Below are 57,000 nucleotides of genomic sequence, written 5' to 3' on the forward strand. Positions count from 1 at the left end.
CCCCGCGACATTGCAGCAGGCCCTGGACCTGGGTGCCGACGGCCTGGTATTGCCGCACATCATCAGCGCCGATCAAGCCAACGCGGTGCTGCAGGCGCTGTACTACCGCAACGGCAGCCGGGGTTTCTCCAACTCGCCCCGCGCCGGTGGCTACGGCCGCGCCAGTCTGCCCGAGCATCTGCTGGCCGAGGATGGCCGCCATGCGGTGATCGCCCAGATTGAAGATCGCGAAGCGTTGGACCACCTTGACGAACTGGCGCGCATTGAGCGCATCGACTGCTTGCTGGTCGGGCGCGCCGATCTGAGTGTTTCCCTGGGTGCCGAACAGCTGGACGACCCTCGGGTCGAGGACGCCGTCAGCCGTGTGCTCGACGCCGCCGAGACGGCCGGCAAACCCACCGGCATGTTCGTCGCCAACCTCGAAGACCTCGAACGCTTCGCCGCGCGCGGCGTGAGCTTTTTCATTCTCGGTTCCGACCAGGCGCTGCTGCGCGCCGGCTGGAGCCAGCACGTCCGTCAATTCCACGGGTCGGCCCGCTGACCCGCACCACAACAAGAGAGACTTTCCATGAATGCCATCATCGACACCCCAATCAGCGCAGAACGCCAGGCGCACATTGCCGACCTGCTCAAGGGCGCCATCGACCTGCATTGCCACAGCGGCCCGTCGGTCATGCCGCGTTACTGCGACCACGTCGAAGCCATGCGCGAAGCGTCTGAAGCGGGCCTGAAGGCTGTGCTGCTCAAGGACCACTACTACAGTTGCACGCCAGTGACCCACCTGTTGAACAAACACTTCAGTGAACTGGACGTGCACATGCTGTCCGGCGTACCACTGAACAACTCTGTCGGCGGGCTGAATGTTCATGCCGTGGAACATGGCCTGACCCTCGGCGCAAAACTGGTCTGGATGCCGACGTTCTCCTCGGCCAACCACATCGCCCATCACCAGCAGGATAAGAAGTTCGTCGAGAAATTCCCGCAGACCACCCAACGCATGCTGCAACCCATTCCGCTGACCGTGCTCGACGATGAAGGCCGCCTGAAAGACGAGGTCAAGGCCATCCTAGACCTGATCGCCGCAAAAGACGTGGTGCTCTCGGCAGGTCATCTGAACATCCGCGAGGTCTGGCCGCTGTTCGAGGAAGCACGCCTGCGCGGGGTCAAGCGCCTGCTGGTCAACCACCCGACCTACGTGGTGGACGCGACCCTGGACGACATGCGTCAACTGGCCCGCGACGGCGTGTTCATGGAGCACTCAATGTGCATGTGGGTACCGGGGTCCAAGTTCAAGTTCTACGACGACACCTTCCTGCGTGAAGTAATCGAGGCCGGCACTGTCGACCTGACCATCCTCGGCTCCGACCTGGGCCAGCAAGGCAACCCGGGCATCGCCGACGGCTTTCGCAACGTGATCGGCCAGTTGATCGACCTGGAATTCAGCGATGCGGACATCCGCAAGATGACCTCCGGCAACGCCGCCCGCCTGATGAATCTGTGAGGCTACAGACATGACACGCCTGATAACCACCATCGGCCAACTGACCCTGAAAAACCCGGTGATCTGCGGGGCCGGTGAGCAGACCATGACCGCCGACGCCATCCGCGCCGCACTGGCCAGCGGCGCCGGTGCGGTAGTGGCCAAGTCCACCAACGAATCGACAGCGGCCAAGGAGCAACTGGACAAGACCGACTACGTATTGCTCGACGCCCAGTGGAACCACCTGCCCTGGAACTTCCAGCCGCCGGCCGACGCCAGCCTGTTCGGCCGTTCCGGCCTGGTACAGCGTGACTTCGAGGAATGGCTGCAGGAACTGGCGATGCTCGACCGCGAAGCCCGCCTGCAGGATGCCTACGTCATTCCCAGCCTGATCCTCAGCGATCTGGAACAATGCGCCGCATTCGCCCAACGCATCGAACAGGCCGGCCTGCGAGTGCTGGAACTGAACATCGGCGCACCCCACGGCGAAGAGGCCGCCAAGGGCGCCATCGTGCTGGAACGAGGCGCGGCGCGAATCGAAGCCATCGTGCGCCGCTTGCGCGAAGCAACCACCCTGCCCCTGTGGATCAAGCTCACCGGGCAAAGCGAAGATGTGGTTGGCCTCGCGCAGGCAGCGCGTCGAGGCGGAGCCGATAGCGTGGTGATGATGGGCCGCTTCATGGGTTTTCTACCCGACCTGGAAACCGGCCTGCCCTTGCTCGGCACCAGCGCCGCGATCGGTGGCGCCTGGGCACTGCCACTCACTGCCCGTTGGGTGATGCAGACGCGCAGGGCAATGGCCGACGACTACCCACTGATCGCCACCAACGGGGCACGCAGCGGCCTGGATGTCGCGCGCTTCCTATTGGCCGGGGCTTGCGCCACCGAAATGACTTCGGCGGTGTTCACCGGGGGCTATGAGGTGTTGAGCAATGCCATCGAGGAGCTGGATGCGTACGTGGCGAAACGCGGATCGACAGTGAGTGAGTTGTTGGGCAGTGCGGCGGATAAGGTGCAGACCTATCAGCAGCAGCCCAGCCGCGAAGGTTGGTGGGAGCAATTTGCCCCAAAGTGCCCAGGGTTTCCCGCCTGAAGCGCCTGGCGCGGGAGATCACTGAAAGCTGGCGTTTGCTGTCGCCCTGAGCCGAGTTTCTGGAACGGTGGCTGCACGCACGACCCGCGTCGTGCGGGATAGTAAATTCGCCAAGGCGAGCAAGTTTTTAATCAATATTGAGTAAAACTTGCAACCGGTCATCATCGAGTCGATCCAGGGACTGCGAAGTGTGCGGCGCCTGCTGGTGTGATGTTCGATCGAAGCGAATATCCCGCTCTTCACTGCACGCCACTGGGAACTCTACAAGTAATACTGAGCGGACATTTCGATAAAACGGTTCGGTGTTATTGAAAGTGCTGAAACGCTTAACCCAGGTCAATCATCCGCATTGACTGCCCGTTTTCGTATTTGACGTTCAATGCGCTGAACAATCAAACCGAGGCTTTTAAATCCACGCCCAGTGCCTGGACAAAGGCCTTCACCAAAGGGCTGCGTACCGTGTTATGGCGCAGGATCAGACTGAACGGCGTGACGATGTTGATCAGGTTCGGGCACACCGCGCGCAACTCCCCCTGCGCGACCATCGGGGCGGCATAATGCTGCGGCAGGAAACCCACGAAACGCCCCGTTTTGATCAGCAGCGCAACGGCCTCCACCTGGGTGGCCGAAGCGGAAAAGCTGTCGTAGTGGGCAAATTCCAGTTTGTCACGATGAATCGCGTAGCGATGGTTGATGCACTGGTAATCCTTGAGTACGTGACTCCCCAGATCCGCGTCCGCCATGGTGAACAGCGGGTGGCCGAGCGCGCAATAAACCTCCGAGCGTTCTTCGTATAGCGGGTAGTAATCAAATTCTTCACGCTTTTGATAAACCGGCACAACTCCCGCCACTAACCGCCCTTCCACGACACCTCTTTCAACCTCATCAAGTTGCGCGGCCTGAAGTTGAAACCTCACCTTCGGAGACTCTTCGTTCATACGCCTAAGCGCGGCAACTAACGGTGATTTTTCGTCTGTGATCGTATTATCAATTACCCCTATACCAAGATCCCCGACAAGTTCGTTTTGCGCCGAACTAAGCCGGTCGCGAAAGTTATCGACCGAGGCAAATAAGTCTATCGACGCCTGATACACCAGACGCCCCTCCTCGGTCAGGTGAAAGCCCTCTCGACCCCGCGTACAGAGGCGCATACCGATGCGAATCTCCAGGTCGGAGATCTGCTTGCTGATGGCTGCCAGCCCCACATTCAGCTCATTTTGCGCGGCACTGAAGCCTCCTGCCTCGACCACGGCCTTGAACACTTTGAGCAGTTTGAAGTCCAGCCCGCTGAGGGCCAGCGGTGCCCGTTGCAGCGCTTTCGGCGGCGGGTTTCCGGAATTGGAAAGTGGGGTTTCCATAATGCTTATTTACCTCTGGCGCTCTATTTATCAATCTGTGCTCAACAACAAAAACATAGCTGGCCTAATAATAATGAACACAGAAAACCGGGCTTGGCAACCGCCAATAAATCCCGAACATCAGTGCCAAATCGCTGATCTCAAAACATTAAAAGCTGACACTTCGATCAGTTCTCTCTCCTTTGCAACTGCCCTCCTGAAAACTGCCCTGGCCTGATTTCGCTCGCTGACTTTTCAGCGACATAGCGGCCTGGCACACCCCCTTTCAGTTCGCGTTACCGACGAGGAAAACAACAATGTCTCAAACCACCGACCGTCTCTGGGGTGCTCGCTTCAAGAGTGGTCCTTCGCAAGCCTTGGCCGCCCTCTCCCGCTGCCCCGAGCGCTACTTCCGCCTGACGCCGTATGACCTCGCCGGTTCCAAGGCCCATGCCCGGGAATTGCAGCGCGCAGGCCTGTTGAGCGAGCAGGAAACCCGCAACATGCTCGACGCCCTGGAGCAGATTGGCAGCGATTTCCGCGCCGGCAGCATCGCTCCGACCCTGGACGACGAAGACGTCCACACCTTCATCGAACGCCTGCTGACCGAACGCCTCGGCGCCCTGGGCGGCAAGCTGCGCGCCGGCCGTTCGCGCAATGACCAGACAGCCAACGACCTGCGACTGTTCCTGCGTGATCACGTCCGCACCCTGGCCGTCGAAGTGCTGGCCTTGCAACAGGCGCTGGTGAACCAGGCCGAACAGCACGTCGAGAGCATCTGCCCCGGCTTCACCCACTTGCAGCAGGCGCAGCCGATCGTGTTCGCCCATCACCTGCTGGCCCACGCCCAGTCTATGCTGCGCGATGTACAGCGTCTGGTGGACTGGGACGCGCGCACGTCGCTGTCGCCACTCGGTGCGGCGGCCATGGCGGGCTCGGCCATCGCCCGCCTGCCACAGCAATCCGCGCAGGAAATGGGTTACAGCGGGGTGTGCGAAAACTCCATCGATGCCGTCGCCAGCCGCGACCACGTTGCCGAATTCCTGTTCATCTCCAGCATGCTCGGGGTCAACATTTCCCGCCTCGCCGAAGAATTCTGCCTGTGGTCATCGCGGCAATTTCGCTGGATCGCGCTGGACGATGCCTACGCCACAGGCAGCTCGATCATGCCGCAGAAGAAGAACCCGGACATCGCCGAACTGGCACGGGGCAAGGCGGGTCGCCTGATCGGCAACTTGACCGGTCTGCTGTCCACCCTTAAATCCCTGCCCCTGTCGTACAACCGCGACTTGAGCGAAGACAAGCATCACGTGCTCGACAGCGTCGACACCCTGCTGCTGGTGTTGCCGGCGATGGCCGGGATGGTCGCGACCATGACGGTCAACGTCGAAGAACTGCGTCGCCAGGCGCCAATGGGTTTCACCCTCGCCACTGAGGTCGCCGATTGGCTGGCGGTGCGCGGCGTGCCGTTCAAGGAAGCCCACGAAATTACCGGCGCGCTGGTCAAGGCCTGTGAGCAACACGACATTGAACTGTGGGAAGCGTCCCCGGCGCTGCTGGCCGAGATCGACCCACGCCTGACTCCCGAAGTCCGCGACAGCCTGACCCTGGAGGCCGCCATCGCCGCCCGCAGTGGCTGGGGCGGCACCGCGCCGCAGCAGGTGCGCGAGCAGATCGGCCGCCTGAAAACCGCCCTCGCCGCGCAACAGCAGTGGACCGAAAACTACCAGGGCTTCCGCCTCTAACGGCCGCCACACAAAACCCTGCAGGAGCTGGCTTGCCAGCTCCTGCACGGATTGTATTTAACCTGAATCACCCGTGTACGGAGAAACACCATGAGCCAGACACAGGCACAACGACTCCAGGCGGAGCGCAAGCTGGCGGAAAACCAGTTCGATATCACCCAGTATCAACACGTACCACGGCGCTACTACGGACGGATGTTTTTCGCTGCGGTCATCGTCGTCGCCCTGCTGGGCCTGGTGCAGGCCTTCGCCGAGGGCAAGATCGAATGGTCGTACATCGGCCAATTCCTCACGTCTCAGGCGATTATGTGGGGCTTGCTCAACACCATCGTCATGGCGGTACTGGCCATGGCGCTGGGCATCGTGTTCGGCGTGATCACCGCGATCATGCGCATGTCGGCCAACCCGATCCTGCGCTATGTGGCACTGACCTACACCTGGCTGTTTCGTGGCACGCCGTTGATCCTGCAACTGCTGTTGTGGTTCAACCTGGCGCTGATTTTCCCCACCATTGGTATCCCCGGGGTGTTCGAACTGGACACCGTGAGCCTGATGACGCCGTTCGTGGCGGCCCTGCTCGGCTTGAGCATCAACCAGGGCGCTTACACCGCTGAAGTGGTGCGTGCCGGCCTGCTGTCGGTGGACACCGGACAGTACGAAGCCGCCAAGTCGATCGGCATGCCGCGCCTGCAAGCGCTGCGCCGGATCATCCTGCCCCAGGCCATGCGGATCATCATTCCGCCGGTGGGCAACGAGTTCATTGGCATGGTGAAAATGACCTCGCTGGCGAGCGTCATCCAGTATTCGGAACTGCTCTACAACGCCCAGAACATCTATTACGCCAACGCCCGCGTGATGGAGCTGCTGATCGTTGCCGGTATCTGGTACCTGGCCACCGTCACCGTCCTGTCCTTCGGTCAAAGCCGTCTGGAGCGTCGTTTCGCTCGCGGCGCCGGCAAGCGTTCTTGAGGAGTTGAATATGAGAAGCATCGTCAAGGCCGTGAGCCTGAACAAATATTACGACCAGTACCACGCGCTCAAGGACATCGACATCGAAGTCGAGCAAGGTGAAGTGCTGTGCATCATTGGCCCGTCCGGCTCGGGCAAGAGCACCCTGCTGCGCTGCGTCAACCAGTTGGAGAAGATCGACAAGGGTGGCCTGTGGGTCGACGGCGAACTGGTGGGTTACCGCGTGGTCGGCAACAAACTGCACGAACTCACCGAAACCCAGATCGCCCGCCAGCGCCTGTCCACCGGCATGGTGTTCCAGCGCTTCAACCTGTTTCCGCACATGACTGTGCTGCAAAACATCATCGAAGGGCCGTGCCAGGTGCTCAAGCGTTCGCCCAAAGAGGCAAACGAAGAAGCCCTGGAGCTGCTCGCTCGCGTCGGCCTTGCTGACAAACGCAACAGCTACCCGATCGAACTCTCGGGTGGTCAGCAGCAACGTGTCGCCATCGCCCGCGCCCTGGCCATGCGCCCCAAGCTGATGCTGTTCGATGAACCCACTTCGGCACTCGACCCGGAACTGGTCGGAGAGGTGCTGTCGGTGATGCGCGATCTGGCGCAGACCGGCATGACCATGATCGTCGTCACCCATGAACTGGGCTTCGCTCGCGAAGTTTCCAATCGCATGGTGTTCATGGACGGCGGGCAGATCGTGGAGGCAGGAAGCCCCGAAGAAATACTAATAAATCCACAAAACCCACGCACCCAAAGCTTCATTTCTGCCGTTCGAACCTGAATGCCGGTTGGCGTTAAAAACACTCAAAAGAGAACGACCCATGAAGAACTTCATTATTCCAGCAGTACTCGCCGGCGTTATGGCATCTGGCTTCACCTTTGCCGCCGAGCTCCCGGCCAACATCAAGGCCAAGGGCGAAATCGTCGTAGCGATCATGCCGAACTACCCGCCGATGGATTTCAAGGACCCGGCCACCAACACCCTCACCGGCCTCGACTACGACCTGGGCAATGCTCTGGCCGAACGTTTGGGGGTGAAGATCAAATGGCAGGAAACCGGTTTCGAGCAAATGATCAATGCCCTGACCACCGACCGCGTGGACATGGTGCTGTCGGGCATGACCGATACTGTCGAGCGTCAGGCCAGCGTGACCTTTGTCGACTACTTCACCAGCGGCCCGCAGTTCTACACCTTGCAGAAAAACAAGGACACCAACGAGATCATCGATCTGTGCGGCAAGAAAGTCGGCACCAGCCGCCGTACCACTTTCCCGGCGGAGATCGCCGCGTGGAGCAAGGCGAACTGTGAGGCTGCCGGCAAGCCAGCAATCAACGTGATCGGCACCGAAGGCTCCGCCGACGCCCGCGCGCAACTGCGCCAGAGCCGCATTGACGCGGCGATGCAGGGCAGCGAGACGCTGTCGTACCTGAAAACTCAGGAAAAAGACATGTACAAGACCGTGGGCCTGCCGATCTCCGTGCAGTTCACCGGTCTTGGCGTGAGCAAGAAGAAGCCGCAATTGAGCGAAGCGGTGAAGGTCGCCTTGCAGAGCATGATCGACGACGGCAGCTACCAGGCGATCCTCAAGAAATGGGATCTGGAGTTGGGGGCGATCAAGACGGTGAGCATTAACGCCGGCAAATAAACAACCTGGAACAACCCCGCCCTTGTGGGTGCGAGCCTGCTTGCTCCCACAGGGATTGTGTTTTGCCGATAGAAAGCTGGAGCACCACGATGTCCTCCTCACTCAAGCCCACCTGGCCCGATCAGCACAAAGCTTGTCTGGCCCTGGCCTTCGACCTCGACGGCCCCACCGGCGATGCCATGCTCAACGGCTCGATCTGGCGCCAGCCCGAGTATTTCGGCTTCGGCGGTTATGGCCCGTATCGGGCGCTGCCGCGGATTCTTGATCTGCTCGACGAATTCCGCCTGCCAACCACGTTCTTCGTCCCGGCCTGGGTCGTGGAAAACTGGCCGAAACAGTGCCAGGCGATTGTCGAGCGCGGGCATGAAGTGGCGTATCATGGCTACAAACACGAATCCTTTTACGGCCTGACGCTGGAACAGCAGAAGGACGTGATGAAGCGCTCCCGCGAGGTGTTCTGGAACTACCTGAACATCCGCGCCAAAGGTTTCCGCACACCGTCCGGCGACTGGCGAGCCGAGACCCCGGCCATGCTGGTGGAAGCCGGCGTGACTTACTCCAGCAGCATGCGCGGCGATGACCGACCGTATCTGGTCAACGTACCTGGCCACGATACCCCATTGGTGGAAATTCCCGGCCGCTGGGAAATGGATGATTACGCCTCCCTCGCCTACACCCGCTCACCGAACTTCCCGTCCGGTCTCGACCGCACGGCCAGTTATGAACTGACCCTCGACAACTGGCAGCGCGAGTACGACGGTGCAATGGACGAAGGGTTGTGCCTGACCACCCTGTTCCACCCGAAAATCACCGGCAAACCGGGACGCATCCTGTTGCTGGAGAAACTCTTCGAACACATGCGCCAGCGCGATGACGTGTGGTTCGCCACGTGCCGTGACGTCGCCCAGTGGTGGCTGAAGGAGCATCACCATGGTTGAACCCATTTCAGTCTGGCCCGAGGGCTACCGCTGCGCCGTCGTGTTGACCGTCGACTACAACGACATCCACGGCATTCTCACCCAGGCCCCGGAAGTCGCCGGACGCGACAAGACCCTGTCGGTCTGGCGTTATGGCACCCAGCGTGGCGTCGAACGACTGCTGGGCTTGTTCAAAGAACTCAACGTCACCAGCAGTTGGTTCGTACCCGGCATCGTCGCCGAGGAAAACCCCGGGCATATCCGCGAGATTCTGGCAGGCGGGCATGAAATCGCCTGCGCCGGGTATCACCATCAGAACTACGACAACCTCGACCTGGCCACACAGCGCGCGGACATTGCCAGGGGGTGTGAAGCATTGATGACGCTGACCGGCCGGCGCCCCAGCGGTTTCCGTATCCCCGCTGGCAACGGTGCACCGGGCTTCATCGAGGCATTGAGGGAGCAAGGCATTCACTGGTCGTCGTCCTGGCGTGGTGATGACTTGCCGTTCGCCCACCCGACGGCGCCCGGCGTGATCGAGTTGCCCCTGCATTACGAACTGGAAGACGAACCCTACTTTGCCTTCAACCTGAGCCCGGCCGTACCGCCGGCACAGTCGCGGATTGCTTCCTACAGCCACACCCTGGGCAATCTGCAGATGGACTTCGCCGGGTTCCACCGGTTTGGCCTGTGCTATGTGTTGCGCCTGCATCCGGAAATCATCGCCACCCCGGGACGCATCGGTGTGCTGCGTGAGTTGCTGCGCGGCATTCAAGGGCGTGACGACGTGTGGATCGCCACCGGTGCCGAGGTCGCGCAGTGGTGGGCGCAATCGGCGACGCAGGTCACGCAGGATCATCCGGCGGCGGTGTATGAACGCCATTATCGGGATTACCTGGTATGACCTCATTGCGAGCAAGCTCGCTCCTACAGGGGATCGCCTTGCACCTGTGGGAGCGAACCTGCTCGCGATTGGCAGCGACCCGGTACATAGACAAACACTCACCATCCGAATAAGGACGTTTGCACCACCGTGGCCACGTACTCACTCGTTATCCGTCGCTTGATGATCGCGTCACTGACCATCGTCGTCAGCCGCGCCATCACCAGCCCCTTGCTCACGCTGTTCCTGAGCAACAAGCTGGGCCTCAACCAACAGGACGTTGGCTTGCTCCTCGGGATCGCGGTGTTCATCGCAACCCTGCTGGCGCTTTATGGCGGCTATATCATCGACCGCCTGGAAAAACGCCGGCTGCTGATCCTGGCGATGCTCTCCAGCGCCATCGGCTTCGTGCTGCTGACCTTTGCCGAAAATCTCTTCCTGACCACCGCCACCCTGGTGATCACCGAGACCGCGTCAGCCATGTTTCTCATCTGTTCCAAAGCGATCCTCAGCGAAAACCTGCCCATGGGCCAACGAGCCAAGGCGTTTTCCCTGCGCTACACGCTGACCAACATCGGCTATGCCACAGGCCCCATGCTCGGCGTGGTGATTGCCGGGCACTACCCCATCGCACCGTTCCTGATTGCCGGCGGCATCGCTTTCTTCAGCATCTTCCTGATGATAGGCATACCCGGCGATTCAGCGCGGGCACCGGCCATCGGACAATCCCAGAGCTTCCTGAAAACCCTGGTCACCCTGAAAAACGACCGCACCCTGATCATGTTTACGTGTGGTTGCCTACTCAGCACCGTGGTGCACGGGCGCTACACCCTCTACCTGTCGCAATACCTGCTGGTGACCCACGACTCCAGGCGCGCCCTGGAAATCATGGCCGCCCTGCTCGCCTGCAACGCCATCAGCGTGATCCTGTTGCAGTACCAGATCGGCCGGTTCCTCAATCGCGAGAAACTACGCTACTGGATTGCCGCAGGCAGCAGCCTGTTCATCCTTGGGCTGATCGGCTTCAGCCTGGCCGACAGCCTGTTGAGTTGGTGCGTGGCCATGTTCATCTTCACCCTCGGTGAAATGATCATTTATCCGGCGGAATTCCTCTTCGTCGACACCCTGGCCCCTGAGGAGCTACGCGGCAGCTATTACGGTGCGCAGAACCTGGCGGCCCTGGGTGGCGCCCTGAGCCCGGTGATTTGTGGCTATTTATTGATGCACACACCCGCGCCGACGATGTTCTATGCCTTGAGCACGCTGACCGCGCTGGGTGGATTCCTGTGCTTCATGAGTGGTCGTCGGGCGGCGGCTGGGCAGAGATAATCCACTGGAACTGTAGTGAGATGAACCTTCCAACGTCAGGAATGGTGGGTGGTTGCGCTCCCAGCCGCCAACTCCGATCGTCGCGCATCGCGAAAGGCAAACATGAACACCAGCACCACAACCAGAGAGAACAAGGCCGGGAACAGCCAGATGCTCTGCCACTGATGGCCCGCAGGGGTGGCGTAGTAGTCGGAGACATGGCCCGCGACCCAGAAACCGATCAGCATGCCTACACCGTAGGTGGCCAGGGTTATCAAGCCCTGGGCCGAGCTTCTGAAACGCTCAGGGGTTTTCGCGTCGGTATAGATCTGCCCGGACACAAAGAAAAAGTCGTAGCAGATACCGTGCAGGGCGATGCCGGTGAACAGCATAAAGGCCAGGTCGGCATTATTGCCGTAGGCGAACAGCACATAGCGCAAGGCCCAGGCCAGCATGCCCATCAGTAACGCGATCTTGATGCCGAAGCGGTGAATGAACAGGGGCAGCAGGAGCATGAACAGGACTTCGGAAACCTGCCCGATGGCCATCTTCGCCGTGGGATTGGTCATGCCGATGTCGGCAAGGAATGGGTTGGCATTCTGGTAATAGAACGCCAGCGGGATGCAGATCAGGATCGAGGCGATGAAAAACACCAGGTAGCTGCGGTCTTTCAACAGGCCCAGGGCATCCAGGCCGAGGATCTGTTTAAAACCGGTTCGAGTTTGCGCCGCTTTCAGCGGTGCCGTACTCGGCAGCGTGAAGCTGTAGACGCCCAGCAGCAGAGACGCCAGGGCCGCCATCAGGAAGGTGTTGCGCAGCGCACCGGAAGCAATCGCCGCTTTGGCGTCCCAGGCAAAGACAAAGCTGATCACCACACCGGCGACAATCCAGCCCACGGTGCCCCACACACGAATGCGCGAAAACTCCAGCGCCGGGTCGCGCATCTGCCGGAAGGCCACCGAGTTGACCAATGCCAGGGTCGGCATGTAGATCATCATGTAGGCGAGCACGTAGGGGTAGAACGCGGCAAAATCTGGCGCCTGATAGAGCTGATAAAGCAACACCGCCCCCACCAGATGCAGCACCGCCAGAATGCGTTCGGCATTGAAAAAACGGTCGGCGATCAGTCCAATCACAAATGGCGCAATGATCGCGCCCCAAGACTGAGTCGAGAACGCCATGCCGATCTGGCCACCGCTGGCGCCCAGTTGGCTGGACAGAAAAGTACCCAGGGTGACGAACCAGCTACCCCAGATAAAAAACTGCAGAAACATCATCGCGCTCAAGCGCGCACTCATCCACGTCATAACAGTCACCGTCTTGTTTTTATTGAAGGGTGTTATCGAAGAAAAAGGTCCAGCTCAGGCGACGGGTAATCCCAACAAACGCCGGTTGGACGCCGCATCGCTGGCCACGCTGACAAAGTCGTCAAAGGCCTTTTGGCTTCGAGTGATCATATGTTGGCGAATGAACGCTGCACCTTCGGCGGCGCCTTGGGCGGAGTCCTTCAGGCAGCATTCCCATTCCAGCACCGCCCAGCCGCTAAAACCGTATTGTGTGAGCTTGCTGAAGATCGACTTGAAATCGATCTGACCATCACCCAGCGAACGGAAACGTCCCGGGCGTTCAACCCAGCCCTGATAACCGCCATAGACGCCCGAGCGCGCGTCGGGACGGAACTCCGCGTCCTTGACGTGGAACATGCGAATGCGTGAGTGATAACGGTCGATAAAGCCCAGGTAATCCATTTGCTGCAGCAGCAAGTGGCTGGGGTCATAGAGGATTGCCGCACGGGGATGGTGATCGACCGCCTCGAGGAAACGCTCGAAAGAGGCACCGTCGTGCAGGTCTTCACCGGGATGGATTTCGTAGCACAGGTCGACACCGGCCTCATCGAAGCAATCGAGGATCGGCAACCAGCGCTTGGCCAGTTCGGCAAAACCTTGCTCTACCAGGCCAGCCGGACGCTGTGGCCAGGGGTACATGAACGGCCAGAGCAAGGCGCCGGAAAAGGTCGCGTGCGCGGTGAGGCCCAGGCGCTGGCTGGCACGCGCAGCCAGCTTCAATTGCTCGATCGCCCACTCGGAGCGCGCCTCGGGTTGGCCGCGCAGATGAGCCGGTGCGAAGTCATCGAACAGCGCATCGAACGCCGGGTGCACGGCGACCAATTGCCCTTGCAGGTGGGTGGACAGTTCGCTGATTTCAACCCCCGCGCTGGCGCACACGGCCTTCAGTTCATCGCAATAGCTCTGGCTTTCGGCTGCGCGCTCAAGATCGATGTAGCGAGTACCCAGCGTCGGCAGTTGAATCGCGCTGTAACCCTGGGAGGCTGCCCATTGGGCGATATTGGCCAGGGTGTCGAAAGGCGCTTCATCGCTGATGAACTGCGCCAGAAATATCCCCGGGCCGCGCAGGCCTTGGGTGGTTGAGGCATTCGCAGTGATGCCGGGCTTTTGCGGGTTCATGGGTTGCACTCCAGAGGGGTCCACTTGGTGTCGCTGTTGTAGCTGGCGATAGCCGCCTCGATAAACGCCATGCCACGCAGGCCGACCTCGATCCCCGGCACACCCGGGGCGGTATGGCCTTTCACGTCCCCGCGAATGGCCTGGGCAAAATCGCCGTACAGATTGGCCATGGCTTCCAGATAGCCTTCGGGATGGCCGGCAGGCAGGCGCATACGCTGGGTCGCGGCCGCGCACAGCCAGGGCTGTCCGGTGCCGGAACGCAAAACACGCAGCGGTTGCTCCAGTGAGCGATGAATCAGGCTGGCGGGTTGTTCCTGGCGCCATTCAAGGCCGCCCTTGTCGCCGTAGACACGAATGCTCAGCGGGTTCTCTTCCCCCGCGCAGACCTGGCTGGCGATCAGCACACCACTGGCGCCCTGCTCCATCTTGAACAGCATGGCGGCGTCGTCATCCAGTTGGCGGCCCTCAATGTGCACGCCCAACGTGGCGCACAGATGAGTGACGTGTTGATCTGCCACAAACTCCGCCAGGGAAAAGGCATGGGTGCCGATATCGCTAATGCAACCGCCCAGCCCGGAGAACGCCGGCTGCCCGCGCCACTCGGCCTGCTTGTTGCCTTGCCCGGCCACGTCCTGGCTGAGCCAGCCCTGGGGATACTCCACCAACACCTTGCGCACGCTGCCGATGACGCCGCTGCGCACCATCTCCCGCGCTTGCCAGACCATGGGGTAACCGAGGTAGGTATGGGCCAGGCCGTACAGCCCGGAACTGCTGTGCAAGCGAGTGGCAAGGGCCTGCAATTCAGCGAGGTTCAGCGCGGCGGGCTTCTCGCTGAACACATGAAAACCGGCCGCGAGCGCCTCAGCGGCCACCGGCGCGTGAAGATGATTGGGGGTGACGATCACCAGCAGTTCCATGCGCTGCTCGGCCGGTAGAGCGCGCTCGGCTTCGAGCATCAATTGCCAGGTGCTGTAGCAGCGTGATTGCTCCAGGCCCAGGTGCTGACCGGTACGCTGGTTGTTCTCGGGGTCGCGACTGAACGCACCGCAGACCAGTTCAAAGCGTCCATCAAGCCCCGCCGCCTGACGATGGGCCTGGGCAATAAAAGAGCCCTCGCCGCCGCCGACAAAACCCATTCTTATTTTAGGTATCACTGTGCTCATCACTGATCTTCTCGGTTCGAGTCGGCTAGGCGACTGCTTGAGATGAAAATGTAACCGGTTACATTTTTGCGTCAATCTAGGCGCTGTCACGCAGACTGTCAAATCGGGAATCGACACCTGCAAAGATTTCAGCGCAGACCACGCTGCTGTTAAGCTCGCCCGACGCTGAATATGAAGTTGAGGTGGTTTTGTCGAATATCCGTGAAGTTGCCCGGCTTGCCGGTGTCTCGGTGGCCACCGTGTCGCGCACCCTGCAATCCCCCGAACGCGTGCGCCAGGCGACTCGCGACAAGGTCAACGCCGCCGTCGAGCAAGCGGGTTATCGGCCCAACCTGATGGCGGTGCAGTTCCGCTCACGGCGCACCGCCAACCTGGTGATCCTGGTGCCGAAAATTGCCAATACCTTCTTTGCCCAGGTGATCAGCGGCGCACAATCGGCCGCCCAGGCCGCCGGCTACCGACTGCTGCTATGCGATACCCAAGGCCGCGAAGACATCGAGCGCGAGTTCGCCGAACTGGTCTACGCCCACCAGGCCGATGGCGTGATCCAGTTGCGCGCTTACGACCCCTTCCCGGCTGACAGTGCTGAACTGCCACCGATGGTCAATGCCTGTGAAGTCATCCAGGGCGGACGCCACCCCAGCATCAGCCTCGACAACCAGGCGGCCGCCAAGGCCATGACTGAACACTTGATTGGCTTGGGCCATCGGCGGATCGGCCTGATCAAGGGCCCTCGAAGCAGTCCCCTGACCCAGGATCGAGTAGCCGGTTACCAGGCCGCTCTCGATCAGGCAGGCATTCCCAGCGACCCGGAGATCATCTGCCACGGTGACTTCAGCTTGCGCGCCGGCTACGACGGCGCCGCCACCTTGCTGGCGATGGCGGACCGCCCGACAGCGCTGTTTTGTGAGAACGACGAGATGGCCATAGGTGCGCTCAAGCGCATCAAGGACGCCGGCCTGCGGGTGCCGGAAGATATTTCTTTAGTAGGCTTCGACGATATTCCGCTGGCGCAATACTGTGATCCGCCGCTGACCACCATTGCCCAGCCCGCCGAAGGCTTTGGCCGCAGGGCTGTGGAGATGCTAATCAACCTGATCGAGAAAAAACCCAATCCGCAGCAGCATGTGACCCTGCCGTTTGAACTGACGATACGTGAGAGCACGGCGGCGCCTTCGGTAAGACGAGCAGAGAAGGCTTGAGAGAGCGTGGAAAGATCCAACATCGACCGCTGGAAAGTCCTGATCAATGAGGTCAGCCCGAGTGGATCGCATCATCACAATGTTCGAAGCGAACGAAACATCACCGCGCTGCCTGAAAATCTCGCGCAGACCCTGCTCGCCAACGCGGGCCACAGCGTGAATCTGGATGAAGAAATAGACGGTGAGGTCGCGCTTTGATGCAGCGACATGGCTGGACACTGTTGTTCCATGAAGGTGTGATCGTACAGCTACGCAAACTGCAGGAGGCTGCCGCCCGGGCTGAACAGAGCGACTCAGAAGGTCTTTCGCTACGACTCGAAGTCCAAAGTTATTGTCTTTGCATGGGTCAATGACGAACACACCTTGAGATCGGCAGGCAGCAAGACCGATCCTTATGCCGTGTTCGAGAAGATGCTGGGTCGGGGCAACCCTCCCGATGACTGGGATGCATTGATCACAGCCGCGCGAAGCGACTGGAGCGCGTCCAGAACTTCTGATTCCTGATCGAATTAGCGCGCAAGCCGAGATACTCCCCTCAGTGGATCGCCCCACCCGGCCGTAACCACGCCACGTTCTGATCGATGCAACCCTGGATCATGCCCAAGGTGTCTGGAGTAATACGCTGTGGGCACAGGTCCTCGGCAATGCTTGCAAACCGGCTCGCCACTTCACAAATGCCGTCAATCAATCTGCCTACAGCCTGCGGCGACACCTGGGTTTATCGGCGAGCCGGAGCAGGTGTGCGCGGGAAACTAGGGTTTAGCGCTGTTCGAAGACAGTCACCGGGGGGGGCACTCCACCCCCTGTCCCTGGGCTGGTATCTCATGTTGCCCCTCATTCCTCCTGATCAATCTGATCCAGATAATCAACCTCATCATCTTCTTCGTCATCCGCATCAAGAATGCCCTGAGCATCAGCTTCGCCCCAGGGTTCGTCATCGTGGAATTCGTGATCAAGCAGGTGATCGTGCTCGGGCTCGGGGATATCTCGTTCTTCGCTCATGGCTTTTCGAATCAACAGAAGGAAAAGCGGACTGTATAGGCAGATCCCTTCCTTCAGTCAACGCGCGAAACCTGGCGAGGTCGGGGGCAGAATACACAAGAACCCGGTGACGCGAGGTTGTATCAATTGCAAATTGGATCCCAATTATCATGGATGACCGATAATCGAACATCTTTTAATATCTTTAACTATCTGTTTTTAATGGTTTTTTTAATTTTTATAAGAAGAAATCCAAACAAAATCCAAAAACAACCCCTTCTCAATGGATCCATAACTTGATTGACTTGCACCCCTCGGTGTCAGGCGTCGCGCCTGCCCGCTGATAAAAATAACAAGGGTGTCGAGATGAATGACTGCTCAATCGGGCTCAAGCTTCGGCTTGCAGCCACCTGTGTGTGCCTGATGCGTTTTGCCTTTACCCTGCCCCACGCCGAGGGTCGGTCATGAGTATCGACCTGAAGAAAGTCGTCGATGACGGCCCGATGGCCCGCTTCCAGTGGCTGGCCATCGGCATCTGCATTGTCCTGAACATGATCGATGGCTTCGACGTACTGGTGATGGCCTTCACCGCCTCCTCAGTGTCTGCCGAATGGGCGTTGAACGGCGCGCAAGTCGGGCTGCTGTTAAGTGCCGGGCTGTTTGGCATGGCGGCGGGATCGCTGTTTATTGCGCCCTGGGCGGATCGCTTCGGCCGCGTGCCGTTGATCCTGTTTTGCCTGCTGCTTTCGGGCGTCGGCATGCTGTTGTCGTCGCTGAGCCAGACGCCGCTGCAACTGGCGTTGTTGCGCGGCCTGACCGGCCTGGGCATCGGCGGCATTCTGGCCAGCAGCAACGTGATTGCCAGTGAGTTTGCCAACAAGCGCTGGCGCGGGCTGGCGGTGAGTCTGCAATCCACCGGCTATGCCCTGGGTGCGACCCTGGGCGGGCTGTTGTCGGTGTGGTTGCTGACCCACTTTGGCTGGCGTTCGGTGTTCATTTTTGGCGGCGCCGTGACCCTGGCGGTGATTCCCCTGGTGCTGCTGTTCTTGCCCGAATCGCTGGACTTCCTGATCACCCGTCGCCCGGTCAATGCCCTGGCGCGGATCAATCGCCTGGCCGTCCGCCTCGGCCAGCCGGCACTGGGCGAACTACCCTTGATCCCTTCGACGCCGAACGCCGGCAAGGGCCGCCTGGCCCAGTTGCTCGCACCTGAATCGCGACGCACCACCCTGCTGATCTGGCTGCTGTTCTTCCTGGTGATGTTCGGCTTCTACTTTGTCATGAGCTGGACGCCGAAGCTGCTGGTGGCTGCCGGCTTGTCGGCGCAACAGGGGATCAGCGGCGGCGTGCTGTTGAGCGTCGGCGGGATCTTCGGTGCGGCACTGATTGGCGCCCTGGCCTCGCGCTGGCGCCTGACCCGGGTGTTGGCGCTGTTCATGCTGATCTCCGCGGTCTTGCTGGTGCTGTTTGTCGGCTCGGCGTCTTCGGTGTCGATGGCCCTAGGCCTCGGCCTGCTGATCGGGTTGTTCGTCAACGGTTGTGTGGCCGGTCTTTACGCGCTGTCGCCGATTGTCTACGACGCTTCGGTGCGCACCACCGGGGTCGGCTGGGGCATTGGCATCGGGCGTATCGGCGCGATCCTCTCGCCGACCGTTGCCGGTGTGCTGCTCGACAGCGGCTGGCAACCCCTGCACCTGTATGGCGTGTTTGCCGTGGTGTTCGTGATTGCCGCCATCGTTCTGCTGCAGTTGCGTCCCGGCACTCAGGCGCAGCCGAGCAGCGAACTCAGCCGGGCCTGATCCCCTGCAAAACCGGTAGCGAGGGCCGTGCTCTCGCTACCCACTTCATCCTCCAGGAATACAACAATAATGACTGTCCTCCCCCTCCCTCCCCGGGCCTTGCTCGGTGGTGCAATCGCCCTTGCCTTGAGTTCCTCGGTCAACGCCGAAACCGGTGGCTTCCTCGAAGACGCAAAGACCAGCCTGACTCTGCGCAATTACTACTTCAATCGCGACTTCAACGATTCTGGCGCGAGTAAAAGCAAGATCGAAGAATGGGCCCAGGGCGCGATCCTCAAGTTCAGTTCCGGCTACACCCCAGGCGTGGTCGGCTTCGGCCTGGACGGCATCGCCATGCTCGGCGTCAAGCTCGACAGCGGCCCACAACGCAGCGGTTCGGAACTGCTGCCGGTACACGACGATGGTCGCGCCGCCGACAACTACGGACGTGCCGGACTGGCAGCAAAAATGCGCGTGTCGCAGACCGAGCTGATGCTTGGCGAGCTGATGCCGGATGTGCCGCTGCTGCGCTACGACGACGGCCGCCTGCTACCACAGACTTTCCAGGGCGGCATGCTGGCGTCCCGCGAGCTGTCGGGGCTGAACCTGCAGGGCGGTCGTTACACCGCCGTCAGTCTGCGCAACTCGTCGAACATGCAGGACCTCTCAGCCTGGGCCGCGCCCACCGTGATGTCCGACGGTTTCAACTATGTCGGCGCCGAATACCGCTTCAACGCGCAACAGACCCTGATCGGCGCCTGGCACTCGCAGCTCGAAGACATCTACCAGCAAAGCTATCTGAACCTGCTGCACAAACAGACCTTTGGCGCCTGGACCCTCGGCGCCAACCTCGGCTACTTCATCGACAAGGATGATGGCAGTGCGCGAATCGGCGAAGTGCAGAGCCATACCGCCTACGGCCTGTTCTCCGCCAACCTCGGTGGCCATACCCTGTACCTGGGGCTGCAAAAGGTCAGCGGCGACACCGGCTGGATGTCGGTGTATGGCAGCAGCGGCCGGACCCTGGGCAACGACATGTTCAACGGCAATTTCAGCAACGCTGACGAGCGCTCCTGGCAGGCGCGGTATGACTACAACTTCGCCGCCATGGGCATCCCCGGCCTGCAACTGATGACCCGCTACGGTCACGGTGAAAACGCCACGACCAAGGCCGGCAGCAACGGCAAGGAATGGGAACGGGATACCGAAGTCAGCTACACCCTGCAAAGCGGCGCGCTGAAAAACCTCAGCCTGCGCGTCAACAACGCCACCAACCGTCGCAGCTTCAACAGCGACTTCGATCAGACCCGGGTCATTGTCAGCTACCCCCTGTCGTTCTGATCCTCCCGCCAGGGGCGCACACCGCCCCTGCATCTCCTTGCCGACCTGCGTTACTATGGCCAATCCCTTTCTGGAAGTCGCCTGCATGAGCAAACCGGGTCAAATGGTGCTGGTCGCACTGCGCAAAATGATCGCCTCGGGCGAACTGGCCGCCGGCGAGCGGCTGATGGAAATCCCCACCGCAGAGCGTTTCGGCGTCTCGCGTATGCCAGTGCGCATGGCCTTTGTCACCCTTGAGCAGGAAGGCTTGCTGGTGCGCCATGGCGGACGGGGTTATCAGATACGTTCAGTGAGTGCCGACGACATCGCCGGCGCCGTGGAGGTGCGCGGCGTACTGGAAGGCCTGGCAGCACGGCAGAGCGCCGAGCGCGGCTTGAGCGAAGAAGCACAGGCGGCCTTGCGCGAATGCCTGGTGCAGGGTGATGCGTTGTTCGACAAGGGCTTCGTCACCGAAGAGGACATCGAAGCCTTTCATGACCTCAACATGCGCTTTCATCAAGTGATCGTCGACAGCAGCGCCAACCCGGCGATTGCCGAAGCGCTGGCGCGCAACGACCATCGCCCCTTCGCCTCAGTGTCGGCGCTGGCGATCGATCGTCAGGACATGGCGCGGGAATACCGGCGCTTCAACTTTGCGCACATGCAGCACCACTCGGTGTTCGACGCACTGGTCAGCCGCCAGGGCGCACGCGCGGAAGCGATCATGCGCGAACACGCCAACGCCACCCTGCGCTACGCCGAGGTGTTCGGCGCAATCGGCAACAACGAGCGACTGAAAGTCATCGCTCGTGGTGAATGACTCTGAGGATTAGATGTCGAGCACCAGCAGCGCCGATTTGGACCGCGAGCAGCATGGCGTGAACTGATCATTGGCCGCCTGCTCTTCCTCGGTGAGGAACAGGTCACGGTGATCGGGCACCCCTTCCAGCACACGGGTCAGGCAGGTGCCGCAAATGCCCTGTTCACAGGACAGGGCAATCTCCACCCCATGACTCTCCAGCACTTGCACCACGGTCTTGTCCGCCGGAACATCGAACACCTGCCCGCTGCTGCCCAGCTTCACCTGGAACGCGCCATCGCCTGCCGTGTCCACCGGTGCGGCGGCAAAGTATTCGCGATGCAGTTGAGCCTCGCCCCAGCGCTGGGCCTTGGCGCTGTCGAGCACGTGCTGCATGAACCCCGCAGGACCGCAGACATACAGGTGCAGGTCCGCCCGTGGATTGGCCAGGACTTTGGCGGCATCCAGGCGCGAATCGGCGTCTTCATCGAAATGCAGGTGCACCCGGTCGGCGAAGGCAGCGCCCTTGAGTCGCTCGACAAAGGCCGCCCGCTCGCTGGAACGCGCACAGTAATGCAGCTCGAAATCTGCACCGCTGGCAGCCAGGTGTTCGGCCATGCACAGGATCGGGGTGATGCCGATACCACCGGCGAACAACAGGCTGCGCGCCCCTTCCGGCACCAGCGGGAACAGGTTGCGCGGCTCGCTGATGAACAGCCGGTCACCGTTGTTGATCTGCTCGTGCATGCTCTGCGAGCCACCGCGCGAAGCGGCGTCCTTGAGCACGCCGATCTGGTAGCGGTGGCGCTCTTGCGGGTGATTGCACAGCGAGTACTGGCGGATCAAGCCGCCGGGCAGGTGCACGTCGATATGCGAGCCGGCGCTGAAGCCGGGCAGCTCCCCGCCTTGCGCGCAGATCAGCTCGTAGCTGCAGATATCCAATGCTTCGTTGTGCCGGGATTTGACGACGACTTCAATCATGATGCACCTTCAAGACCGGCCACCGCAGTGGCCGTAGACAAGATCAATGGGATTCACCGGGCCTGACGCTGCAGGCTAGTTGGCCGTGGCGATCAGCTCGACAGCCGGCGCGCGTTCGCGGGCGATGATGCGTTCCAGCACCCGTCGCGATTGCACGCCACCGGCATCGATATTGAGCTTGAGGAGGTTGCGCTGAGGGTTGGCCAGCAGGTTTTTTTGCTGCTGTTCGAGCATGTCCAGGTCTTCGCTGAAGATTTTGCCCTGGCCCTCGCGGATGGTCGCGGTCAGCGCATCGTCCTGCGGATTGAAATTGCGTGCCATGCCCCAGAAGTACCAGATCGAGGTCTCGGTTTCCGGGGTGATGAAGTCGACCACAATGCTCGACGCCTTATGCTGCGGCTCGGCGTGGTAGCCGCCCTTGCCGGCGTGAGCCACACCCACTTCGATCAACACGTGGCTGGGCGGACTGAAACGGCAGATCTGCCAGCGGTCCACCGGCACATCGTCGGCCAGGTTGTTGCCGCGCAGGGCCATGCGCCAGAACGGCGGCGCCATGATGTTTTCCATGTGCCGTGCAGTGACCACCTCGTCGCCCTCGACCGTGGTCACTGGCGCCACTTCATCGATCTCTTTCTGGCCGATGCTCGAGGCATGCACGTAGGTTTCGTGGGTGAGGTCCATCAGGTTGTCGATCATCAGGCGATAGTCGCAATTGATGTGGAACAGCCCGCCACCGTAGGCCCACTCGTCGCTGACCGCCCATTCCAGGTGATGGATCAGCGCCGGATCAGCCTGGTCCTGCTCGCCCGGCCAGACCCAGATGAAACCGTAGCGCTCGACCACCGCGTAGGTCTTGTTGCACGGAAAACCGCGCACGCGCTGGCCCGGCATTTCCACGGTCTTGCCGTCGCAGCCCATGACCAGGCCGTGGTAGCCACAGACCAGGTTGCCGTTCTCGACATAACCCAGCGACAGCGGCGCACCACGGTGTGGGCAGAAATCTTCGACGGCGGCCACCCGGCCTTCCTGACCGCGATAGAAAACGATTTTCTCACCACAGATCTGCCGGCCCAGGGGCTTGTCAGCGATCTCGTCGGGGGTGCAGGCGACATACCAAGTGTTCTTTGGATACATGGGACTCTCCGGGACAGGCTTGTTTTTATGGATCCATTTAAAGCGTTGAAACGGATTCAAGTCAAGGTATTTGCGCTTAAACTGGCTTTAGTGGATCCATTAAAGCTTTTTTAGTCTTTATCCAGGCCCACCATCCGGCGCCGACTGATTGTTGCAACCCGTCGGTATTGACTACGTAGGGGACAGTTTTGAACTGAACCGCTTCAGCGCCTGCCTCGATAATCGTTAGCTCACTGACGAACTGTCGAGGTCAAGCATGACGAGTACCACTGCGCAACAAGTAAGCCCCGCCACGCTAAGGCGAGTGATCGTGGCCGCGGGTATCGGCAATTTCGTCGAGTGGTTCGACTTTGCTGTCTACGGGTTTCTGGCCACCACCATCGCCCAGCAATTCTTCCCCAGCGGCGATCCCAGCGCGGCGCTGCTGAAGACCTTTGCGGTGTTCGCTGTAGCTTTTGCGTTTCGGCCTCTAGGCGGGATTTTCTTCGGCATGCTGGGTGACCGGATTGGTCGCAAGCGCACCCTGGCGATGACCATTCTGCTGATGGCGGCGGCAACCACCTTGATCGGTTTGCTGCCCACCTATGCCGCAATCGGTGTCGCGGCACCGATCCTGCTGTCGCTGATCCGTTGCGCCCAGGGCTTTTCCGCCGGCGGCGAGTACGCCGGGGCCTGTGCCTATCTGATGGAGCACGCGCCGAACGATAAACGCGCCTGGTACGGCAGCTTCATTCCGGTGTCGACCTTTTCCGCATTCGCTGCAGCCGCAGTGGTGGCCTACGCCCTCGAGGCGTCGTTATCCGCCGAAGCCATGGGCAGTTGGGGCTGGCGCCTGCCGTTCCTGATTGCCGCGCCCTTGGGTCTGGTGGGGCTTTACCTGCGCTGGAAACTGGATGAGACGCCGGCGTTCCAGGCGGTAACCGAAGAGCATGCCGTCGCCCACTCGCCGCTCAAGGAAACGTTGCGTAACCATGCTTGGGCAATGTGCTGCCTGGGCGCATTCGTCTCGCTCACGGCGTTATCGTTCTATATGTTCACCACCTACTTCGCGACCTACCTGCAAGTGGCCGGAGGCCTGAGTCGCGCAACGGCGTTGCTGGTGTCGCTGATTGCCTTGCTGTTTGCTGCCGCGATCTGCCCGCTGGCCGGGCTGTACTCGGACCGGGTCGGCCGCCGAATGACTGTCGTGACCGCCTGCGTCCTGTTGATCGTGGCGGTGTATCCGGCATTTATGCTGGCCAGCTCCGGCTCGTTCGCCGCATCGGTGGTCGGCGTCATGCTGCTGGCGGTCGGCGCGGTATTGTGCGGCGTGGTCACCGCCGCCCTGCTCTCGGAAACCTTCCCGACCCGCACCCGGTACACCGCCTCGGCCATCACCTACAACATGGCCTACACCCTCTTCGGCGGCACCGCGCCGCTGGTGGCGACCTGGCTGATCAGCACCAGCGGCAGCAACTTGTCGCCGGCGTTTTACTTGATTGCGATTGCCTTATTGGCATTGGCGGGTGGGTTGGCACTGCCGGAAACGTCGCGGATTTCCCTGCATGAGGTAGCGGGCGACCATAAAGGAACAGGCGCCAAGGCCAGGGTCGTCAACACCTGACCCGGCAGGTTGGGGGCCTATCCAGCCCCCCAACCGTTAACGTTTTCGTTGATATTTTGCGGATTTTCCGTCAACAGGAATGACAGGCCGATCGTCATGGATCGCAGCAGAACAACGCAATGGCAACACCTGTAGCCACTCACACGCCGATCACCTGTTCCTCGAATCCCAAGGGCTGCACTGCAGCCGTCAGGTACAACTGCTTGAAATGCTCGCAATCCATGGCCTTGGCGAACAGCCAGCCCTGGGCGTACTTGACGTGGTTGGCCCGCAGGTAGTCGAGTTGCTGCACGGTCTCGACGCCCTCGGCCACCAGGTCCAGATGCAGGGCACGGCCCATTTCGATGACGTGGGTGACCAGTGGCGCCGACTGTTGCGCCTGGCTGATGCGGTCGATAAAGGAGCGGTCGATCTTCAGCACATCGAGCGGCAATTGCTGCAGGTATTGCAGGCTCGAATAACCGGTGCCGAAGTCGTCCAGCGCCACGACGAAGCCGGCCTCGCGGGCCTGTTCGATGGTTCTGCTGGCCGCCGCCGGATCGATGAAGCTGCGCTCCGTGACCTCCAGCCAGATCTGCGCGGGCAGCACGTTGGCGTGCTGGATCTGCCGCTGCAGGATTGGCAGGAAGCGTCCGGAGCAGACATCCGTGGCAGCCAGGTTTATTGCGACATGCAGGGCTCGGTCACGCACCAGCAACGGCCCCAGGTCATCGATGATGGCGTGAATCAGTTGATCGGTGATCGGCTGGATCAGCCCGCTGGCCTCGGCCAAGGGGATGAACAGGTCCGGCGCGACGATCTCGCCGCCCGGTTTGCGCCAGCGAATCAGCGCTTCGGCGCCAATGCAGCGGCGGCTGGCGATGTCAAAAATCGGTTGGTAATAGACGATAAACTCCTGGCGACGCACCGCCCGCTCCAGCGCAGCCAGGGGCGACAGGCCACGGCGCCAGGCGCGTATCACCAGGGTCAGCAGCCCCGCCGCGCCGAGCAAGCCCAGGGGCAGCAGGTACAACTGGTTCCTCCAGAAGCTGCGTAGCAGGAATTCCCGAGGGATGGCCGCCAGTACGCTGAGGTTAGGCTGCGGGACCAGGGTGTAGAGGAATCCGTCCTTGAGGCCGTGAGTCGGGCCTTGGTGCACCAACGCCAGAAAGTGCGCGGTCGTCGAATCGGTTGGCCCCAGCAGGCGCCCCTGTTTGCTGGCGATGGCGACACGGATTCCATCATCGAGTGTCACCTCGCGAAACTGCTCGGGATCCACCAGCACATTGAACGCGGCGTACTGCAGGGCCAGCATCGGTTTCAGGCCCTCGCTCTCGGGCGGGGCATCGATGGACACCCTGACGCCGTCCTCGGTGATGAAATCGTGGGGCAACACCTGCGACCTGGGGGGCGTGGCGCCCCACGAGGTACAGGCAAACACATCTTCCTCGTAGCCCACCGATTCGACCGAAAAGCTGTTCATCGCGACGATGCGCATCTGCTCGATACCCTCCGGTGAACAGGGCTGCAGGTCAGTCAGGGCGACGTCCTTCAGGGCCCGGGAGGCCAGGTCCAGGGTCTGGCTGGCGCGCTGCGAAGCAATCTGCGCCAGCGTCACCAGGCGTTCCTGGGCCGCGAAAACCGTCAACCACCAACCGATCATGGTGCTGATTGCCAGCGGCACCAGCACGGCCAGCACACTGAGGAACATGCCGCGCAGTTTGACTCTGGAGCGTTTCATGGGACCTTCCTGGACCGCGGGATTGCCGGTCTACTTGACCTGGAATTCGATGCTGTAGGGCACCGCCGTACCTCGGCGCGCGGTGGCGCGAGGCTGATACACCTGCACGCTGTACTGCCCGGAGGCCGGCAGTTCGGCATTCCAGTCGCCGCCCACATAACCGCTGCCCAGCGCCGTCTCGGCACCTGGCTCACCGCCCGGGGCAAAGACATTGAAATTGGCGTTGTTGCTGCCACTGATGCGCACGCTCATGTGCTGCCCGGCCTTGGCGTCGAGGGTATAGCGCACGCTGTCGTAGCCGCTGAAGGTGCCCTTGAGTACGGCACTGGAGGCGCCCTTGGCGAAGTTCACCGGGACCGTGGTGACGTTGTCCCCGGCGAGCACCAGTGTGGAGACGGACGCCGCGAGGACCAGGGAAAGCAAGCGTGCAGGTTTCATGAGGTCGATTCCATTGGATGAGCACTAGTTGAAGTTCTGCGTGTTGTATTTTTCGCAACCGCCTGCGCCCTGACGAGGGAAAAATCAGTCAGTGCTTGTAGGAAAATGACTACACGAATCAAGCTGCCATGCTAAAAGTGATGGGCAACGTCTTGGAGTTGACTGATGGCACGGATTCTCATCGCAGACGAACACCCGATGACCCGGCTCGCGCTTCGCCTGCTGCTGCAGGAACAACTGCACAGCATCGTCGGCGAGGCACGCGACGGCCTTGAAGCCTTGAGTCTGGCCACCAGCCTGAGGCCTGACTTACTGATCATCGATCTCGATCTGTCCCGCATTACTGGTCTGGACGTCATCAGCCACCTGCGTGCGCGCGGTGTGCAACAGCCCATCCTCGGGTTCAGCACCCAGGACTCACGGCATTTCGTCAGCCGTTTCCTGCAGGCCGGCGCTTCCGGTTTCGTCAGCAAGCACCAGGAACCCGATGTGCTCAAGGAAGCCATCACCGTGCTGCTGCGTGGCCAGACTTACTTCTCCAGCGAACTGCTGGGCAGCGTCCACCGCAACAGCCTGCAAGAGAATGATGCCGAGCGCATCGCCACCCTTTCCAATCGCGAATTGAGTGTGCTCAGTCTGCTCGCCAGTGGGTACAGCAACCAGCAGATTGCCAACGAACTGACCATTGGCGAGAAATCGGTCAGCACCTATCGCGCACGATTGCGGGCCAAGCTCAACTTGCACAACATGCTCGACCTGTTCGATTTTGCCCGGCGCAACCGCCTTGCCGCGCCCGCCAGTCAGTTGCACGCGCCCGTTGCCGAACACAGCGAAGACACCGAGATGTGGCGCTCCATGGTGCAGAGCCTGCCTGCCGCCTTCTACGTACGGGATACCGAGGCGCGCCTGGTTTACGCCAATCCGGCGCACCTTGCGATGTACCACGCGCAACTGGAACAGATCCTCGGCACCCTGACCACCGAAGTTGATTGGTACAAGCCTGGCGACGCGCGCAACATGCTGCTGTTCCTGCAGCGCGCCATCGCCGAGGAGCGCGCCTTCGACAAAGACATCGAGCTGAGCATCCACGGCCAGCGCCGGGTCCTGCACCACTGGGGCACGCCGTACCGCGACGCGCAAGGCCAGATGCTCGGGATGATCTGCTGCAGCACCGATATCACCCGGCGCTACGAACAACTCGACGCCCTGCGCGCCCGAGCCGAAAGCGCGGAACTGGCCCAGCGGCAACTGCTGGAATTGCTCGACAGTGTCAGCCAGCAAATGACCGCGGGACTGGCGGAACTCGGGGCGGCCCTTGCGGCTGACGGCAGCCAACTGCCCTCCCAAGCCAGCGAACAGCTGCGAGATTTGCAAGGCCATCTGCAGCAGTTGCAGCGTGCACTGCACACACCGGAGCCTGCTGATCAGGCGACGATCACGACAGACCTCGTGGAACTGACCGTGCAGGTGTTGCGCGACTTGCGCGGGCGGGCGGAGCAAAAGCACATCAGCCTGTTCCTCGACAGCGACAACCTGTCCCGCTCCAGCGTCATGGCCGACCGCGCACGCCTGCATGAACTGTTGTGCCACCTTGGCCGCTATGCCATCGACCTGAGCCCGGCCGGCGAAGTGCGGCTGAGTCTCGCCTGCACCGCGAAGCAGACCCACCTCGGCGTGCGCATGACCTTTCGCGGCAGCCCCGTACCCAGCACCGAGCCGCAGCGCGCCTATTCCCTGACGGAACTCACCCGCGAGGCAAGCACGGCCGAGCAACCCCGCAATCGCCTCGACCTCAACCTCGCCCGCCACCTGGCCAGCCAACTGGGCGCCGAACTGCAGGTCACCCATCTGCCGGAACAAGGCCTGAGCGCTACCCTGCATTTGTTGTTGCCGATAGCGCCCGTGTAGGAGCGAGCTTGCTACGGGCGGCGTTGCGACGAAAAACCTGAGGGCGCCGCACGTATCCAGCCAGCCCAGGTAGCGAAAAAACCCATCCCAGCAGATAGCCGGTACGGCAAAACGCTTGCAAAAAGCTTGGTATACCATAATATGTCATTCCATAGGCCGAACAGTCGCAGCGACTCGACGGACCTTCTGCTCCCGATAGGCGGGCACTCAAAGCCCCGCTCATAAACACAACAATGAGGGCGTAAAAATGGTGTTGAACAAACGTGTCACCGCAGTGCTGTTCGCCGGCCTGCTGAGCGCGACCAGCCAAGCGTTGATGGCCGCTGAAAGCGTCAACTTCGTCAGCTGGGGCGGGAGTACCCAGGATGCGCAGAAGCAGGCCTGGGCCGACCCGTTCAGCAAGGCCAGCGGCATCACCGTGGTCCAGGACGGCCCGACCGACTACGGCAAACTCAAGGCCATGGTCGAAAGCGGCAACGTGCAGTGGGACGTGGTCGACGTTGAGGCCGACTTCGCCCTGCGCGCCGCCGCCGAAGGCCTGCTCGAACCCCTCGACTTCAACGTCATCGACCGCAGCAAGATCGACCCGCGTTTCGTCTCCGATCACGGCGTCGGCTCGTTCTTCTTTTCCTTCGTCCTCGGCTACAACGAAGGCAAGCTGGGCGCCAACAAGCCCCAGGACTGGACTGCGCTGTTCGACACCAAGACCTACCCCGGCAAACGCGCTCTCTACAAATGGCCCAGCCCCGGCGTGCTCGAGTTGGCGCTGCTGGCCGACGGCGTAGCGGCCGACAAGCTGTATCCGCTGGATCTGGATCGCGCCTTCAAGAAACTCGACACCATCAAAAAAGACATCGTCTGGTGGGGCGGCGGCGCGCAGTCGCAACAGCTGCTGGCCTCGGGCGAAGCGAGCATGGGCCAGTTCTGGAACGGCCGCATCCACGCCCTGCAAGAAGACGGCGCGCCGGTTGGCGTGAGCTGGAAACAGAACCTGGTCATGGCCGATATCCTGGTCATCCCCAAGGGCTCGAAAAACAAGGACGCGGCCATGAAGTTCCTGGCCAACGCCAGCAGCGCCAAGGGTCAGGCCGACTTCTCCAACCTCACCGCCTATGCGCCGGTCAACATCGACAGCGTGGCGCGCCTGGATTCGGTACTGGCGCCCAACCTGCCAACGGCCTACGCCAAGGACCAGATCACTCTTGATTTCGCGTACTGGGCCAAAAACGGCCAGGCCATCGCGACACGGTGGAACGAATGGCTGGTCAAATGAAAATGACGGTTCCTGCATCCCGTCCATCCACGTCTGCCGGGAGCGCCGCTGGCGCTGCCGGCCAGGCCTCTGCGATGAATCAATCACCGACCCTGGCCCAGCGCTGGCGCGGTTCTAGCAACCTGCTCCCGGCGCTGCTGTTCCTCGGCCTGTTCTTTCTCGCGCCACTGATCGGCCTGCTGCTGCGTGGCGTGCTGGAGCCGGTGCCGGGGCTGGGCAACTACGAGCAACTGTTCGCCAACTCGGCCTATGCCCGGGTCCTGCTCAACACCTTCTCGGTGGCCGGCCTGGTGACCATTTTCAGCCTGTTGCTGGGCTTTCCGCTGGCCTGGGCAATCACCCTGGTGCCCCGGGGCTGGGGACGCTGGATCCTCAACATCGTGCTGCTGTCGATGTGGACCAGCCTGCTGGCCCGCACCTATTCCTGGCTGGTGCTGCTGCAAGCCTCGGGAGTGATCAACAAGACCCTGATGGCCCTGGGCATCATCGATCAGCCGCTGGAAATGGTGCATAACCTGACCGGTGTGGTGATCGGCATGAGCTACATCATGATCCCGTTCATCGTGCTGCCGTTGCAGGCGACCATGCAGGCCATCGACCCGATGATCCTGCAGGCCGGTTCCATCTGCGGTGCCAGCCCCTGGACCAACTTCTTCCGGGTGTTCCTGCCGCTGTGCCGGCCGGGGCTATTTTCCGGCGGGCTGATGGTGTTCGTGATGTCCCTCGGTTACTACGTGACCCCGGCCCTGCTCGGCGGCGCGCAGAACATGATGCTGCCCGAGTTCATCATTCAGCAGGTGCAGTCGTTCCTCAACTGGGGCCTGGCCAGCGCCGGCGCCGCATTGCTGATCGTGATCACCCTGGTGCTGTTTTACTTCTACCTGAAGCTGCAACCGGAATCCCCGGTTGGCGCCAGTAACGCGAGGTAAGCCGTCATGCTCCTGACTCCCAATGCGATGAGCCGGCGGATGCGCTTCGGCCTATACGCCACCACCGGTTTGATCGGCCTGTTCCTGCTGCTGCCGATCGTGTTTATCGTCCTGCTGTCGTTCGGTTCCTCGCAATGGCTGGTGTTCCCGCCTCCGGGCTGGACCCTGAAATGGTACGGCCAGTTCTTCTCCAATGCCGACTGGATGAACGCCGCCATGGCGAGCCTCAAGGTGGCGCTGCTGACCACCTTCTTTGCGGTCGCCCTCGGCCTGCCGACCGCCTTCGCCCTGGTGCGCGGGCGCTTTCCCGGCCGGGAAATGCTCTACGGCCTGTTCACCCTGCCGATGATTGTGCCGCTGGTGATCATCGCCGTGGCGGTTTACGCGCTATTCCTAAAACTGGGGTACACCGGGACCATGTTCGCCTTTGTGGTCAGCCACGTGATCGTCGCGTTGCCATTCACCATTATCTCGATCATCAACTCGCTGAAGCTGTTCGACCAGTCGATCGAAGACGCCGCCGTCATCTGCGGCGCCTCGCGGTTGCAGGCGGTGTTCAAGGTGACCTTTCCGGCGATCCGCCCGGGCATGGTCGCCGGCGCCCTCTTCGCCTTCCTCGTGTCCTGGGATGAAGTGGTGCTCAGCGTAATGATGGCCAGCCCGACCCTGCAAACCCTTCCCGTGAAAATGTGGACCACCCTGCGCCAGGACCTGACCCCGGTGATCGCCGTCGCTTCGACGCTGCTGATCGGCCTTTCGGTATTGGTCATGGTGATCGCCGCCGCCCTTCGCCGGCGCAACGAAATCAGCGCCTGAGCGCAGAGGAGTACGACATGAGTGCAGTGATCAAAGACAGCGCCCAGCACAACGACCAGCCACTGGTCAGCCTGCGTAACCTGAACAAGCACTACGGCGACTTTGCCGCCGTGGACAATATCTCGCTGGACATCAAGGACGGTGAGTTCCTGACCTTCCTCGGCTCCAGTGGCTCGGGCAAAAGCACCACCCTGTCGATGCTCGCCGGCTTTGAAACGCCGAGCAGCGGCGAGATCCTGGTCAACGGCCAGTCGCTGGTCAACGTGCCACCGCACAAACGCGACATCGGCATGGTGTTCCAGCGTTACTCGCTGTTCCCCCATCTGTCGGTGCGCGACAACATCGCCTTCCCTTTGCAGATTCGCAAACTGGCGGCCGCTGAACGCGAGCGCCGGGTCGACGCGATGCTCAAGCTGGTGCAACTGGACAAATTTGCCCATCGCCGCCCTTCGCAACTGTCCGGCGGTCAGCAACAGCGGGTGGCCATCGCCCGTGCACTGGTCTACGAACCACGCATCCTGCTGATGGACGAACCCCTCGGCGCGCTGGACAAGAAACTTCGCGAAGACCTGCAGGACGAACTGCGCCAGCTGCACCGGCGCCTGGGCATCACCATCGTCTACGTGACCCACGACCAGGAAGAAGCCATGCGCCTGTCGCAACGCATCGCAATCTTCAGCCACGGCAAAATCGTCGGCCTGGGCAGCGGCTACGACCTGTACCAGAACCCACCGAACGCCTTTGTCGCCTCGTTCCTCGGCAACTCCAACTTCCTCCGGCTCAAGGCCCAGGGCAACGCGGCGGCCTCCTTCGAAGGCCAACCGCTGTCGATCCGCCTGACCGCCGGCCTGCAGACCGAGCAGGATGTCCTGCTGATGGTCCGCCCGGAAAAAGCCCTGGCCCTGAGCGTCGCCCAGGCCGCCGAAGAACCGCTGGCCGCCGGCTGGAACGAAGTCTCGGCGAAAGTGGTGGAAGTGTTGTTCCTCGGTGAAAGCCAGACCTGCAGCGTGGTGACGTCCGGCGGCACCTCGATGACCGTCAAGGCGCTGTCCGCTGCCGGCATGCCGCTCAAGGCCGGAGATCCGGTGCGGGTGCGCTGGGCCACGGCGGATGCCTGTGTGTACACCGAATGGGCGGAAAGCGATTTGAACAAGGCCGCTGGGGCGCATTGATTGTTTGCTGGCTGAGCGTTAGCCAAGTGTCACCCTCGGGTCATCGCAACGTCGGGTTGCGGTGGCCTTTTTTTTCGTGTGGTGGGTGCATTTTTGAACTGTAGGTGTTGCCCGGGCGGCGTTCCGTTGCTCGCGATGGCATTTTTCCGGTGTACATATTCAATCCCTGCAGTAACGCTCTACTGGAGGCGCTAGCCTGCTGGCGATGGTCGTTAACGATGACGCAGTTGTCCTGAATACGCGCGGCGGTCTCAGGCTCTTCGCGAGCAGGCTCGCTCCTACAGGTGCAGAAAATCGACGCCCTGGGCAAGCTCACCGGCGGCATCGCCCACGCCCTCAACCGCCAGCCCTCCCTTGACGATGGCATGCAGATGCTGGTCAAGCCGTTCCAGATCAGCGAACGGCTGGTCAAGGTCCGCGACGCCCTCGCTGAGGCCCGCAGTGCCGGTGCTGATCGAGCCGAGGGCTGACTCGCGGCTGGGGGATCCCGGCGTAACCGCTTGGTTCAATAGCGGTGACGCTGAAGCAGCATCCGGCTCAAGGTGTTGTCACGCACCCAATAGTGATGAAACAGGCCCGCCGCTGCGTGCAGGCCGATCAGCCAATAACCGCTGCTGCCCAGCAGTTCATGCCAGTACTTGAGGCGCTTGGCCAGGTCCGGATCGACGCCCACCGGCGCTGGCAGGTGGAAGCCGAAGTAGGGAAACCCTTTGTCGCCAGCGGCCAGCATCAGCCATGCAAGGATTGGCGTGGCGATCATCAGCCCGTACAGCGCCAGGTGCATCAGATGGGAGAGACCGGTTTGCCAGGCGCGCGGCTTCGGGATGATCGGCGGGCGCGGGGTCAGGCGGCCGAGCAAACGCAGCCACACCAGGGCAAAGATACTCAGGCCGAACAAGCCATGAAAACCCATCAGCAAACTCCGTGCGCTGCTGCCTCTGGGCAGCATGCCTTTGAGCTCGACGCTGGCATAGACGCCGACGAACAGCGCGAGCATCAGCCAGTGCAGGATGATCGACAGGTTTGCATAACGGGTGACGGCGGCGTTGCGGGTCATAAGCGCCTCGTGATGGGGTGAGCGACGGCCTCGTGATTCGGCCGTCTCGAATCGGTTGCAGGACAACCCGACGGTGCCACCCTGCCCTGACTGCCTTAAGCCAATCTGAAGACGGTCAAATCATTAACCTTTTTTCACCTTCAGACTTCGTTAAGAAAGGGACCGGATACTCCGCTCAAACCTATTGAGGGAGGCGTCCTGCCCATGCCCGATCCTGACTGGAACCTATCCCTGCCCCTGCACTTCGGCGAGGCCGAAACACCGCAGATGAGCCTATCCGGTGCTGTGGCCGGCGATCCGCAGCGAGCGCTGTTCGAGGCCTTCATCCAACAGCGCTTTCGCAAGGCGCATGGCGCCGATATCCGGCAGTTCATGCCTGAGTTGTTCGGCGTGCAAAACAGCAGCGGCCAGCTGTGCGCGGTTGCCGGCGTACGTCGGGCGCATCTTGAATCGCTGTTTCTCGAGCGCTACCTGGACGATCCCATCGAACCTCTGATCAGTGCCACCGCCGAACGTCCCGTGCCACGACAGGACATCGTCGAAGTCGGCAACCTCGCCGCCAGCGACACCGGCAGCGCACGCCTGAGCATCATCGCCATCACCTACCTGCTCGCCATGGGCGGCCTGGAATGGGTGACGTTTACCGGCAACATCGGTCTGGTCAACAGCTTTCATCGCCTGGGCCTGAAGCCGGTCACGCTGTGCGCCGCCGACCCGGAGCGCCTTGGTGAAGATCGCCACCACTGGGGCAGTTACTACGAGAGCAAACCCTGGGTACACGTCGGCAACATCCGCGCCGGCTTCATCCATTTACGCAACATTGGACTGTTCACCCGGCTGGGATTGCCAACTTCGCTTGAAGGGGCCTTCCATGTCGCTTGAACTGCAACGCTTCCAGGAAACCTTGCGCGACCACGCCGGGCGCAACGACGGCCGTGTCGCCCTTTGGGGCGACACACTGAAAATCGACTACACCACGCTCTACGCCGAATTGCTCTATCGCCAGGAGCGTTTGCGCGATGAGCAGGTGCAGGTCATCGCCCTCGCGCTGGATAACGGCGTCGAAGCGATGCTCTGGGACCTGGCGATCCTGTTCGAGGGCCTGACCTGCGTCAGCCTGCCACCGTTTTTCAGTGCGGCGCAGCGGGCCCATTGCCTTGAGCAGAGCCAGGCCGAACGGGTGATTGCCGAGCCGCACCTGCACGCCGAACTGTCGGCTGCCGGCTACGAGGCACGGGGGGAATTCTGGTGTCGCGCCTTCACCGGAGCCAGCCTCCTGCCCGCCGGCACCGCCAAACTGACCTTCACCTCCGGCACCACCGGCACCCCCAAAGGCGTGTGCCTGAGCGCCGACAGCCTGCTACGGGTCGCGCGGGAGCTGGAGCAAGCCAGTCACGCCAAGGCTCCACAGCACCATGTGGCGCTGCTGCCGCTGGCGATTTTGCTGGAGAATCTTGGCTGTTACGCGGCGCTGTACGCTGCGGCGACACTGAGCCTGCCGAGTCAGAAAACCCTTGGCCTGCAGGGCGCCAGTGGCGTCGATGCGCCGCGCTTGCTTGGCTATCTGGCCAGCCGTCAGCCCGAAAGCCTGATTCTGGTGCCGCAGTTGCTGTTGCTGCTGGTCAGTGCCGCCGAACAGCGCGCCTTCAATCCGCACACCCTGCGTTTTGCCGCCGTGGGTGGTGCGCGGGTGGCCGAGGACTTGCTGCGCCGCGCGCAACGGGTCGGCATTGCGGTTTATGAAGGCTATGGCTTGTCCGAGTGCGCGTCGGTGGTCTGCCTCAACCGCCCCGACGCCGAACGTCCGGGCAGCGTCGGCCGACCGCTGCCCCATGTCGAAGTGCGCCTGGCCGAGGACGGCGAAGTGTTGATCAAGGGCTCGCTGCTGCTCGGTTATCTGGGTGAGCCGCTGGCCGGCGAAGACTGGTGGCCGAGCGGTGATCTGGGCGAGTTCGATGCTGACGGTTTTCTCTACCTGAAGGGCCGCAAGAAACATCAGTTCGTCACCAGTTACGGGCGCAACGTCAACCCGGAATGGGTCGAGTCGGAGCTGACCCAGCGCAGCCTCATCGCCCAGGCGTTCGTCCATGGCGAAGCCCTGCCGCGCAACCACGCCCTGCTTTGGCCGCATCGTGCGGAGTGCACCGATGCCGAACTGGCAGCCGCCGTGGCCGAGGCCAATGCAGCCTTGCCCGATTACGCCCAGGTCCATCACTGGACACGTTTGCCACACCCCTTCAGCGCCGCCAACGGTTTGCTGACTGCCAACGGACGCCCGCGTCGCGAGGCCATTCTCGCGTTGTACCGCGAGCATCTGACCGAATCCGCCCTTTACGAGGAATCCCCATCATGAGTTTTTTCGACACCCTGCAAGAATCCACCCAGCAGGAACGCCATGAGTTGTTCAATCTGCCGATCATCCGCGATGCCCTGCAAGGCGAGGTCAGCCTGGAGAGTTATCGGGCATTTCTCGCTCAGGCCTACTACCACGTGCGCCACACCGTGCCCCTGATGATGGCCTGTGGCGCACGCCTGCCGACTCGCCTGGAGTGGCTGCGCAAGGCGGTGTGCGAGTACATCGAGGACGAGTATGGCCATGAACAGTGGGTACTCAATGATATCGCCGCCTGTGGCGGTGATCGCGACGCCGTTCAGGACGGCCAGCCGTCGCTGCCGATCGAACTGATGGTCAGTTTTCTATACGACCAGATCGCCCGGGGTAACCCGGTGGGACTGTTCGGCATGGTCAACGTGCTCGAGGGCACCAGTATCGCCCTGGCTACCCACGCGGCGGGCAGCATTCGCGAACGCCTGGCGCTGCCGGAAAGCGCCTTCAGCTACCTCAATTCCCACGGTTCGCTGGACATCGAACACATGCACACCTACCGCCGTCTGATGAACACACTGCAGGATCCGGACGACCAGGCGGCGGTGATCCACGCCTCGAAAGTCGTCTATCGCCTCTACAGCGATATGTTCCGTGGCCTGCCGCGCGACGTGGAGACTCAGCATGCAGCTGCATGACGCCCGCGTGGTATTGACCGGCGCCAGTGGCGGCATCGGCCTGGCCATCGCCCACGCCCTGTGCGCGTCAGGTGCGCAGGTGCTGGCCGTCGCCCGACATCCGCAAGCGCTGCTGCCGATGCTCAAGCGCTACCCGCAGCATCTGCGCTGGGTCGCCGCCGACCTGACCGTCGAAAACGATCGGCGCAACGTGCTGGCCGCCGCGCAAGCTGTCGGCGGCATCAACCTGCTGATCAACGCCGCCGGAGTCAATCACTTCGCCATGCTCGAACAGCTCGATGACAGCGAGATCAACGCCATGCTGGCGGTCAACATCAGCGCCCCGATCTGCCTGACCCGGCTGCTGCTGCCACTGCTCAAGCAGGCCGACAGCGCGATGGTGGTCAATGTCGGCTCCACCTATGGCTCGATCGGCTACCCCGGTTATGCCAGCTATTGCGCCAGCAAATTTGCCTTGCGCGGGTTTTCTGAAGCCTTGCGCCGGGAGCTGGCGGACACTCGCGTCAGCGTCCTGTACGTCGCCCCGCGCGCGACGCGCACCTCGATGAACAGCGCCGCCGCACAAGCCCTCAACGATGCGCTCAAAGCCAACGTCGACGATCCGCAAGCCGTCGCGCAGGCGGTGGTACATGCCATTGCTGGCGATCGACGCGAGCTTTACCTGGGCTGGCCGGAACGATTTTTCGTGCGCCTCAACAGCCTGTTGCCCAACCTGGTGGATCGCGGCCTGCGCAAGCAATTGCCGTTGATCCGTCGCCTGAGTGAAAAACCCGAAAACGAGCGGCCAAAATCATGAAAAAAATCCTCGCATGCCTGCTGCTGGGTGCTATCAGCCAAAGTGGCTGGGCCCTGGACAGCGCCGATCAACAACGCTTGGGCAGCATCCAGCAGAGTTGGGCGCACATCCAGTATGAAACCCCGGAAAAACAGCGCGCCGCAGCCTTCGAGCAACTGGCGAGCCAAGCCTCGACCTTCACCACCGAGCGTCCGTCCGTGGCCGAGGCCTGGATCTGGAAAGGCATCGTCACCAGCAGCTGGGCCGGTGCCGAAGGCGGTCTCGGCGCGCTGGGCAAGGCCAAGCAGGCCAAGGCCGATCTGGAAAAATCCCTGACCCTCGACCCCAAGGCCCTGCAAGGCTCAGCCTATACCAGCCTCGCCGCGCTGTATGATCGGGTGCCAGGCTGGCCGATCGGCTTCGGTGACAGCGACAAGGCCGAGCAACTGCTGAAACAGGCGCTGCAACTCAATCCCGATGGCATCGACAGCCTGTACTTCTGGGGCGATCACCTGTTTCGTCAGAAACGCTACGCTGAAGCCAAGGCCGCGCTGACCAAAGCCCTGCAAGCTGCGCCCAGACCGGACCGGGAAAGTGCTGACGCCGGGCGGCGCAAAGAAATTGCCAGCTTGCTGGTGGACGTGAACAAGAAACTCGAATGACAGGAGTCTCCGTGCGTTTACTACTGATTGAGGATGATCTCGCGCTGGGTGAAGGCATTCACCAGGCGCTGGGCCGCGAGGGTTATACCGTCGACTGGCTGAAGGACGGCAGCAGCGCGTTGCATGCATTGCTCAGCGAAACCTTCGATCTGGCGGTACTGGATCTGGGCCTGCCACGCATGGATGGACTTGAAGTCCTGCGCCGCCTGCGTGACAGCGGCGCCACCCTGCCGGTGCTGATCCTCACCGCCCGCGATGCCACGGAGGACCGCATCGCCGGGCTCGATGCCGGAGCGGACGATTACCTGGTCAAACCCTTTGATCTGGCGGAACTCAAGGCGCGTTTGCGGGCACTGCTACGGCGCAGTGCCGGACGTGCGCAAAGCGTGATCGAGCACGCGGGCATCTGTTTGAATCCCGGCACCCAACAGGTCAGCTATCGCGGCCAGCCCGTGGCGCTGACCCCCAAGGAATATCAACTGCTGCACGAACTGCTGTCGCCACCCGGGCGGGTGATGACTCGCGATCAGCTGATGCAACTGCTCTACGGCTGGAGCGAAGAAGCCGAAAGCAACACGCTGGAAGTGCATATCCATCACCTGCGCAAGAAATTCTCCACCGATCTGATCCGCACCATTCGCGGTGTGGGTTATCTGGTGGAGGAACGCCAATGACCTCGATCCGCCGACGTACGCTGACCCTGATCATCGGCTTGCTGCTGGCCGGGCTGGCGGTGCTCAGCGTGTTCAACGTCCACGACAGCAATCACGAGATCGCCGAAGTCTACGACGCCCAACTGGCGCAGAACGCCCGATTGCTGCAAGGGGTGATGCGCATGCCTTTGGCGGGCCAACAACACGCCGACCTGTACCGAGCCTTCAACGCGGCCCTGGGGGAAGCGGTACCGCACGGCGACGGCCATCCTTACGAGCGCAAGATTGCCTTTCAGGTCTGGGACCCGGCAGGCAACGTATTGGTCCATACCGCCAGCGCGCCGTCCTTCGCTACACCGCCGGGCATCCCGGGGTTCAGCGACGTGGTGGACCTGAACAACCGGCATTGGCGCGCCTTTATGCTCCAGGACCAGGACAATGGCTTGCGCATCTGGGTCGGCGAGCGCGATGACGTGCGGGCCGATCTGGTGGACCGCATCGTCCGCCACACCCTGTGGCCCAACGTGATAGGCAGTCTGCTGTTGGCGGCCATGGTCTGGTTTGCCATTGGCTGGGGCCTCAAGCCGCTGGCCGACATGGCCGCGACCCTGCGCGCCCGACACAGCGGCTCGCTCGAGCCGCTGCAACTGGTCCCGCTACCCAGCGAACTGGAACCGATGCAGGCGGCCCTCAACCGCATGCTCGCGCAGATTCAGGAGGTGCTCGGTCGCGAGCGCCGCTTCATCGCCGATGCCGCCCATGAAATGCGCACGCCGCTGGCGGTGCTGCGGGTCCACGCACAAAACCTGCAGGAGGCCGGCACCGAAGCGCAGCGCCTTGAGTCGCTGGCGTTTCTGATCGCCGGGGTCGACCGCACCAGTCGCCTGGTCAATCAATTGCTGACCATGGCCCGTCTCGAGCCCAAGCCCGGCGCCAGCGCCATGCCCAGCATCGACCTCGGCGAAACCGTGCGCAACAGCCTGGTGCAACTGGCGCCGTGGCTATTGAGTAAAAACCTGGAACTGGCCTTCGAGGAAACCGAGCACTCGATTCAGGTGTCCGCCAGCCGCGCCGCCATCGAGATCGCCCTGGGCAACCTGATCACCAATGCCGCCAACTTCTCCCCGGACAACGGCGTCATCACCGTGAAGCTGGAACAGGCCGAGGGCTTTTGTCATCTGAGTGTCGAAGACCAGGGGCCAGGCATTGACGAAGCGGATCGCGAGCGATTGTTCGAGCGCTTTTACAGCCGTGGTAATGCCCAGGGAGCAGGACTGGGACTGACCATCGTCAACACCATCGCGACGCAGTTGGGCGGGCGCATTACCTTGGTCAATCGTGCCGAAGGTGGCTTGCGGGCGACGTTGTCGATTCCAAGCCAATTTTGAGCCCCTGATCATCACGAACTGCGACCACGCACCCCCTACTGAAACGGCGGCCCCTGTCCGGGCCGCCCTGTTCAGTGGCTGGACTCAGTTGCCGACCGGCAGCGGCAGGTTGACCCCTTCTTTTTGCAGCACTTCGCGTACCCATTGGAATTTCTGGTACTGCGACAGTTCGATCGGCCCGTCATACCCCATGCTCTGCAGTTTGCGCGGCGGGTACTTGAGGTAGGTCTGCATCAGTTTGCCGATCGCCTGGCTGATCGGCACCATGGTCCAGGTGCGCTCGGTGAAGTTGTTCATGAACAGGTCGTAGCGCTCTTGCGGGTCCTGCCACAGGTCGAAGACTTGCGGCACGGTGGCGACGTATTTTGCCGCGCCTTTCCAGCCGAGGTTCGAATCCACCGCCAGGCCACCGGTTTGCGCGCCGTCGTCACCGCGCAGGTTGAACACCGCCTTGTAGTTGCCCACCCGCGCCGCCCCTGGCGTCAACTCGTTCTCGGTGAAGTAGAACCACTCCTTGCGCGGCGACGCACCGCTGCCCGTCAGCACGGGAGTCATGTCATAGCTGTCGAAGATGATCGGCTGCCCCTCGCGATCCTTCTCCGGCAGTTTCACCCCGGCCACCGAGGCGAAGGTTGCCATCAGGTCCAGGCCACCGAGGATCTCGTGGTTTTTCGTGTCCGGCTTGATCTTGTCCGGCCACACGGCAATCGCCGGCACCCGGTTGCCGCCCTCGCGCACCGTGCCCTTGGTGCCGCGGAACGGGGTGTAGCCGGCGTCCGGGTAAACGTCCTGCCAGGCGCCGTTGTCGGTGGTGTAGACCACCAGGGTGTTTTTATCCAGGCCCAGCGCCTTGAGCTTGGCCATGATCCGGCCGATGTGGGTATCCAGTTCCACCACCGAGTCGGCGTATTTGGATTTGGACATCGACTTGTGGACGAACTCCGGAGCGGGCATGTTCGGTTGGTGGACTTTCATGAAGTTGACGTTGATGAAGAACGGTTTGTCTGACTTGGCCGCCGTGTCGAGAAATTCCAGTGCGGCTTTTTCGACATAGTTGTCAAAGAACGGAATCCCCACCACCCCGGGCTTGCCGTCGACCACTGGCGTGTCGACATACTGGCCGTTGACCTTGAACTCTTCGACCGCCTTCTCCCCCGCTTTGCCGGACAACGCGCCCTGGGTCACCCGCTGGAACATCGCCCGGGTCTCCGGGTCCATGTCGGGGAACCAGGTCGGGTCGGCGTAGGTGTAGGCGTTGAGGTGATACAGACCGACGTACTTCATCACGTCGTAACCCTGGGCATTGGGCAACGCGTAGTCGGCTTCACCCAGGTGCCACTTGCCGGTGAAATAGGTCTCGTAGCCGCCGGTCTTGAGCACCGAAGCCAGGGTCCACTCGGCGGCCGGCAAACCACCGCCCTGGCCTTGGAAGGCCACGGTGGTCATGCCGCTGCGATTGGGTATCCGCCCGGTTTGCATGGCTGCCCGGCCGGGGGTACAGCTGGGCTGGGCGTAGAACGAAAAGAAGGTCACACCTTCTGCCGCCAGTTCGTCGATGCTCGGGGTTGGCATGCCGCGTCCGACCCCGCCGCCATAGGGGCCGAGATCGCCATAGCCGGTGTCGTCGGAGACAATAAATAGAATATTGGGTTTGGCGGTTTGTGCCCCGTGGGACAGTCCGCTGAGTGTCATCAGTGCCGCGAATACAACAGACAACCTGAAACGATCCGATAGCTGTTCCATACCAGGATTCCTCAGTGTTTCATGGTGTTGGCAACCGGGTGATGAGTGCACAACGGCACAACCCTTGATGCAATGACCACCGAGTCGATAGCCCAAGTACTGCGTACAGATAAGACCCTGTACTGGTCAGGCGCAGAAAGGAGTCTAGTGCCGAGCTGAAAATCCAATGACGATTGCGATGATTGGTCGCACGTTGTCATTACAGATTTGCATGCAATCAATCGCCGGCGACTAAGGCAGCGTTATCGCGTGGCGTGTGCCACATCGCCGCAGAAAATATCCAGATTGCCGTCTTCAGGGGCTGTACGCACCACCACCGCATACTTGCCGGAGATCAACTCCGACAGCGCAATAGGCGCACTGCGATAAAAAGTCCAGCCGTTAGTACCGGCAGCACTTTGGGTATTGACCTTGTCGTTCATGGCAAAGGCCGTCGCCCCGGGTTGCTGGCAGCCGCCTTTATTGATGAAGGTATAAATGCGCGGGGGCAACAGCGTGCCCTCGGGTACGCCGGTGATGTAAAAGTCGAAGTTGGTTTGATTGCCGACGCCGGTCAAGGTGGTATTGGCGATATGTCCGGGATTGTTGTGGGTGGCTGCCAGCGGCAGACTCATGGATTGTTTCGATGAACTACTGCAGCCAACCAGAGTTGCCGCGATCAACAGTGTTGCGAGAGGGATACAGGGTTTCATTGCCGACCTCCAGAATTGGAAGAAGTGCGTTGGGGGACCTTGGGTATAGCTCATTCGTGGGGTTTTGCGGGCTCAATCATGGGTTGGGCTGCAGACCGCCATACAACTGTTGTCACACCTATGCGACAATAGTCCTCATGTCCGGCATCAACCCCGCATTCATTTCCCAGCTTCACGGCCAAGGCGTGCCGATGCGGCTGTCGTCTCATGCGCGCTGGAACGACCCGAGCCCGGTTCCGGCTCCAGCCAAGCGCACCCTAAGCTATTGATAGGTAAAGTAATTGATCTCCACAGCAAATATCACCATGCAGTTCGGCGCCAAGCCGTTGTTCGAGAACGTTTCGGTCAAGTTTGGCGCAGGTAACCGCTACGGCCTGATCGGCGCCAACGGTTGCGGCAAGTCGACCTTCATGAAAATCCTCGGCGGCGACCTCGATCCGTCCGGCGGCCAGGTGATGCTCGAGCCGAACGTGCGCCTGGGTAAATTGCGCCAGGACCAGTTCGCCTACGAAGAATTCAGCGTGATCGACACCGTGATCATGGGTCACGAAGAGCTGTGGAAGGTCAAGGCCGAGCGCGACCGTATCTACTCGCTGCCGGAAATGACCGAAGACGACGGCATGGCCGTGGCCGAGCTGGAAACCGAGTTCGCCGAAATGGACGGTTACACCGCCGAATCCCGTGCCGGTGAGCTGTTGCTGGGCCTGGGTATCGGCATCGAGCAACACTTCGGCCCGATGAGCGAAGTTTCGCCAGGCTGGAAACTGCGGGTGCTGCTGGCCCAGGCGCTGTTCTCCGATCCGGAAGTGCTGCTGCTCGACGAACCGACCAACCACCTGGACATCAACACCATCCGCTGGCTGGAAAACGTGCTGACCCAGCGTTCGAGCCTGATGATCATCATCTCTCACGACCGTCACTTCCTGAACAGCGTCTGCACCCACATGGCCGACCTGGACTACGGCGAGCTGCGCCTGTTCCCGGGCAACTACGACGAGTACATGACCGTCGCGACCCAGTCCCGCGAGCAACTGCTGTCGGACAACGCCAAGAAGAAGGCACAGATCTCCGAACTGCAATCGTTCGTCAGCCGCTTCTCGGCCAACGCCTCGAAAGCCAAGCAAGCGACCTCCCGCGCCAAGGCGATCGACAAGATCCAACTGGCCGAAGTCAAGCCGTCGAGCCGCGTGAGCCCGTTCATCCGTTTCGAACAAACCAAGAAGCTGCACCGCCAGGCCGTGATGGTCGAGAACATGGCCAAAGGTTTCGATGGCAAGACGCTGTTCAAGGACTTCAGCTTCCAGGTTGAAGCCGGCGAGCGCGTGGCGATCATCGGCCCGAACGGTATCGGCAAGACCACCCTGCTGCGCACCCTGGTCAACGAGCTGAGCCCGGACGCTGGCACCGTGAAGTGGACCGACGCTGCGGAAATCGGCTACTACGCCCAGGACCACGCCTCGGACTTCGAAGACGAATCGAGCCTGTTCGACTGGATGGGTCGCTGGACCCAGGGCGGCGAGCAACTGGTGCGCGGCACCCTCGGCCGGATGCTGTTCTCCAACGACGAGATCCTCAAGTCGGTCAAAGTCATCTCCGGTGGTGAGCAAGGTCGCATGCTGTTCGGCAAGCTGATCCTGCAAAAGCCGAACGTGCTGGTGATGGACGAACCCACCAACCACCTGGACATGGAATCCATCGAAGCGCTGAACCTGGCGCTGGAAAACTACCCGGGCACGCTGATCTTCGTCAGCCACGACCGCGAGTTCGTATCGTCCCTGGCCACTCGAATCATCGAGTTGACCCCTAGCGGCGTGACCGACTTCAGCGGCACCTATGATGATTACCTGCGTAGCCAGGGTGTGGTGATCTAAGAGCTGAACGCCGCTCCCTCCTGTAGGCGCGAGCTTGCTCGCGATGAGGCCATCAGTTTCATCGCCAGCAGGCTGGCTCCCACAGGGCCCTGCAAGCTCCGAGGCATCTAATTGCGCCCACAAGCGCTGCCCACAGGGGCTTGTTTGAGCTCCAAGGAAGATTTTTGTCATGACGACACCCGCCACCACCCTCCACCCCTTCGACCTGCGCCCGCTCCTCATCGCCAACATGGCCTGCACCATGGCGATGATGGCGTTTGTCTCGATGATCGGCCCGATCTCCCGGATCCTGGGCATGCCGACCTGGCAGGCCGGGGCTGCAGTGACGGTGTCCGGGGTGTTGTGGATGCTCCTTGCTCGGCCCTGGGGCCAGGCCAGTGATCGCCGTGGACGCCGGCATATCCTGCTGCTCGGCACCGCAGGCTTCACCCTCGCTTACTGGGCCCTCTGTCTGTTCATCGACGTCTCATTGCAGGTACTGCCGTCGGCGTTGCTGGGGTTTATCGGGATCATGCTCGGACGCGGGATTATCGGGGTGTTCTACGCCGCGATTCCGGTGGGCTGCAATGCGTTGATCGCCGACAACATCGAACCGCAGCGCCGCGCCTCCGCCATGGCGGCGCTAGGGGCGGCCAACGCCTGCGGCCTGGTGATCGGCCCGGCCATCGCCGCCCTGCTCTCCCGTTACAGCCTGAGCCTGCCGTTCTATGCCATGGCGATTTTGCCGTTGCTGGCGTTCCTGGTGCTGCGCTTCAAACTCAAGGGCCAGGAACTGCACCTCAAGCAGACACCGCGCAGCGTTCGGCTGAGCGATCCGCGCCTGCGCCGGCCGATGGCAGTAGCCTTTGTCGCCATGCTTTGTGTGTCGATTGCGCAGATCACCGTCGGCTTCTACGCCATCGATCGCCTGGGCATGGCTCCGGCAGAAGCGGCGCAAACCGCCGGCATCGCCTTGACCATGGTCGGGGTGGCGCTGATCTGCGCGCAATTGCTGGTGCGCCGACTGGACTGGACGCCACAGCGGCTGATCCGCATCGGTGCGCTGGTCGCCGCCTGCGGTTATGCCGGCAGCATGCTGGCCGACACCGCCTGGGGATTGTGGTTGTGCTTTTTTGTCTCGGCAGCGGGTATGGGCTGGGTCTTCCCGTCTTTCGCCGCGCTTGCCGCGAATGCCGTGGAGGCCTCCGAGCAAGGCGCCACGGCCGGCAGCATCGGCGCCGCTCAGGGTTTTGGCGTGGTCATCGGGCCGCTGGCCGGGACTTTGGTCTACGCCATCGAGCCGCGCCTGCCCTACCTGTGCGCGGCCGTCCTGCTGGTACTGGTGGGGATGTGGCCGAGCCGGGCAGCGCGCTGAACCCTAGAGGATGCGATAGAGCAGACGCTCGATCCGTACCCGACTGACCCGACGCAGAAACTTGCCCACGGCCGGCGGGTAATCCACCAGGCTTTCCAGTTGCTGGTAACGTTCGATGCGGTTGGTATGGCGGAAAATCTCCGTCAACTCGGCGCTGCGCGGCGTCAGTAATTCGCCTTTTGGATCGTCGATCAGCAAGGCGTTTTCCAGGTCCAGGCGGAACGCTCGCGGATTGAGATTGTTGCCAGTCAACAGGGTGTAGCGCGCATCGACCCACATGCCCTTGAGGTGATAGGTGTTGTCGCCGTCGCGCCACAGATGCAGGTTCAGTAGGCCGCTGTCGATTACCTTCTGATGGCGCTTGGCGAAGCGCCGCAGGCTGATCTCATAAAGGTACGGCAACGCCGCGATGACCCGGAACGGCTCGCTCGGCGGAATGTAGAAGTCGTTGGCGGTCTTGTCGCCGACCACGATATCGACCTTGACCCCACGGGCCAGCGCGCGGTTGATTTCGCGGGTGATCGGCAATGGCAGGTTGAAGTACGGGGTGCAGATCGTCAGTTGCTTCTGGGCACTGGCAATCAGTTCGCAGATCACTCGGTTCAACGGGTTGTTCTTGCCGACACCGAGCAGCGGGCTGACCGACAATCCAGTCTTGTCGACCCGGCCCTGGCTGGTGTCGTAGGCCGCGTACTTGAGGCGGCTGCGCAAATCGCCGATGTCGTTGCGCAGGCTGCGGGTGGTCGGCAGGTTCGGCAGGTCGAGGCGATGCACCGCCTTGGAGGCGACCAGGCCGTGCTGCACCAGGTGCTGCATGGAGTCGGCCAGCGCCTCGTTGTGCAGCAAGTGATAGCGGTCGAAGCGGTACTTGTCGAACTTGTGCAGGTACACGTTGTTCAGGCTGGCCCCGCTGTAGAGCACGCTGTCATCGATCACGAAACCCTTGAGGTGCAACACGCCGAACAGTTCGCGGGTCTGCACCGGCACACCGTAGATCGGCACTTCGCTGGCGTGGTCGCGGGTCATTTGCTGATACCAGGCCGAGTTGCCCGGCTGCTTGCCGGCACCGATCAGGCCGCGCTGGGCGCGCAACCAGTCGACCACCACCACGATGTCCAACTCGGGACGCGCGGCCTTGGCGGCGTGCAGGGCATCGAGGATTTCCTGGCCGGCTTCGTCCTGCTGCAGGTACAGCGCGACGATATAGATGCGCCGGGTCGCCTGGGCGATCTTCTCCAGCAGGCAGCGACGGAACTCGGCGGCGCCGGACAGAATGCTCACGCCATCGGCAGACAGCGGGAAACTGCGCAGTTTTGGCAGCAGGGAACGTTTGAAAAGCAACGGCATAGGGCTCGCAAATGGGTCGAATCCGAAGAGCCCCGGAGCTTACACCATGTCCGCGCAAATGGACATTTCGAATCCACGCTTGACCAAGGAGAACGATCGTTCTACTGTAGAAAACATGAATCAGATAACCAGCACTGACACACGCGACATTATTCTGGATGTCACCGAAAAGTTGATCTACAAGAGTGGCATCGCCGCCACGGGCATGGATCTTCTGGTGAAAACCGCCGGCGTCTCCAGAAAAAGCATCTACCGCTACTTCGCCAACAAGGACGAGTTGATCGTCGCCGCCCTGCAACGCCGCGACCTGCGCTGGATGAACTGGTTTACCAGCCAGGTGGAACTGGCGCCGACCTCGGGCGAGCGCTTGCTCGGCCTGTTCGAAGTACTCAAGGACTGGTTTGCCAGCGACGGCTTTCGCGGCTGCGCCTTTATCAACACCAGCGGCGAGACCGGTGATCCCGAGGATCCCGTGCGCCAGGTGGCCAGGCAACATAAACAGAAACTGTTCGACTTTGTGCTCAAGCTTTGCACCGAACATGGCGTACAGGACCCGCAGGCACTGGCTCGCCAGTTGCTGATCCTGATCGATGGCGCGATTACCGTTGCCCTGATAACGGGTAACCCTGACGCCGCCGACGATGCGCAATCGGTGGCGCGTACGTTGTTGGATCTGTAACCCCCTGCTTGTCGTAGCAACACTCACTGTCACTGGGAGATATCACATGTCATCTGCCGAAGTTCGTCCACCCCTGCCGCCGTTCACCCGTGAGTCGGCCATCGAAAAAATCCGCCTGGCCGAAGACGGCTGGAACTCCCGCGATCCGCAGCGGGTATCGCTGGCCTATACCCTCGACACCCAGTGGCGCAACCGCGCCGAATTCGCCCACAACCGCGAAGAAGCCAAGGCCTTCCTGACACGCAAATGGGCCAGGGAACTGGATTATCGGCTGATCAAGGAACTCTGGGCTTTCACCGACAACCGCATCGCCGTGCGCTACGCCTACGAATGGCACGACGACTCGGGCAACTGGTTCCGCTCCTACGGCAACGAGAACTGGGAATTCGACGAAAACGGCCTGATGGCTCGCCGCTTCGCTTGCATCAACGACATGCCAATCAAGGAGAGCGAGCGCAAATACCACTGGCCCCTGGGCCGGCGTCCGGATGATCATCCGGGCTTGTCGGAGTTGGGATTGTAGGTGGGCTGGCAGCGATGGCATTTTCACGGTGGACCTATCCATTCCCACAGTCAGGCTCGCCCTACTGCAGGAATGGATAGTTGCACCCTGAAGCAGCCCTATCGAAATTTGACTCAACCCCCACACTGACCGAAGCTGGCAACCCTGTCTGGCCCGCCCGTTCCCGGATCCTTCGAATGTCCAAGCCGCGCCGCTACCTGTTTATCAGCCTGCTCACCGTGCTGGCCATCGCCATCGCGTGGTATTCCCTACGCAGCGCCACACCGCAGATCCCGGAAGCGATCAAGCGCGGCTACAGCGAAGCCCTGGAGCAGGCGCGCAATGGCAAGCCTGGCGCGGCGCGGGTGCTCTACCAGCAATTGGCGCGCCCGGACATCTCCGACAAACGCCGCCTCTGGCTGCACGCCGAACTGCCCAACTACCCGAGCCCGCAGGCACTGAAACTGGCGGACGCCGACTTGCATCACCCCTCGGTCGCAGTACGCCAGGCCGCCATCCACAGCATCGTCGGCCTGGTCCCCAGCGGCCAGCGCAGCCTGCTGCTCGGCCCGTTGCTCGAGGACGACGAGCAAGCCGTGCGTTTCAGCGCTGCCGAGGCCCTGCTCGGCCTGTCGCCGGACGACCTGGGCCTGTACTTCGGCCCGCTGGAACAGGTTATCGATGAATACGAAAAAACCTTGCAAGCGCAGCCCGCCACGGCCCACAACCAATACCAGCTGGCGCGCCTGCACCTGCACAATGCCCAGCTCAAGGAAGCCCAGGCGGCGCTCGATGCGACCCTGCAACTGGATCCGGGCAACCTGCCGGCGTTGGTGATGCAGATCGAGGTGCTGGACAAGCTCGGGCAAACCGATGCCGCCCAGCAATTGCTCGCCAAACAACTGCAAGAGCAACCGAATTCCGCCTACCTGCAACACGCCCTTGGCCTCTGGCTGCTGCATCACGACCAGGAAGAATTCGCCCTGCTCGGCCTGTCCAAGGCGGTGGAGCTCGAACCGGACAATCGGGTCTACCGCTACGACCTGGCAACCACCCTGCACGCCGCCGAGGAACTGGAAGCGGCCCAAAAACAGTTGCAGGAGATCGTCCAGCGCCATCCCGCCGACCGCAAGGCCCGAGTGCTGCTGATCAACTACTGGAAAGAGAGCGGGCAATTGCAGAACGTCCAGGTGCTGCTGGCTCAGTTGGAACAGATGAACCCCGACGACCCGGCATTACAGCAGGGTCTATGATCATCAGGTCGGGGCCTGCGGCGAATGCTCGGCCGAGTTGAACTGTTTGCCGCGCCCCGAGGTCCAGTGAAATGGCAGCCTGTTTGTCAGGCTGTAGCACTTCCCTAGCCATGAGAGGGCGTTTTTTGTCTACATCCAATGAGTTGCTGAGTGTCAAAGCCGAAATCGGTATCGAGGGCCTCGACGATATCCTCGCTGGCGGCCTGTCCCGAGGGCACATGTTCCTGCTCGAAGGCGAACCCGGTACCGGTAAAACCACGGTGGCCTTGCAGTTCCTGATGGCTGGCGCCCGCGCCGGTGAACGCACGTTGTACATCACCCTGTCGGAAACCGAGCGTGAGTTGCGCCAGGGTGCGAAATCACATGGCTGGGATCTGGATGAAAACATCCATGTGTTCGAGCTGACGCCGCCGGAAAACCTGCTCGACAACGAGCAGCATCAATCGTTGCTGCACTCCTCCGACCTGGAGTTGGGTGAATCGACCAAGCAGATTTTCGAAGAGGTGGAACGGATCAAACCGACCCGAGTGGTGCTCGACAGCCTCTCGGAAATCCGTCTGCTGGCCCAGAGTTCCCTGCGCTATCGCCGGCAGATCCTGGCGATCAAGCACTACTTTGTGCGCTACGACGCCACCGTCCTGCTGCTGGATGACCTGACCACCGAGTCGAACGACAAGACCGTGCACAGCGTCGCCCACGGCGTCATTCGTCTGGAGGAACTGACCCCCAGCTACGGCGCCGAACGCCGACGGGTGCGGATAGTCAAGTACCGGGGTCAGAAGTACCGTGGCGGCTTCCATGACTTCACCATCGTCGAAGGCGGAGTCAAGGTATTCCCGCGCCTGGTGGCCGCCGAGCATCGCGGCACCTATACCCGCCGGCAGTTGAGCAGCGGTATTGCGCAAATGGACGCGCTGCTGGGTGGCGGTATCGAGACCGGTTCCAGCAGCCTGATCCTGGGGCCGGCCGGCACCGGCAAATCGCTGATTTCGATGATTTTCGCCAGCGCCGCGGTTGCCCGGGGCGAAAAGGCCGCACTGTTTATTTTCGATGAAGAACTGGGCCTGCTGTACGAGCGCATGCGCCACCTGGGCATCGATTTGCAGGCGTTGCAGGACACCGGCGACCTGATCATCGAACAGGTCGACGCCGCAGAACTGACTCCCGGCGAGTTCTCCCACCGGGTCCGACGCTGCGTCGACGACCATGGAATCGAGACCGTAGTCATTGACAGCCTCAACGGCTACCAGGCGGCGATGCCCGAGGAAAACGCTCTGGTGCTGCACATGCATGAATTGTTGCTGTATCTCAACCGCAAGGGCGCAGCGACCTACATGACCGTGGCCCAACACGGCCTGGTCGGCGACATGCAGGCCCCGGTGGACATCACTTACCTGGCCGACACAGTGATCCTGCTGCGCTACTTCGAAGCCCTGGGCAAGGTACGCCGGGCGATCTCGATCATCAAGAAACGCACCGGCGCCCATGAGTCGACCATTCGTGAATACCGCATCAGCCGTAGCGGCATGACCATCGGCGAACCGCTGGATGCGTTCCAGGGCGTGCTGCGTGGCGTGCCGACCTACCTTGGCGCCAACGCCCCGCTACTGATGGATATCGATCATTGAGCAAGTCCAAGGTGCTGGCCGAGCGTGCCCTGATCCTCGCGCCACTGGGGCGGGACAGCCAGATTGCCCTGCGCCTGCTCAACCAGGCCGGCTATGACGGTTTGATCACTCCGCGCTTGAGCGCGCTGTGCGATGAACTGGAAAAAGGCGCCGGCCTGTTGCTGATCGCTTCCGAGGCCCTGCTCAATGTCGACATCAGTCCCTTGCTTGACCTGATCGACCAACAACCGACCTGGTCCGACCTGCCGATCGTGCTGCTGACGCACCACGGCGGCAGCGAGCACAATCCCATCTCGCGCTTCGGCCCGCAACTGGGCAACATCACCTTCCTCGAACGGCCGTTTCATCCGGTGACCCTGATCAGCCTGGTGACCACCGCCCTGCGTGGCCGCCGCCGCCAATACGAGGCCCGAGACCGGCTGATCGACCTGTACCAGAGTGAACTGCGCCTCAAGGAGGCGCTCGATACCCTCGAACAGCAAGTCGAGGAGCGCACCGCGCAGCTGCGGCACAATGAAGAAGCCCTGCGCCAGTCGCAGAAGATGGAAGCGGTCGGCCAACTCACCGGCGGTATCGCCCACGACTTCAACAACATGCTCACCGGCATCATCGGCAGTCTGGAGCTGCTGCGCCGGCGCCTGGCCCGGGGGCGTACCGAGGATCTCGACGGGCTGATCGACCTCGGCGTGACCTCCGCCAACCGTGCCGCCGCCCTCACCCATCGCCTGCTGGCGTTCTCCCGGCGCCAGTCATTGGACTCCAGGCCCGTGATCATCAACAGCCTTGTGCAGTCGATGTCCGAATTGTTGACGCGCAGCATCGATGAGCGCATCCGACTCAATATGCAACTGAGCGAGGCGCTATGGGTGGCCGAGGCCGATGCCAATCAACTGGAAAGCGCACTGCTCAACCTGGTGCTCAATGCCCGTGACGCCATGCCCGACGGCGGCACCTTGACCGTGCGAACGCTCAATCGATACCTGGACAACGCCTTCAGCGAAGCCCACGGCAATCTGCAACCGGGTGACTACGTGGTCCTGAGCGTGGTTGACGACGGCTGCGGCATGCCGGCGGGCACCATCAGCCGGGCCTTCGACCCGTTCTTCACCACCAAGCCGATTGGCCAGGGCACCGGCCTGGGACTCTCAATGATCTACGGCTTCAGCAAGCAGTCCGGCGGACATGTGACCATCGACAGCGAGGTCGGCGTCGGCACCACGGTCAACCTCTACCTGCCGCGTTACAGCGGCGATCTGGACCAGCCGCCGCAGCCCACGGCCCTGCACGCGCCAAACGCCGAAGCGGGCGAAACCGTGTTGATTGTCGAAGACGATCCGGCGGTGCGGGTGCTGGTCAGTGCGGTCTTGAGCGAACTGGGTTATGCCTTTGTCGAGGCCGGGGATGCCGACAGCGCGCTGCCGATCCTCGACTCCGAACAACGCATCGACCTGCTGATCAGCGATGTCGGCCTACCCGGCATGAACGGCCGGCAACTGGCGGAAATTGGCCGCCAGTACCGGCCTGATCTGAAAGTCCTGTTTATCACCGGCTATGCCGAACACGCCGCAGTACGCGGCGGGTTTCTCGATCCGGGGATGCAACTGATCACCAAGCCGTTCACCTTCGACCTGCTGACGGCCAAGGTGCGCGAGATGATCAGCGCGTGAGGCTCAGGAGAGCATGTCCTGCATCAGATCCTGCAGTTCGTCGAGGTCGAACGGCTTGTCGAGAATCGGCGCCTTGCGGGTGATCGGACTGTCGGTCTCGCGCACTTCCTGGGCATAGCCGCTGATGAAGATCACCTTCAGTTCCGGGCGCAACTTCACCGCCGGCTCGGCAATCTGCACTCCGTTGACTCCACCGGGCAGGCGGAAGTCGGTGATCATCATGTCCAGATTGGGTTTGGTGGCGAGAATCGCAAACGCCTGCTCGGCGTTCTCCGCCTCCAGGACGCGGTAACCCTCGCCGCTCAGATAGGCGCTGAGGACCATCAGGATCGATGGATCATCCTCGACGATCAATACGACATCTCGTGCATCATCACTCATGGGAAGCCTTTGTTCGGTCAATAGCTGATATTACGACCATGCGGTCATGCAGAGGTTGCGTTTAATTTTCCGTACAGTCCTGCAGGGGCAGGCGCACGCGGAATAATGCGCCCTGGTTGATTGCACTTTCGACGCTGATTGCGCCGCCATGGGCGGCGACAATCTGCTCGGAAATGAACAACCCCAGGCCAAGGCCGGCGACCACGGTCTTGGCGCTGACGCGTTCGAACTGCTGGAAAATGCGCTGCTGGTTCTCCTCGCTGATGCCGATGCCACGGTCCTGAACCTCGATAAAGGCTTGGCCGTCCCGGGCATAGACCCGCACCTCGATCAAGCTCTTGCCGCCATAGCGCAGCGCATTGGTCAACAGGTTGGACACCACCTGCTCGATACGGAACTCGTCCCAGTCGCCCTCCACCGGCTGCTCACCCGTGAAACTCACGGACGCCTCGGCCGCTCCGACCTGAGCGGCGAAGTTGTGCAACAGATCGCCCACCAGCTTCACCAGGTCGAAATGGCTGGTGCGGATCGACAGCTTGCCGGTGCGGATCCGCGACACGTCGAGCATGTCTTCGATCAGGCGGATCAGGCTCTTGATCTGCCGTTCATCGCGATCGACCATCGCGTGCATCTTGTCCAGGGTGAAGGCTGCGGCATTGTCCCGGGCCAGGTGCATCTTGCGCAGCTGGGTTTCCAGGATCAGCCCGTTCAAGGGCGTACGCAGCTCATGGGCGACAATCGACATGAAGTCATCGCGCATCCGTACTGCCTGCTCCAGTTCGCCCTGGGTGGCCTGCAACTGCTTGAGCAAGGCCTCCTGCTCACGGCGGCTGTGCTCGAGGGCTTCGACCTGCAGTTTGATCGCGGTGCGCTGGCGATACAGGTCGACGAACACGTTGACCTTGCTCTTCACCGCGTGGATATCCAGGGGTTTGTGAAGGAAGTCCACGGCCCCGCTCTCATACCCCTTGAAGGCGTAATTCATTTCGCGGCCGGCGGCGCTGACGAAGACGATGGGAATGTTCTTGGTCTTTTCCGTGCCGCGCATCAACTCGGCCAGCTCGAAGCCGTTCATGCCCGGCATCTGCACATCGAGGATCGCCAGGGCGAACTCGTGTTGCAGCAATAACGACAGGGCCTGGTCGGCGGATAAAGCCTTGTGAACCTCACGATCCTCACGCTTGATCAACGCCTCGAGGGCCAGCAGGTTTTCCGGCAGGTCGTCGACAATCAGTAGTTTGGCCTGGACAGTACTTAGCATGAGGTTCGTTCCAGCTCGACAAGCAGACGGCCAATGCCGTGCAAAGGGAGAATATGATCGGGATCGTGCAAGGCCAGCGCCGCGTCAGGCATGGTCGAGACCTGGGCTTCGTCCGGGTCCTGGACCACGGTGATGCCGCCCAGGTGCTTGATCTGTGCCAACCCCCGGGCGCCATCGTGGTTGGCCCCGGTCAGCAGCACCGCCAGCAACCCGGCGCCATAGGCATCGGCCGCCGATTCGAAGAGGTAATCGATGGCGGGCCGCGAATAGTGCAGGCGCTCTTCCAGGCTCAACGACAGGCTGCGGTCCAACTCCACCGACAGGTGATAGCCCGGAGTCGCCAGATACAGGGTGCCCGCCTCGATCGGCATCTTGTCGCCAGCCTCGATCACCGGCATCGGTACGCGCCTGGCCATGACGTCCGCCAATTGGCTGTTGCGCTGCTCCGGCAAGTGCAGGACCACAATGATCGGCAAGCGAAAACCCGCCCGCAGGGCGCTGAAAATACTCAGCAAGGCTTCCACGCCACCGGCGGAGGCGCCGATCACAATGGCCTCGATGCGCGGGCCTGGCGGCTGTGTCGTCATGATTTGCGGTAGATCCGTTCGTGTTTGACCAAGGGCTCGAACCGCTTGCCGTAGGCCGAGAAGTCCGGTGTTTCCTTGCTGCCCAGGACCAGGAAGCCGCGGTGGCAGAGCGACTCATGGAACAGCCCAAAGGCTCGATCCTGCAATTTTTTATTGAAATAAATCAACACATTACGGCATGAGATTAATTGAGTTTCTGAGAATACGCTGTCCGTCGCCAGGCTGTGATCGGCAAAGGTCACGTTGTCGCGCAGGCTCTTGTCAAAAATCGCGTAGTCGTAGGCCGCCGTGTAGTAGTCGGAGAATGAGCACTGCCCACCGGCCTGCTGATAGTTACGGGTATAAGCGCGAATATTCTCCAGGGAGAAGATCCCCTGCTTGGCCTTTTCCAGCGAGCGCGGGTTGATGTCGGTGGCATAGATGATAGTGCGTTCGAGCAGGCCTTCCTCGCGCAACAGAATCGCCATCGAATACACCTCCTCGCCCGTGCTGCAGCCAGCGATCCAGATCTTGATCGAGGGCCAGGTCCTGAGCAACGGCACCACTTCCTGGCGAATCGCGAGGAAGTGCGAGGGATCGCGAAACATCTCGCTGACCGGAATCGTCAGCAACTGCAGCAGCTGCATGAACGCCCGGGGGTCGTGCAACACCCGTTCCTGCAACGCGGAGATGGTCTTGCACTCGAACTGATTCAAGGCGTGATTGACCCGGCGCTTGATCGAAGCGCCAGAGTAATCGCGAAAGTCATAGCTGTACTTGAGGTAAATCGCCTCGATCAACAGCCGCAGTTCAATGTCGGTATCGCGTTCCACTAAATTCTTTCCATCTTCGGCAGCCACACGCGAATCAGCGAGAACAACCGGTCCAGGTCAATCGGCTTGGCCAGGTAATCGTTGGCTCCGGCCTGCAAGCAGCGCTCCTGATCGTCCTTCATGGCCTTGGCGGTCACGGCGATGATCGGCAGTTTGCGCCAGCGCGGATCCTTGCGGATCTCCACCGTCGCTTCAAAACCGTCCATCTCCGGCATCATCACGTCCATCAGTACCAGGTCGATGTCCTCGACCTCATTAAGTCTGTCGATCGCCTCATGACCGTTACGCCCAATGACCACGATCGCGCCCTTGTGCTCCAGGGCGCTGGTGAGGGCGAAGATGTTGCGCACATCGTCGTCCACCAGCAGCACCTTGCGCCCCTCGAAGACTTTGTCGCGGCTGCGAGCGGTCTTGAGCATGCGTTGGCGCTCATGGGACAACCGCGATTCGACTTTGTGCAGAAATAATGTCACTTCATCGAGCAATCGCTCCGGCGAACGTGCGCCCTTGATGATGATCGAGCGCGAATACTTGCGCAGCTCCGCCTCCTCATCACGGGTCAGGTTGCGTCCGGTGTAGACGATCACCGGCGGGAACGAGCAGATTTCCT

Annotated in this window: 54 protein-coding genes and 3 pseudogenes (2 of these 57 cut by a window edge); 38 read left to right on the plus strand and 19 right to left on the minus strand. The window is 61.5% G+C overall.

Features of this window, described 5'->3' with window-relative positions:
* The 3 genes in view from KW062_RS17590 to KW062_RS17600 are tightly spaced (at most 27 nt apart) and all read left to right on the plus strand, a layout consistent with a single transcriptional unit that may run on beyond the window.
* A protein-coding gene (locus KW062_RS17590) for an HpcH/HpaI aldolase family protein (RefSeq protein WP_027616352.1) crosses the window boundary here: on the plus strand, positions 1-541 show its 3' portion. It extends 218 nt beyond the left edge of the window; the window shows 541 of its 759 coding nt (coding positions 219-759); its start codon lies beyond the left edge, outside the window; its stop codon occupies positions 539-541.
* Positions 542-568: 27 nt separating this feature from the next.
* The gene (locus KW062_RS17595; RefSeq protein ID WP_027616351.1) at positions 569-1,501 is read left to right on the plus strand and encodes a DUF6282 family protein; all 933 of its coding nucleotides are present in this window, start codon (positions 569-571) and stop codon (positions 1,499-1,501) included.
* Between the two features lie 10 nt (positions 1,502-1,511).
* On the plus strand, positions 1,512-2,573 hold the full coding sequence (locus KW062_RS17600) for a dihydroorotate dehydrogenase (protein ID WP_105754591.1): 1,062 nt from the start codon (positions 1,512-1,514) through the stop codon (positions 2,571-2,573).
* Positions 2,574-2,965: 392 nt separating this feature from the next.
* Here the strand turns inward: KW062_RS17600 and KW062_RS17605 are convergent, their stop codons facing one another.
* Positions 2,966-3,931: a LysR family transcriptional regulator gene (locus KW062_RS17605; RefSeq protein WP_027616349.1), complete on the minus strand. Its 966-nt coding sequence runs from the start codon at positions 3,929-3,931 to the stop codon at positions 2,966-2,968.
* A 296-nt stretch (positions 3,932-4,227) separates the two neighbouring features.
* Here KW062_RS17605 and argH point away from each other — a divergent pair, with 296 nt between their 5' ends.
* From argH to KW062_RS17640, 7 genes are all read left to right on the plus strand, one after another.
* Positions 4,228-5,655, plus strand: a complete 1,428-nt coding sequence (gene argH, locus KW062_RS17610; protein ID WP_105754592.1) for an argininosuccinate lyase — start codon at positions 4,228-4,230, stop codon at positions 5,653-5,655.
* 90 nt (positions 5,656-5,745) lie between these two features.
* Complete coding sequence (locus tag KW062_RS17615) at positions 5,746-6,624, plus strand: amino acid ABC transporter permease (protein WP_027616347.1); 879 nt, start codon at positions 5,746-5,748, stop codon at positions 6,622-6,624.
* 10 nt (positions 6,625-6,634) lie between these two features.
* Entirely contained in the window at positions 6,635-7,399 is a 765-nt protein-coding gene (locus KW062_RS17620; RefSeq protein WP_027616346.1) for an amino acid ABC transporter ATP-binding protein, read from the plus strand.
* Between the two features lie 40 nt (positions 7,400-7,439).
* A complete protein-coding gene (locus KW062_RS17625; RefSeq protein WP_027616345.1) occupies positions 7,440-8,264 on the plus strand; it encodes an ABC transporter substrate-binding protein in 825 nt (274 codons plus the stop codon).
* Positions 8,265-8,353: 89 nt separating this feature from the next.
* A complete protein-coding gene (locus KW062_RS17630; protein ID WP_105754593.1) occupies positions 8,354-9,202 on the plus strand; it encodes a polysaccharide deacetylase family protein in 849 nt (282 codons plus the stop codon).
* On the plus strand, positions 9,195-10,085 hold the full coding sequence (locus tag KW062_RS17635) for a polysaccharide deacetylase family protein (RefSeq protein ID WP_105754594.1): 891 nt from the start codon (positions 9,195-9,197) through the stop codon (positions 10,083-10,085). The genes KW062_RS17630 and KW062_RS17635 overlap by 8 nt, the downstream gene beginning before the upstream one ends.
* Positions 10,086-10,214: 129 nt before the next feature.
* Complete coding sequence (locus tag KW062_RS17640; protein ID WP_027616342.1) at positions 10,215-11,393, plus strand: MFS transporter; 1,179 nt, start codon at positions 10,215-10,217, stop codon at positions 11,391-11,393.
* 35 nt (positions 11,394-11,428) lie between these two features.
* On the opposite strand, the gene KW062_RS17645 is transcribed toward KW062_RS17640, so the two are convergent.
* Genes KW062_RS17645 through KW062_RS17655 form a run of 3 tightly spaced genes read right to left on the minus strand, consistent with a single transcriptional unit; the run spans position 11,429 to position 15,000 of the window.
* On the minus strand, positions 11,429-12,679 hold the full coding sequence (locus KW062_RS17645) for a nucleoside permease (protein ID WP_027616341.1): 1,251 nt from the start codon (positions 12,677-12,679) through the stop codon (positions 11,429-11,431).
* Positions 12,680-12,733: 54 nt separating this feature from the next.
* Entirely contained in the window at positions 12,734-13,837 is a 1,104-nt protein-coding gene (locus KW062_RS17650; protein ID WP_105754595.1) for a sugar phosphate isomerase/epimerase family protein, read from the minus strand.
* A complete protein-coding gene (locus KW062_RS17655) occupies positions 13,834-15,000 on the minus strand; it encodes a Gfo/Idh/MocA family protein (protein ID WP_105754596.1) in 1,167 nt (388 codons plus the stop codon). The genes KW062_RS17650 and KW062_RS17655 overlap by 4 nt, the downstream gene beginning before the upstream one ends.
* A gap of 188 nt (positions 15,001-15,188) precedes the next feature.
* On the opposite strand from KW062_RS17655, the gene KW062_RS17660 reads away from it, so the two are divergent.
* The 3 genes and pseudogenes from KW062_RS17660 to KW062_RS17670 all read left to right on the plus strand — a co-directional run bounded on the left by KW062_RS17660 (position 15,189) and on the right by KW062_RS17670 (position 16,706).
* On the plus strand, positions 15,189-16,202 hold the full coding sequence (locus tag KW062_RS17660; protein ID WP_105754642.1) for a LacI family DNA-binding transcriptional regulator: 1,014 nt from the start codon (positions 15,189-15,191) through the stop codon (positions 16,200-16,202).
* Positions 16,203-16,208: 6 nt separating this feature from the next.
* Entirely contained in the window at positions 16,209-16,400 is a 192-nt protein-coding gene (locus tag KW062_RS29385) for a hypothetical protein (RefSeq protein ID WP_027616337.1), read from the plus strand.
* Positions 16,400-16,706, plus strand: a pseudogene (locus tag KW062_RS17670) (type II toxin-antitoxin system YhaV family toxin). Before KW062_RS29385 ends, KW062_RS17670 begins: the two are co-directional and overlap by 1 nt.
* 31 nt (positions 16,707-16,737) lie before the next feature.
* Here KW062_RS17670 and KW062_RS28980 read toward each other — a convergent pair.
* Positions 16,738-16,955 (minus strand): annotated as a pseudogene (locus KW062_RS28980) (type II toxin-antitoxin system HipA family toxin); the annotation flags it as partial.
* 81 nt (positions 16,956-17,036) lie between these two features.
* Complete coding sequence (locus tag KW062_RS17675) at positions 17,037-17,204, minus strand: hypothetical protein (RefSeq protein WP_177433259.1); 168 nt, start codon at positions 17,202-17,204, stop codon at positions 17,037-17,039.
* Between the two features lie 443 nt (positions 17,205-17,647).
* Here KW062_RS17675 and KW062_RS17680 point away from each other — a divergent pair, with 443 nt between their 5' ends.
* The 3 genes from KW062_RS17680 (at position 17,648) to KW062_RS17690 (ending at position 21,101) form a co-directional block, all read left to right on the plus strand.
* Complete coding sequence (locus KW062_RS17680) at positions 17,648-18,982, plus strand: MFS transporter (RefSeq protein ID WP_027616336.1); 1,335 nt, start codon at positions 17,648-17,650, stop codon at positions 18,980-18,982.
* Positions 18,983-19,051: 69 nt separating this feature from the next.
* Positions 19,052-20,302, plus strand: coding sequence for an OprD family porin (locus KW062_RS17685; protein ID WP_105754597.1), 1,251 nt, complete (start codon positions 19,052-19,054; stop codon positions 20,300-20,302).
* A gap of 85 nt (positions 20,303-20,387) precedes the next feature.
* The gene (locus tag KW062_RS17690; protein WP_027616334.1) at positions 20,388-21,101 is read left to right on the plus strand and encodes a GntR family transcriptional regulator; all 714 of its coding nucleotides are present in this window, start codon (positions 20,388-20,390) and stop codon (positions 21,099-21,101) included.
* 9 nt (positions 21,102-21,110) lie between these two features.
* On the opposite strand, the gene KW062_RS17695 is transcribed toward KW062_RS17690, so the two are convergent.
* Positions 21,111-22,061: a PDR/VanB family oxidoreductase gene (locus KW062_RS17695; RefSeq protein WP_105754598.1), complete on the minus strand. Its 951-nt coding sequence runs from the start codon at positions 22,059-22,061 to the stop codon at positions 21,111-21,113.
* Positions 22,062-22,136: 75 nt separating this feature from the next.
* Positions 22,137-23,195 carry an aromatic ring-hydroxylating dioxygenase subunit alpha gene (locus KW062_RS17700; RefSeq protein ID WP_027616332.1) on the minus strand — a complete coding sequence of 353 codons (1,059 nt, stop codon included), beginning with the start codon at positions 23,193-23,195 and terminating at the stop codon, positions 22,137-22,139.
* Positions 23,196-23,451: 256 nt separating this feature from the next.
* Between KW062_RS17700 and KW062_RS17705 the strand changes: the two genes are divergently transcribed.
* Positions 23,452-24,798, plus strand: a complete 1,347-nt coding sequence (locus tag KW062_RS17705) for an MFS transporter (protein WP_105754599.1) — start codon at positions 23,452-23,454, stop codon at positions 24,796-24,798.
* Positions 24,799-24,937: 139 nt separating this feature from the next.
* On the opposite strand, the gene KW062_RS17710 is transcribed toward KW062_RS17705, so the two are convergent.
* Entirely contained in the window at positions 24,938-26,518 is a 1,581-nt protein-coding gene (locus tag KW062_RS17710) for an EAL domain-containing protein (protein WP_105754600.1), read from the minus strand.
* Positions 26,519-26,548: 30 nt separating this feature from the next.
* Positions 26,549-26,956: a g-type lysozyme inhibitor gene (locus KW062_RS17715; RefSeq protein ID WP_105754601.1), complete on the minus strand. Its 408-nt coding sequence runs from the start codon at positions 26,954-26,956 to the stop codon at positions 26,549-26,551.
* 165 nt (positions 26,957-27,121) lie between these two features.
* On the opposite strand from KW062_RS17715, the gene KW062_RS17720 reads away from it, so the two are divergent.
* The 6 genes from KW062_RS17720 (at position 27,122) to KW062_RS17745 (ending at position 33,524) form a co-directional block, all read left to right on the plus strand.
* Complete coding sequence (locus tag KW062_RS17720; protein ID WP_105754602.1) at positions 27,122-28,864, plus strand: response regulator; 1,743 nt, start codon at positions 27,122-27,124, stop codon at positions 28,862-28,864.
* 247 nt (positions 28,865-29,111) lie between these two features.
* Positions 29,112-30,137: an ABC transporter substrate-binding protein gene (locus KW062_RS17725; RefSeq protein ID WP_027616329.1), complete on the plus strand. Its 1,026-nt coding sequence runs from the start codon at positions 29,112-29,114 to the stop codon at positions 30,135-30,137.
* Positions 30,134-31,066: an ABC transporter permease gene (locus KW062_RS17730; RefSeq protein WP_027616328.1), complete on the plus strand. Its 933-nt coding sequence runs from the start codon at positions 30,134-30,136 to the stop codon at positions 31,064-31,066. Before KW062_RS17725 ends, KW062_RS17730 begins: the two co-directional genes overlap by 4 nt.
* 6 nt (positions 31,067-31,072) lie before the next feature.
* The gene (locus KW062_RS17735; protein ID WP_027616327.1) at positions 31,073-31,882 is read left to right on the plus strand and encodes an ABC transporter permease; all 810 of its coding nucleotides are present in this window, start codon (positions 31,073-31,075) and stop codon (positions 31,880-31,882) included.
* A 17-nt stretch (positions 31,883-31,899) separates the two neighbouring features.
* Positions 31,900-33,054 carry an ABC transporter ATP-binding protein gene (locus KW062_RS17740; RefSeq protein ID WP_105754604.1) on the plus strand — a complete coding sequence of 385 codons (1,155 nt, stop codon included), beginning with the start codon at positions 31,900-31,902 and terminating at the stop codon, positions 33,052-33,054.
* Between the two features lie 284 nt (positions 33,055-33,338).
* Positions 33,339-33,524 carry a hypothetical protein gene (locus KW062_RS17745; protein ID WP_027616325.1) on the plus strand — a complete coding sequence of 62 codons (186 nt, stop codon included), beginning with the start codon at positions 33,339-33,341 and terminating at the stop codon, positions 33,522-33,524.
* 35 nt (positions 33,525-33,559) lie between these two features.
* Here the strand turns inward: KW062_RS17745 and KW062_RS17750 are convergent, their stop codons facing one another.
* A complete protein-coding gene (locus tag KW062_RS17750; protein ID WP_105754605.1) occupies positions 33,560-34,111 on the minus strand; it encodes a cytochrome b in 552 nt (183 codons plus the stop codon).
* A 204-nt stretch (positions 34,112-34,315) separates the two neighbouring features.
* On the opposite strand from KW062_RS17750, the gene KW062_RS17755 reads away from it, so the two are divergent.
* The 7 genes from KW062_RS17755 to KW062_RS17785 are packed head-to-tail and all read left to right on the plus strand — an operon-like array spanning position 34,316 to position 40,613.
* Positions 34,316-34,993, plus strand: a complete 678-nt coding sequence (locus tag KW062_RS17755) for a thermostable hemolysin (RefSeq protein ID WP_105754606.1) — start codon at positions 34,316-34,318, stop codon at positions 34,991-34,993.
* Positions 34,983-36,464 carry an AMP-binding protein gene (locus tag KW062_RS17760; RefSeq protein WP_027616322.1) on the plus strand — a complete coding sequence of 494 codons (1,482 nt, stop codon included), beginning with the start codon at positions 34,983-34,985 and terminating at the stop codon, positions 36,462-36,464. Before KW062_RS17755 ends, KW062_RS17760 begins: the two co-directional genes overlap by 11 nt.
* Positions 36,461-37,135, plus strand: a complete 675-nt coding sequence (locus KW062_RS17765; protein WP_105754607.1) for a TenA family transcriptional regulator — start codon at positions 36,461-36,463, stop codon at positions 37,133-37,135. The genes KW062_RS17760 and KW062_RS17765 overlap by 4 nt, the downstream gene beginning before the upstream one ends.
* Entirely contained in the window at positions 37,122-37,931 is an 810-nt protein-coding gene (locus tag KW062_RS17770; RefSeq protein ID WP_027616320.1) for an SDR family oxidoreductase, read from the plus strand. The genes KW062_RS17765 and KW062_RS17770 overlap by 14 nt, the downstream gene beginning before the upstream one ends.
* Positions 37,928-38,572 (plus strand): tetratricopeptide repeat protein, encoded by a 645-nt coding sequence (locus tag KW062_RS17775; RefSeq protein ID WP_027616319.1) that lies wholly within the window; start codon positions 37,928-37,930, stop codon positions 38,570-38,572. The genes KW062_RS17770 and KW062_RS17775 overlap by 4 nt, the downstream gene beginning before the upstream one ends.
* A gap of 11 nt (positions 38,573-38,583) precedes the next feature.
* Entirely contained in the window at positions 38,584-39,246 is a 663-nt protein-coding gene (locus KW062_RS17780) for a response regulator (protein ID WP_027616318.1), read from the plus strand.
* Positions 39,243-40,613, plus strand: a complete 1,371-nt coding sequence (locus KW062_RS17785; protein ID WP_105754608.1) for a sensor histidine kinase — start codon at positions 39,243-39,245, stop codon at positions 40,611-40,613. The genes KW062_RS17780 and KW062_RS17785 overlap by 4 nt, the downstream gene beginning before the upstream one ends.
* Before the next feature lie 84 nt (positions 40,614-40,697).
* Here KW062_RS17785 and KW062_RS17790 read toward each other — a convergent pair whose 3' ends face one another.
* Both KW062_RS17790 and KW062_RS17795 read right to left on the minus strand, forming a co-directional pair.
* Positions 40,698-42,356 (minus strand): arylsulfatase, encoded by a 1,659-nt coding sequence (locus KW062_RS17790; RefSeq protein ID WP_105754609.1) that lies wholly within the window; start codon positions 42,354-42,356, stop codon positions 40,698-40,700.
* 242 nt (positions 42,357-42,598) lie between these two features.
* Positions 42,599-43,048, minus strand: coding sequence for a hypothetical protein (locus KW062_RS17795; RefSeq protein WP_027616315.1), 450 nt, complete (start codon positions 43,046-43,048; stop codon positions 42,599-42,601).
* Positions 43,049-43,128: 80 nt separating this feature from the next.
* Between KW062_RS17795 and KW062_RS28985 the strand changes: the two are divergent.
* The 3 genes and pseudogenes from KW062_RS28985 to KW062_RS17805 all read left to right on the plus strand — a co-directional run.
* Positions 43,129-43,278: pseudogene (locus tag KW062_RS28985) on the plus strand (site-specific integrase); the annotation flags it as partial.
* Positions 43,279-43,329: 51 nt separating this feature from the next.
* Positions 43,330-44,919, plus strand: a complete 1,590-nt coding sequence (locus KW062_RS17800) for an ABC-F family ATPase (RefSeq protein ID WP_081786275.1) — start codon at positions 43,330-43,332, stop codon at positions 44,917-44,919.
* 169 nt (positions 44,920-45,088) lie between these two features.
* Positions 45,089-46,273: an MFS transporter gene (locus tag KW062_RS17805; RefSeq protein WP_105754611.1), complete on the plus strand. Its 1,185-nt coding sequence runs from the start codon at positions 45,089-45,091 to the stop codon at positions 46,271-46,273.
* Positions 46,274-46,276: 3 nt separating this feature from the next.
* On the opposite strand, the gene pssA is transcribed toward KW062_RS17805, so the two are convergent.
* Positions 46,277-47,620, minus strand: a complete 1,344-nt coding sequence (pssA, locus tag KW062_RS17810; RefSeq protein WP_027616312.1) for a CDP-diacylglycerol--serine O-phosphatidyltransferase — start codon at positions 47,618-47,620, stop codon at positions 46,277-46,279.
* Positions 47,621-47,735: 115 nt separating this feature from the next.
* Here pssA and KW062_RS17815 point away from each other — a divergent pair, with 115 nt between their 5' ends.
* From KW062_RS17815 to KW062_RS17835, 5 genes are all read left to right on the plus strand, one after another.
* Complete coding sequence (locus KW062_RS17815; protein ID WP_105754643.1) at positions 47,736-48,299, plus strand: TetR/AcrR family transcriptional regulator; 564 nt, start codon at positions 47,736-47,738, stop codon at positions 48,297-48,299.
* 46 nt (positions 48,300-48,345) lie between these two features.
* Entirely contained in the window at positions 48,346-48,822 is a 477-nt protein-coding gene (locus KW062_RS17820) for a nuclear transport factor 2 family protein (RefSeq protein WP_105754612.1), read from the plus strand.
* A 176-nt stretch (positions 48,823-48,998) separates the two neighbouring features.
* Positions 48,999-50,054: a tetratricopeptide repeat protein gene (locus KW062_RS17825; protein WP_105754613.1), complete on the plus strand. Its 1,056-nt coding sequence runs from the start codon at positions 48,999-49,001 to the stop codon at positions 50,052-50,054.
* A gap of 125 nt (positions 50,055-50,179) precedes the next feature.
* A complete protein-coding gene (locus KW062_RS17830; RefSeq protein WP_105754614.1) occupies positions 50,180-51,682 on the plus strand; it encodes an ATPase domain-containing protein in 1,503 nt (500 codons plus the stop codon).
* Positions 51,679-53,349 carry an ATP-binding protein gene (locus KW062_RS17835; RefSeq protein WP_105754615.1) on the plus strand — a complete coding sequence of 557 codons (1,671 nt, stop codon included), beginning with the start codon at positions 51,679-51,681 and terminating at the stop codon, positions 53,347-53,349. The genes KW062_RS17830 and KW062_RS17835 overlap by 4 nt, the downstream gene beginning before the upstream one ends.
* A 3-nt stretch (positions 53,350-53,352) precedes the next feature.
* On the opposite strand, the gene KW062_RS17840 is transcribed toward KW062_RS17835, so the two are convergent.
* The 5 genes from KW062_RS17840 to KW062_RS17860 form a co-directional block, all read right to left on the minus strand.
* A complete protein-coding gene (locus KW062_RS17840) occupies positions 53,353-53,730 on the minus strand; it encodes a response regulator (RefSeq protein ID WP_105754616.1) in 378 nt (125 codons plus the stop codon).
* Positions 53,731-53,791: 61 nt separating this feature from the next.
* Positions 53,792-54,991: a hybrid sensor histidine kinase/response regulator gene (locus KW062_RS17845; RefSeq protein WP_027616305.1), complete on the minus strand. Its 1,200-nt coding sequence runs from the start codon at positions 54,989-54,991 to the stop codon at positions 53,792-53,794.
* Positions 54,985-55,578, minus strand: a complete 594-nt coding sequence (locus KW062_RS17850; protein ID WP_027616304.1) for a chemotaxis protein CheB — start codon at positions 55,576-55,578, stop codon at positions 54,985-54,987. The genes KW062_RS17845 and KW062_RS17850 overlap by 7 nt, the downstream gene beginning before the upstream one ends.
* Entirely contained in the window at positions 55,575-56,390 is an 816-nt protein-coding gene (locus KW062_RS17855) for a CheR family methyltransferase (RefSeq protein WP_105754617.1), read from the minus strand. Before KW062_RS17855 ends, KW062_RS17850 begins: the two co-directional genes overlap by 4 nt.
* Positions 56,390-57,000, minus strand: partial view of a response regulator gene (locus tag KW062_RS17860; protein WP_027616302.1) — the final stretch only. 2,869 nt of this gene lie beyond the right edge of the window; the window shows 611 of its 3,480 coding nt (coding positions 2,870-3,480); the start codon falls outside the window, past its right edge; it ends in the stop codon at positions 56,390-56,392. Before KW062_RS17860 ends, KW062_RS17855 begins: the two co-directional genes overlap by 1 nt.

The sequence above is a fragment of the Pseudomonas fluorescens genome, assembly GCF_019212185.1.
GTDB lineage: Bacteria > Pseudomonadota > Gammaproteobacteria > Pseudomonadales > Pseudomonadaceae > Aquipseudomonas.

What these genes read in the sequence shown, in the direction of transcription:
- KW062_RS17740 (WP_105754604.1), top strand. Translation starts at nt 31,900, where the DNA reads ATGAGTGCAGTGATCAAAGACAGCGCCCAGCACAACGACCAGCCACTG.
- KW062_RS17635 (WP_105754594.1), top strand. Translation starts at nt 9,195, where the DNA reads ATGGTTGAACCCATTTCAGTCTGGCCCGAGGGCTACCGCTGCGCCGTC.
- KW062_RS17805 (WP_105754611.1), top strand. Translation starts at nt 45,089, where the DNA reads ATGACGACACCCGCCACCACCCTCCACCCCTTCGACCTGCGCCCGCTC.
- KW062_RS17735 (WP_027616327.1), top strand. Translation starts at nt 31,073, where the DNA reads ATGCTCCTGACTCCCAATGCGATGAGCCGGCGGATGCGCTTCGGCCTA.
- KW062_RS17710 (WP_105754600.1), bottom strand. Translation starts at nt 26,518, where the DNA reads ATGAAACGCTCCAGAGTCAAACTGCGCGGCATGTTCCTCAGTGTGCTG.
- KW062_RS17730 (WP_027616328.1), top strand. Translation starts at nt 30,134, where the DNA reads ATGAAAATGACGGTTCCTGCATCCCGTCCATCCACGTCTGCCGGGAGC.
- KW062_RS17655 (WP_105754596.1), bottom strand. Translation starts at nt 15,000, where the DNA reads ATGAGCACAGTGATACCTAAAATAAGAATGGGTTTTGTCGGCGGCGGC.
- KW062_RS17760 (WP_027616322.1), top strand. Translation starts at nt 34,983, where the DNA reads ATGTCGCTTGAACTGCAACGCTTCCAGGAAACCTTGCGCGACCACGCC.
- KW062_RS17700 (WP_027616332.1), bottom strand. Translation starts at nt 23,195, where the DNA reads ATGTATCCAAAGAACACTTGGTATGTCGCCTGCACCCCCGACGAGATC.
- KW062_RS17820 (WP_105754612.1), top strand. Translation starts at nt 48,346, where the DNA reads ATGTCATCTGCCGAAGTTCGTCCACCCCTGCCGCCGTTCACCCGTGAG.
- KW062_RS17795 (WP_027616315.1), bottom strand. Translation starts at nt 43,048, where the DNA reads ATGAAACCCTGTATCCCTCTCGCAACACTGTTGATCGCGGCAACTCTG.
- KW062_RS17775 (WP_027616319.1), top strand. Translation starts at nt 37,928, where the DNA reads ATGAAAAAAATCCTCGCATGCCTGCTGCTGGGTGCTATCAGCCAAAGT.
- KW062_RS17615 (WP_027616347.1), top strand. Translation starts at nt 5,746, where the DNA reads ATGAGCCAGACACAGGCACAACGACTCCAGGCGGAGCGCAAGCTGGCG.
- KW062_RS17845 (WP_027616305.1), bottom strand. Translation starts at nt 54,991, where the DNA reads ATGCTAAGTACTGTCCAGGCCAAACTACTGATTGTCGACGACCTGCCG.
- KW062_RS17645 (WP_027616341.1), bottom strand. Translation starts at nt 12,679, where the DNA reads ATGACGTGGATGAGTGCGCGCTTGAGCGCGATGATGTTTCTGCAGTTT.
- KW062_RS17675 (WP_177433259.1), bottom strand. Translation starts at nt 17,204, where the DNA reads ATGAGCGAAGAACGAGATATCCCCGAGCCCGAGCACGATCACCTGCTT.
- KW062_RS17765 (WP_105754607.1), top strand. Translation starts at nt 36,461, where the DNA reads ATGAGTTTTTTCGACACCCTGCAAGAATCCACCCAGCAGGAACGCCAT.
- KW062_RS17715 (WP_105754601.1), bottom strand. Translation starts at nt 26,956, where the DNA reads ATGAAACCTGCACGCTTGCTTTCCCTGGTCCTCGCGGCGTCCGTCTCC.
- KW062_RS17815 (WP_105754643.1), top strand. Translation starts at nt 47,736, where the DNA reads ATGAATCAGATAACCAGCACTGACACACGCGACATTATTCTGGATGTC.
- KW062_RS17625 (WP_027616345.1), top strand. Translation starts at nt 7,440, where the DNA reads ATGAAGAACTTCATTATTCCAGCAGTACTCGCCGGCGTTATGGCATCT.
- KW062_RS17650 (WP_105754595.1), bottom strand. Translation starts at nt 13,837, where the DNA reads ATGAACCCGCAAAAGCCCGGCATCACTGCGAATGCCTCAACCACCCAA.
- KW062_RS17725 (WP_027616329.1), top strand. Translation starts at nt 29,112, where the DNA reads ATGGTGTTGAACAAACGTGTCACCGCAGTGCTGTTCGCCGGCCTGCTG.
- KW062_RS17685 (WP_105754597.1), top strand. Translation starts at nt 19,052, where the DNA reads ATGACTGTCCTCCCCCTCCCTCCCCGGGCCTTGCTCGGTGGTGCAATC.
- argH (WP_105754592.1), top strand. Translation starts at nt 4,228, where the DNA reads ATGTCTCAAACCACCGACCGTCTCTGGGGTGCTCGCTTCAAGAGTGGT.
- KW062_RS17605 (WP_027616349.1), bottom strand. Translation starts at nt 3,931, where the DNA reads ATGGAAACCCCACTTTCCAATTCCGGAAACCCGCCGCCGAAAGCGCTG.
- KW062_RS17600 (WP_105754591.1), top strand. Translation starts at nt 1,512, where the DNA reads ATGACACGCCTGATAACCACCATCGGCCAACTGACCCTGAAAAACCCG.
- KW062_RS17595 (WP_027616351.1), top strand. Translation starts at nt 569, where the DNA reads ATGAATGCCATCATCGACACCCCAATCAGCGCAGAACGCCAGGCGCAC.
- KW062_RS17785 (WP_105754608.1), top strand. Translation starts at nt 39,243, where the DNA reads ATGACCTCGATCCGCCGACGTACGCTGACCCTGATCATCGGCTTGCTG.
- KW062_RS17690 (WP_027616334.1), top strand. Translation starts at nt 20,388, where the DNA reads ATGAGCAAACCGGGTCAAATGGTGCTGGTCGCACTGCGCAAAATGATC.
- KW062_RS17750 (WP_105754605.1), bottom strand. Translation starts at nt 34,111, where the DNA reads ATGACCCGCAACGCCGCCGTCACCCGTTATGCAAACCTGTCGATCATC.
- KW062_RS17755 (WP_105754606.1), top strand. Translation starts at nt 34,316, where the DNA reads ATGCCCGATCCTGACTGGAACCTATCCCTGCCCCTGCACTTCGGCGAG.
- KW062_RS17720 (WP_105754602.1), top strand. Translation starts at nt 27,122, where the DNA reads ATGGCACGGATTCTCATCGCAGACGAACACCCGATGACCCGGCTCGCG.
- KW062_RS17840 (WP_105754616.1), bottom strand. Translation starts at nt 53,730, where the DNA reads ATGAGTGATGATGCACGAGATGTCGTATTGATCGTCGAGGATGATCCA.
- KW062_RS17630 (WP_105754593.1), top strand. Translation starts at nt 8,354, where the DNA reads ATGTCCTCCTCACTCAAGCCCACCTGGCCCGATCAGCACAAAGCTTGT.
- KW062_RS17695 (WP_105754598.1), bottom strand. Translation starts at nt 22,061, where the DNA reads ATGATTGAAGTCGTCGTCAAATCCCGGCACAACGAAGCATTGGATATC.
- KW062_RS17680 (WP_027616336.1), top strand. Translation starts at nt 17,648, where the DNA reads ATGAGTATCGACCTGAAGAAAGTCGTCGATGACGGCCCGATGGCCCGC.
- KW062_RS17790 (WP_105754609.1), bottom strand. Translation starts at nt 42,356, where the DNA reads ATGGAACAGCTATCGGATCGTTTCAGGTTGTCTGTTGTATTCGCGGCA.
- KW062_RS17770 (WP_027616320.1), top strand. Translation starts at nt 37,122, where the DNA reads ATGCAGCTGCATGACGCCCGCGTGGTATTGACCGGCGCCAGTGGCGGC.
- KW062_RS17705 (WP_105754599.1), top strand. Translation starts at nt 23,452, where the DNA reads ATGACGAGTACCACTGCGCAACAAGTAAGCCCCGCCACGCTAAGGCGA.
- KW062_RS17825 (WP_105754613.1), top strand. Translation starts at nt 48,999, where the DNA reads ATGTCCAAGCCGCGCCGCTACCTGTTTATCAGCCTGCTCACCGTGCTG.
- pssA (WP_027616312.1), bottom strand. Translation starts at nt 47,620, where the DNA reads ATGCCGTTGCTTTTCAAACGTTCCCTGCTGCCAAAACTGCGCAGTTTC.
- KW062_RS17620 (WP_027616346.1), top strand. Translation starts at nt 6,635, where the DNA reads ATGAGAAGCATCGTCAAGGCCGTGAGCCTGAACAAATATTACGACCAG.
- KW062_RS17850 (WP_027616304.1), bottom strand. Translation starts at nt 55,578, where the DNA reads ATGACGACACAGCCGCCAGGCCCGCGCATCGAGGCCATTGTGATCGGC.